This is a genomic window from Amycolatopsis umgeniensis (genome assembly GCF_014205155.1).
Classification (GTDB): Bacteria; Actinomycetota; Actinomycetes; order Mycobacteriales; family Pseudonocardiaceae; genus Amycolatopsis; species Amycolatopsis umgeniensis.
Genome location: NZ_JACHMX010000001.1, coordinates 2,975,423 through 3,031,493, shown reverse-complemented (window position 1 = coordinate 3,031,493; position 56,071 = coordinate 2,975,423). Strand labels below are relative to the sequence as shown.

General features: G+C 68.3%; 52 protein-coding genes (2 of these 52 cut by a window edge). 30 read left to right on the top strand and 22 right to left on the bottom strand.

Translation table 11 applies throughout. From position 1 onward, the window contains the following. Positions 1-805 carry the 5' portion of a ribosome small subunit-dependent GTPase A gene (gene rsgA, locus HDA45_RS13820; protein ID WP_184895326.1) on the bottom strand. Its footprint begins 206 nt before the window's first position, so 805 of the gene's 1,011 nt are visible here — the first part of the coding sequence; it begins with the start codon at positions 803-805; its stop codon lies off the left edge, out of view. Between the two features lie 101 nt (positions 806-906). On the opposite strand from rsgA, the gene HDA45_RS13815 reads away from it, so the two are divergent. Continuing rightward, a complete protein-coding gene (locus HDA45_RS13815; protein ID WP_184895324.1) occupies positions 907-1,665 on the top strand; it encodes an SOS response-associated peptidase in 759 nt (252 codons plus the stop codon). Next, the gene (locus HDA45_RS13810; RefSeq protein WP_184895322.1) at positions 1,662-2,270 is read left to right on the top strand and encodes an alpha/beta hydrolase family protein; all 609 of its coding nucleotides are present in this window, start codon (positions 1,662-1,664) and stop codon (positions 2,268-2,270) included. The genes HDA45_RS13815 and HDA45_RS13810 overlap by 4 nt, the downstream gene beginning before the upstream one ends. On the opposite strand, the gene HDA45_RS13805 is transcribed toward HDA45_RS13810, so the two are convergent. Together HDA45_RS13805 and ybaK are read right to left on the bottom strand one after the other, a co-directional pair. Then, positions 2,220-2,783 (bottom strand): hypothetical protein, encoded by a 564-nt coding sequence (locus HDA45_RS13805; protein ID WP_184895320.1) that lies wholly within the window; start codon positions 2,781-2,783, stop codon positions 2,220-2,222. The two genes, HDA45_RS13810 and HDA45_RS13805, sit on opposite strands and share 51 nt — an antisense overlap. A 184-nt stretch (positions 2,784-2,967) precedes the next feature. Further along, positions 2,968-3,444, bottom strand: a complete 477-nt coding sequence (ybaK, locus tag HDA45_RS13800; RefSeq protein WP_184895318.1) for a Cys-tRNA(Pro) deacylase — start codon at positions 3,442-3,444, stop codon at positions 2,968-2,970. A 190-nt stretch (positions 3,445-3,634) separates the two neighbouring features. On the opposite strand from ybaK, the gene HDA45_RS13795 reads away from it, so the two are divergent. Both HDA45_RS13795 and rsrA read left to right on the top strand, forming a co-directional pair. Continuing rightward, entirely contained in the window at positions 3,635-4,273 is a 639-nt protein-coding gene (locus HDA45_RS13795; protein ID WP_026466946.1) for a sigma-70 family RNA polymerase sigma factor, read from the top strand. Then, complete coding sequence (rsrA, locus tag HDA45_RS13790) at positions 4,270-4,593, top strand: mycothiol system anti-sigma-R factor (protein ID WP_184895316.1); 324 nt, start codon at positions 4,270-4,272, stop codon at positions 4,591-4,593. Before HDA45_RS13795 ends, rsrA begins: the two co-directional genes overlap by 4 nt. A gap of 68 nt (positions 4,594-4,661) precedes the next feature. On the opposite strand, the gene HDA45_RS43225 is transcribed toward rsrA, so the two are convergent. Next, positions 4,662-4,736, bottom strand: a complete 75-nt coding sequence (locus tag HDA45_RS43225; RefSeq protein ID WP_369299112.1) for a 50S ribosomal protein bL37 — start codon at positions 4,734-4,736, stop codon at positions 4,662-4,664. A 106-nt stretch (positions 4,737-4,842) separates the two neighbouring features. Here HDA45_RS43225 and HDA45_RS13785 point away from each other — a divergent pair, with 106 nt between their 5' ends. Then, the gene (locus tag HDA45_RS13785; protein WP_184895314.1) at positions 4,843-6,366 is read left to right on the top strand and encodes a histidine kinase N-terminal domain-containing protein; all 1,524 of its coding nucleotides are present in this window, start codon (positions 4,843-4,845) and stop codon (positions 6,364-6,366) included. A 306-nt stretch (positions 6,367-6,672) separates the two neighbouring features. Here HDA45_RS13785 and HDA45_RS13780 read toward each other — a convergent pair whose 3' ends face one another. Beyond that, positions 6,673-6,927, bottom strand: coding sequence for a WhiB family transcriptional regulator (locus HDA45_RS13780; protein ID WP_026466945.1), 255 nt, complete (start codon positions 6,925-6,927; stop codon positions 6,673-6,675). Positions 6,928-7,200: 273 nt separating this feature from the next. Further along, positions 7,201-8,127 (bottom strand): diacylglycerol kinase family protein, encoded by a 927-nt coding sequence (locus HDA45_RS13775; protein WP_184895312.1) that lies wholly within the window; start codon positions 8,125-8,127, stop codon positions 7,201-7,203. 247 nt (positions 8,128-8,374) lie between these two features. On the opposite strand from HDA45_RS13775, the gene HDA45_RS13770 reads away from it, so the two are divergent. Continuing rightward, positions 8,375-8,878 (top strand): hypothetical protein, encoded by a 504-nt coding sequence (locus HDA45_RS13770; protein ID WP_343072064.1) that lies wholly within the window; start codon positions 8,375-8,377, stop codon positions 8,876-8,878. A gap of 127 nt (positions 8,879-9,005) precedes the next feature. Here HDA45_RS13770 and HDA45_RS13765 read toward each other — a convergent pair whose 3' ends face one another. Further along, positions 9,006-9,506 carry a GNAT family N-acetyltransferase gene (locus tag HDA45_RS13765; RefSeq protein WP_184895307.1) on the bottom strand — a complete coding sequence of 167 codons (501 nt, stop codon included), beginning with the start codon at positions 9,504-9,506 and terminating at the stop codon, positions 9,006-9,008. A 1-nt stretch (position 9,507) separates the two neighbouring features. Continuing rightward, a complete protein-coding gene (locus HDA45_RS13760; RefSeq protein ID WP_184895305.1) occupies positions 9,508-10,101 on the bottom strand; it encodes an acid phosphatase in 594 nt (197 codons plus the stop codon). A 63-nt stretch (positions 10,102-10,164) separates the two neighbouring features. On the opposite strand from HDA45_RS13760, the gene HDA45_RS13755 reads away from it, so the two are divergent. Continuing rightward, on the top strand, positions 10,165-10,635 hold the full coding sequence (locus HDA45_RS13755; RefSeq protein ID WP_184895303.1) for a hotdog fold domain-containing protein: 471 nt from the start codon (positions 10,165-10,167) through the stop codon (positions 10,633-10,635). Positions 10,636-10,711: 76 nt separating this feature from the next. Here the strand turns inward: HDA45_RS13755 and HDA45_RS13750 are convergent, their stop codons facing one another. Then, positions 10,712-11,389 (bottom strand): hypothetical protein, encoded by a 678-nt coding sequence (locus tag HDA45_RS13750; protein WP_184895302.1) that lies wholly within the window; start codon positions 11,387-11,389, stop codon positions 10,712-10,714. A gap of 168 nt (positions 11,390-11,557) precedes the next feature. Here HDA45_RS13750 and HDA45_RS13745 point away from each other — a divergent pair, with 168 nt between their 5' ends. Continuing rightward, positions 11,558-13,165 (top strand): GMC oxidoreductase, encoded by a 1,608-nt coding sequence (locus HDA45_RS13745; RefSeq protein WP_184895299.1) that lies wholly within the window; start codon positions 11,558-11,560, stop codon positions 13,163-13,165. A gap of 1 nt (position 13,166) precedes the next feature. Here HDA45_RS13745 and HDA45_RS13740 read toward each other — a convergent pair whose 3' ends face one another. Further along, positions 13,167-13,772, bottom strand: a complete 606-nt coding sequence (locus HDA45_RS13740; RefSeq protein ID WP_184895297.1) for a dTDP-4-dehydrorhamnose 3,5-epimerase family protein — start codon at positions 13,770-13,772, stop codon at positions 13,167-13,169. A 374-nt stretch (positions 13,773-14,146) separates the two neighbouring features. Here HDA45_RS13740 and HDA45_RS13735 point away from each other — a divergent pair, with 374 nt between their 5' ends. Further along, positions 14,147-15,322 carry an NAD(P)-dependent malic enzyme gene (locus tag HDA45_RS13735; RefSeq protein ID WP_184905601.1) on the top strand — a complete coding sequence of 392 codons (1,176 nt, stop codon included), beginning with the start codon at positions 14,147-14,149 and terminating at the stop codon, positions 15,320-15,322. 412 nt (positions 15,323-15,734) lie between these two features. Here HDA45_RS13735 and HDA45_RS13730 read toward each other — a convergent pair whose 3' ends face one another. After that, entirely contained in the window at positions 15,735-17,138 is a 1,404-nt protein-coding gene (locus tag HDA45_RS13730) for a bis-aminopropyl spermidine synthase family protein (RefSeq protein ID WP_184895295.1), read from the bottom strand. A gap of 91 nt (positions 17,139-17,229) precedes the next feature. On the opposite strand from HDA45_RS13730, the gene HDA45_RS13725 reads away from it, so the two are divergent. Genes HDA45_RS13725 through HDA45_RS13710 form a run of 4 tightly spaced genes read left to right on the top strand, consistent with a single transcriptional unit; the run spans position 17,230 to position 20,583 of the window. Then, the gene (locus HDA45_RS13725; protein WP_184895293.1) at positions 17,230-18,318 is read left to right on the top strand and encodes an ATP-binding cassette domain-containing protein; all 1,089 of its coding nucleotides are present in this window, start codon (positions 17,230-17,232) and stop codon (positions 18,316-18,318) included. Continuing rightward, complete coding sequence (locus tag HDA45_RS13720) at positions 18,318-19,001, top strand: ABC transporter permease (RefSeq protein WP_184895286.1); 684 nt, start codon at positions 18,318-18,320, stop codon at positions 18,999-19,001. The genes HDA45_RS13725 and HDA45_RS13720 overlap by 1 nt, the downstream gene beginning before the upstream one ends. Then, a complete protein-coding gene (locus tag HDA45_RS13715; protein WP_184895284.1) occupies positions 18,998-19,687 on the top strand; it encodes an ABC transporter permease in 690 nt (229 codons plus the stop codon). Before HDA45_RS13720 ends, HDA45_RS13715 begins: the two co-directional genes overlap by 4 nt. Continuing rightward, on the top strand, positions 19,684-20,583 hold the full coding sequence (locus HDA45_RS13710) for an ABC transporter substrate-binding protein (RefSeq protein ID WP_184895282.1): 900 nt from the start codon (positions 19,684-19,686) through the stop codon (positions 20,581-20,583). Before HDA45_RS13715 ends, HDA45_RS13710 begins: the two co-directional genes overlap by 4 nt. A 17-nt stretch (positions 20,584-20,600) precedes the next feature. Here HDA45_RS13710 and HDA45_RS13705 read toward each other — a convergent pair whose 3' ends face one another. Continuing rightward, positions 20,601-21,116: a GNAT family N-acetyltransferase gene (locus HDA45_RS13705; protein ID WP_184895280.1), complete on the bottom strand. Its 516-nt coding sequence runs from the start codon at positions 21,114-21,116 to the stop codon at positions 20,601-20,603. A gap of 392 nt (positions 21,117-21,508) precedes the next feature. Here HDA45_RS13705 and HDA45_RS13700 point away from each other — a divergent pair, with 392 nt between their 5' ends. The 3 genes from HDA45_RS13700 to HDA45_RS13690 all read left to right on the top strand — a co-directional run bounded on the left by HDA45_RS13700 (position 21,509) and on the right by HDA45_RS13690 (position 25,364). Beyond that, a complete protein-coding gene (locus HDA45_RS13700; protein ID WP_184895278.1) occupies positions 21,509-23,074 on the top strand; it encodes a S8 family peptidase in 1,566 nt (521 codons plus the stop codon). A gap of 447 nt (positions 23,075-23,521) precedes the next feature. Then, the gene (locus tag HDA45_RS13695) at positions 23,522-24,556 is read left to right on the top strand and encodes an Ig-like domain-containing protein (protein WP_184895276.1); all 1,035 of its coding nucleotides are present in this window, start codon (positions 23,522-23,524) and stop codon (positions 24,554-24,556) included. A 70-nt stretch (positions 24,557-24,626) separates the two neighbouring features. Next, a complete protein-coding gene (locus HDA45_RS13690; RefSeq protein ID WP_184895275.1) occupies positions 24,627-25,364 on the top strand; it encodes a hypothetical protein in 738 nt (245 codons plus the stop codon). A 78-nt stretch (positions 25,365-25,442) separates the two neighbouring features. Here the strand turns inward: HDA45_RS13690 and HDA45_RS13685 are convergent, their stop codons facing one another. Then, positions 25,443-29,171, bottom strand: a complete 3,729-nt coding sequence (locus tag HDA45_RS13685; protein WP_184895273.1) for a multifunctional oxoglutarate decarboxylase/oxoglutarate dehydrogenase thiamine pyrophosphate-binding subunit/dihydrolipoyllysine-residue succinyltransferase subunit — start codon at positions 29,169-29,171, stop codon at positions 25,443-25,445. A 373-nt stretch (positions 29,172-29,544) separates the two neighbouring features. Here HDA45_RS13685 and HDA45_RS13680 point away from each other — a divergent pair, with 373 nt between their 5' ends. Next, positions 29,545-29,811, top strand: coding sequence for a hypothetical protein (locus HDA45_RS13680; RefSeq protein ID WP_184895271.1), 267 nt, complete (start codon positions 29,545-29,547; stop codon positions 29,809-29,811). Here the strand turns inward: HDA45_RS13680 and HDA45_RS13675 are convergent. The 5 genes from HDA45_RS13675 to ald form a co-directional block, all read right to left on the bottom strand. Then, complete coding sequence (locus HDA45_RS13675; protein WP_184895269.1) at positions 29,808-30,377, bottom strand: DUF4291 domain-containing protein; 570 nt, start codon at positions 30,375-30,377, stop codon at positions 29,808-29,810. The two genes, HDA45_RS13680 and HDA45_RS13675, sit on opposite strands and share 4 nt — an antisense overlap. Positions 30,378-30,632: 255 nt before the next feature. Then, positions 30,633-34,298: an ABC transporter transmembrane domain-containing protein gene (locus HDA45_RS13670; RefSeq protein ID WP_184895267.1), complete on the bottom strand. Its 3,666-nt coding sequence runs from the start codon at positions 34,296-34,298 to the stop codon at positions 30,633-30,635. A gap of 318 nt (positions 34,299-34,616) precedes the next feature. Next, entirely contained in the window at positions 34,617-35,501 is an 885-nt protein-coding gene (locus tag HDA45_RS13665; RefSeq protein WP_020631309.1) for an ABC-2 transporter permease, read from the bottom strand. Then, positions 35,501-36,685, bottom strand: coding sequence for an ABC transporter ATP-binding protein (locus HDA45_RS13660; RefSeq protein WP_184895265.1), 1,185 nt, complete (start codon positions 36,683-36,685; stop codon positions 35,501-35,503). The genes HDA45_RS13665 and HDA45_RS13660 overlap by 1 nt, the downstream gene beginning before the upstream one ends. Before the next feature lie 525 nt (positions 36,686-37,210). Beyond that, complete coding sequence (gene ald / locus HDA45_RS13655) at positions 37,211-38,326, bottom strand: alanine dehydrogenase (RefSeq protein ID WP_184895263.1); 1,116 nt, start codon at positions 38,324-38,326, stop codon at positions 37,211-37,213. 166 nt (positions 38,327-38,492) lie between these two features. On the opposite strand from ald, the gene HDA45_RS13650 reads away from it, so the two are divergent. The 3 genes from HDA45_RS13650 (at position 38,493) to HDA45_RS13640 (ending at position 40,199) form a co-directional block, all read left to right on the top strand. Continuing rightward, on the top strand, positions 38,493-39,434 hold the full coding sequence (locus HDA45_RS13650) for a zinc-binding dehydrogenase (RefSeq protein WP_184895261.1): 942 nt from the start codon (positions 38,493-38,495) through the stop codon (positions 39,432-39,434). Next, a complete protein-coding gene (locus HDA45_RS13645) occupies positions 39,435-39,854 on the top strand; it encodes a pyridoxamine 5'-phosphate oxidase family protein (RefSeq protein WP_184895259.1) in 420 nt (139 codons plus the stop codon). Positions 39,855-39,971: 117 nt separating this feature from the next. Continuing rightward, complete coding sequence (locus HDA45_RS13640) at positions 39,972-40,199, top strand: hypothetical protein (RefSeq protein WP_007033850.1); 228 nt, start codon at positions 39,972-39,974, stop codon at positions 40,197-40,199. A 141-nt stretch (positions 40,200-40,340) separates the two neighbouring features. Here HDA45_RS13640 and HDA45_RS13635 read toward each other — a convergent pair whose 3' ends face one another. Beyond that, positions 40,341-41,894, bottom strand: a complete 1,554-nt coding sequence (locus HDA45_RS13635) for a PucR family transcriptional regulator (protein ID WP_184895257.1) — start codon at positions 41,892-41,894, stop codon at positions 40,341-40,343. Positions 41,895-41,956: 62 nt separating this feature from the next. On the opposite strand from HDA45_RS13635, the gene HDA45_RS13630 reads away from it, so the two are divergent. The 3 genes from HDA45_RS13630 to metX all read left to right on the top strand — a co-directional run bounded on the left by HDA45_RS13630 (position 41,957) and on the right by metX (position 44,854). Further along, complete coding sequence (locus tag HDA45_RS13630) at positions 41,957-42,355, top strand: VOC family protein (protein ID WP_184895255.1); 399 nt, start codon at positions 41,957-41,959, stop codon at positions 42,353-42,355. Positions 42,356-42,434: 79 nt separating this feature from the next. Next, complete coding sequence (locus HDA45_RS13625) at positions 42,435-43,736, top strand: bifunctional o-acetylhomoserine/o-acetylserine sulfhydrylase (protein ID WP_184895253.1); 1,302 nt, start codon at positions 42,435-42,437, stop codon at positions 43,734-43,736. Continuing rightward, positions 43,733-44,854 carry a homoserine O-acetyltransferase MetX gene (metX, locus tag HDA45_RS13620; protein WP_184895251.1) on the top strand — a complete coding sequence of 374 codons (1,122 nt, stop codon included), beginning with the start codon at positions 43,733-43,735 and terminating at the stop codon, positions 44,852-44,854. Before HDA45_RS13625 ends, metX begins: the two co-directional genes overlap by 4 nt. Positions 44,855-45,224: 370 nt before the next feature. Here the strand turns inward: metX and HDA45_RS13615 are convergent, their stop codons facing one another. Continuing rightward, positions 45,225-45,722 (bottom strand): hypothetical protein, encoded by a 498-nt coding sequence (locus HDA45_RS13615; protein WP_184895249.1) that lies wholly within the window; start codon positions 45,720-45,722, stop codon positions 45,225-45,227. Between the two features lie 58 nt (positions 45,723-45,780). Then, complete coding sequence (locus HDA45_RS13610) at positions 45,781-46,371, bottom strand: SACE_7040 family transcriptional regulator (protein WP_184895246.1); 591 nt, start codon at positions 46,369-46,371, stop codon at positions 45,781-45,783. A gap of 151 nt (positions 46,372-46,522) precedes the next feature. Here HDA45_RS13610 and HDA45_RS13605 point away from each other — a divergent pair, with 151 nt between their 5' ends. The 7 genes from HDA45_RS13605 (at position 46,523) to HDA45_RS13575 (ending at position 55,180) form a co-directional block, all read left to right on the top strand. Beyond that, positions 46,523-47,332 carry an SGNH/GDSL hydrolase family protein gene (locus HDA45_RS13605; RefSeq protein ID WP_184895244.1) on the top strand — a complete coding sequence of 270 codons (810 nt, stop codon included), beginning with the start codon at positions 46,523-46,525 and terminating at the stop codon, positions 47,330-47,332. A 162-nt stretch (positions 47,333-47,494) separates the two neighbouring features. Beyond that, on the top strand, positions 47,495-49,108 hold the full coding sequence (locus tag HDA45_RS13600) for a carboxyl transferase domain-containing protein (RefSeq protein ID WP_184895242.1): 1,614 nt from the start codon (positions 47,495-47,497) through the stop codon (positions 49,106-49,108). Positions 49,109-49,110: 2 nt separating this feature from the next. Beyond that, the gene (locus tag HDA45_RS13595) at positions 49,111-51,096 is read left to right on the top strand and encodes an ATP-binding protein (protein ID WP_184895240.1); all 1,986 of its coding nucleotides are present in this window, start codon (positions 49,111-49,113) and stop codon (positions 51,094-51,096) included. Beyond that, a complete protein-coding gene (locus HDA45_RS13590; protein WP_184895238.1) occupies positions 51,093-52,247 on the top strand; it encodes an acyl-CoA dehydrogenase family protein in 1,155 nt (384 codons plus the stop codon). Before HDA45_RS13595 ends, HDA45_RS13590 begins: the two co-directional genes overlap by 4 nt. A gap of 302 nt (positions 52,248-52,549) precedes the next feature. Beyond that, the gene (locus HDA45_RS13585) at positions 52,550-53,056 is read left to right on the top strand and encodes a GNAT family N-acetyltransferase (protein WP_184895236.1); all 507 of its coding nucleotides are present in this window, start codon (positions 52,550-52,552) and stop codon (positions 53,054-53,056) included. An 86-nt stretch (positions 53,057-53,142) separates the two neighbouring features. Then, the gene (locus HDA45_RS13580; RefSeq protein WP_184895234.1) at positions 53,143-54,006 is read left to right on the top strand and encodes an SDR family oxidoreductase; all 864 of its coding nucleotides are present in this window, start codon (positions 53,143-53,145) and stop codon (positions 54,004-54,006) included. 118 nt (positions 54,007-54,124) lie between these two features. Then, entirely contained in the window at positions 54,125-55,180 is a 1,056-nt protein-coding gene (locus HDA45_RS13575) for an alpha/beta fold hydrolase (RefSeq protein WP_184895232.1), read from the top strand. Here the strand turns inward: HDA45_RS13575 and HDA45_RS13570 are convergent. Further along, positions 55,144-56,071, bottom strand: partial view of an MASE1 domain-containing protein gene (locus HDA45_RS13570; protein WP_184895230.1) — the 3' portion only. Its footprint extends 107 nt past the window's final position; only the last 928 of its 1,035 coding nucleotides appear in the window; the start codon falls outside the window, past its right edge; its stop codon occupies positions 55,144-55,146. The two genes, HDA45_RS13575 and HDA45_RS13570, sit on opposite strands and share 37 nt — an antisense overlap.

Here is a 56,071-nt window from a genome sequence, read left to right as displayed (position 1 = left end):
CGTGCGCGAGGCCGAACGAGCGGATGCCCGGGGTGTCGACCACCCAGCCGCCGCCGGGCAGCGAAAGCGCGACCGCCGCGACCGACGTGTGCCTGCCCTTGCCGACCGCGCTGACCACGCCGGTCGCCAGTCCCGCGTCCGGCACCAGCCGGTTGACCAAAGTGGACTTTCCGACGCCCGAATGCCCGACCAGCGCGGTGACCCGGTCCTTGAGCCGTCCGACCAGCTCGTCCGGGAACTCGTCGTGCCGGGTGACCACCGCAGGGATGTCGAGGCCCGCGTAACCGGCGAGGAGCTCGTCCGGGCTCGCGAGGTCGGCCTTCGTCAGGCACAGGACCGGCTCGAGGCCACCCGCGTAGCAGGCGACGAGGCAGCGGTCGATGAAGCCGGTGCGCGGCTGGGGATCGGCCAGCGCGGTCACGATCAGCAGCTGCTCGGCGTTGGCGACGACCACCCGTTCGAAGGGATCGGTGTCGTCCGCGGTCCGGCGGAGCACACTGGAGCGTTCATCCACCCGGATGATCCGGGCGAGGGTGTCCGGTTTGCCGCTCACGTCGCCGACGATGCCGACGGTGTCACCGACGACCACCGAGACCCGGCCCATCTCGCGAGCGCGCATCGCGGTGACGACGCGATTCGGATCCGCGTCGATCGCGCAGGTCCAGCGCCCGCGGTCCTTCCCGATGACCATCGCCGTGGACGCGTCCGCGTGCTCGGGACGACGTTTGCTGCGCGGCCTGGTGCCCTTGCCGGGACGGATCCGCACATCGGATTCGTCCAGCTTGCGCCAGTCCTTGCCAGCCAAACCGCCTCCTGCTCTTCGAACACCGCGGAACAATGATCCCATGCTGCTCGCCATCGTCTGGCCGGCGTGTAACGATGACTGTCGATTAGGGAGGTTTTCGCATGTGCGGGCGTTATGCCGCCACCAAGGACCCCGCGGCGCTGATCGACGAATTCGCCGCGGTGGACCTGACCGAGGGCCGGATCCGGACCGATCACAACGTGGCGCCGACCAAGGACGTCGCCACCGTCGTGCAGCGGCATCCGCGTGACGCCGACGGCGCGGTGCTCGAAGACGAGCCTGCCGTCCGGTCGCTGCGGATGATGCGCTGGGGCCTGGTCCCGTTCTGGGCGAAGGACCCAGGCGTGGGCTCGAAGATGATCAACACCCGCGCCGAGACAGCCAAGGAGAAGCCGTCCTTCAAGAAGGCGCTCTCCGCACGGCGCTGCCTCGTCCCCGCCGAAGGCTGGTACGAGTGGCGGCGCGACGGCAAGGAGAAGCAGCCCTTCTTCATGACCGGCCCAGGCGACGGATCGCTCGCTTTCGCCGGTATCTGGGAGACCTGGCGGCCGAAGGACGACAAGGACGCCGATCCGCTGATCACCTTCTCCGTGATCACCACGGATTCGGTCGGCAGGCTCACCGACATCCACCACCGCATGCCGCTGCTGATGCCGCGCGAGAAGTGGGACACCTGGCTCGACCCCGACCTGCCCGACGTCACCGAGCTGCTCGTCCCGCCCTCGGCGGAGCTGGTCGACACGATCGAGCTGCGGCCGGTGTCCAGCCTGGTCAACAACGTCCGCAACAACGGACCGGAGCTGTTGGACAGGGTCGAACCTGCGGCCGACAGCGCGCTCTTCGACGTGCCGAACTCATGACGAAGCTGGAGATCGACACCGCCTACGGCCCCGCGCGGGCCGAGTTGCACTGCGCCGAGGAGGGCGTCGCCGTGCTGATGCTCGGCCACGGCGCTGGCGGTGGGATCGGCGCGAAAGACCTGGTCGCGGTCACGCGGGCGGCGCAGGCGGCCGGTGTCCACGTCGCGCTCGTCGAGCAGCCGTACCGGGTGGCGGGCCGCCGGGCCCCGGCGCCCGCCACACAACTCGACACCGCCTGGCTCACCGTGGCCGACGAGATCTCCGAGCGTTTCGACGATCTCCCGATCGTGTTCGGCGGCCGGTCGTCCGGCGCCCGCGTCGCCTGCCGGACCGCCGCCGTGGGGCAGGCGGTGGCCGTGCTCTGCCTGGCCTTCCCCGAGCACCCGCCGGGGAAGCCGGAGAAGACCCGGCAGGGTGAATTGGACGCCGTCGAAGTCCCGACGCTGGTCGTCCAGGGCGAGCGAGACCCGTTCGGCTTGCCCAAGGCGGGCCCGCACCACGAGATCGTGGTGCTCAAGGGCGACCACAATCTCAGCGCCGACCTCGAAGGCGTGTCACGCGCGGCCGCCGAGTGGCTCGAGCGTGTGCTGCGGCCGCTTGCTTGAGAGCCGTCGCCGCGCGTAGTGCGCGGTGACCGCGGCCAGCAGCGGACCCCAGAGCAGCAGCGGCGCGTAACAGGCGGCCATGACGACGCCGTAGACCGGCGAGTCCTCCCAGCTGCCCGGCGACATCGACGAGCCAGCCTCGTTCCAGCCGAACAGTGCCTGGAAGCTCAGCACGGTCAGGGCGATCGCGCCCGCGGTGGCCAAGGCGATCGCGACGAACGGCGGGATCCTTCGGCCGCGCAGCCCCGGGATCCAGCGCGGCCACACCTCACCCCACGGCCGGACGAGCCCGAGGGTGAGGAACGCGAGCGTCTCGGCGAGGATGCTCAGTCCGAAGACGTAGGCCGTTCCCCAGCCGGGGATGCCGAACTCCGTCAGCCCCTGGGCGGTGAACCCGACCGGCAGGCCGAGGCCCATCGCGATCCGCCACAGTCCGGACGGCAAGGTCGCCAGCAGCGTCGCGTGAGCGGCGAGGTTCGCCCACCTCGGCACACCGGGCACGGTCTTGGTCATTTCGTCGCTCCCCAGGGATCGTCGTTCGCTTGCCGATGACGATTCCGCAGGGGGCGCAGGGGATCTTCCCGCTGGGGATCGAGGCGATTCCCCCACGAGGGTGAGCTGGACCTCCCGCATTTCGTCCTCTGGATGCGGTACTTGCACACGCAACTACCGCATCCAGAGGACGAAACGCGGGAAATCAGCTCGCGATCGGAGCCACCACGGCGCCGGTGAGCCGCACGAGATCACCGGGAGCGAGTTCGACCTCCAGGCCGCGACGCCCCGCCGAACAGTGCACGGTCTCGAACTTCTCCGCCGAGGCGTCGATCACCACCGGGATCCGGCTCCGGTGCCCGAGCGGCGAGATCCCGCCGAGCACGTACCCTGTCGCGCGCTGCGCGGCCGCGGGGTCGGCCATCTTGGCCTTCTTGCCGCCCGCGGCGGCGGCGAGGGCCTTCAGATCCAGCTGGCCGGTGACCGGGACCACGCCGACGGTCAGTTTCCCGTCGACCTCGGCGACCAGTGTCTTGAACACCCGCGCGGGCTCGAGCCCCAGCGCCTCGACGGCCTCGAGGCCGTACGATTCGGCCCTCGGGTCGTGGTCGTAGGCGTGCAGGACGTGCGGCACGTTCTGCTTCGCCAGCAGTGCCGTCGCCGGGGTTCCCTTGCCAGCCATGGGCGGAGTCTACGAGGGCCCCGGGAATGCCCGACCGGGCAACGCTGTTGGAACGCACGTGTCCACCACACTCGAAGCTCCCCGAATCCTGATCCCGCGCACGCCGGGCGGCCAGGTGATCCGTCCGCGCGTAAACTCGACGACGTCTCATGCGCACAAGCGCATCGACGCCGATCGAGAAGGGAACGGTTTGCCGAGCACGCAGAATCCCGCGCCGGACACGGGCACGGACGCCGAAGAGGCGGCCGCGCGGGCCGAGCGCTTCGAGCGGGACGCGATGCCCTTGCTCGACCAGCTGTACTCGGCCGCCATGCGGATGACCCGGAATCCCGCCGATGCCGAGGACCTCGTCCAGGAGACGTACCTGAAGGCGTACGCGGCCTTCGCGTCCTTCAAGGCGGGCACGAACCTCAAGGCGTGGATGTACCGCATCCTCACGAACACCTACATCAACGGCTATCGCAAGCGTCAGCGCCAGCCGGTGCAGCAGCCCACCGAGGAGATCACCGACTGGCAGATCGCCAAGGCGGAGAGTCACACCTCCAGCGGGCTGCGCTCGGCCGAGGTCGAAGCGATGGACAACCTGCCCGACGCCGACGTCAAGGAAGCGCTGCAGAAGCTGCCCGAGGAGTTCCGCCTCGCGGTCTACCTCGCCGATGTCGAAGGCTTCGCGTACAAGGAGATCGCCGAGATCATGGACACGCCCATCGGCACCGTGATGTCCCGGCTGCACCGCGGCCGCGCCCAGCTCCGTGACCTGCTCGCCGACGTCGCCCGCGAACGGGGCTTCATCCGCGCGGGCAAACAGCAGGAGGTGGCGGGGCGATGAGCGAGGACTACTGCTCCGGCGCGGACGACAAGGTCAAATGCGAGGAAGCCCTCGCCGACATCTACCTGCTCCTCGACAGGGAGTGCAGCGCCGAGCGTGACGCGGCACTGCGCAAGCACATCGAGGACTGCCCGCCGTGCCTCGAGGAATACGGTATCGACGAGCACATCAAGGCGCTCCTCGCCCGGAAGTGCGGGGGTGACCACGCGCCGGACGACCTGAAGTCCCGGCTGCGGGCGTCGATCCGCCAGACCGTGCAGACCAAGGGCGCGATCACGATCGAGCGCACCGAGGTCAAGATCGAGCAGACCTTCGAATAGCCCGGCTCAAGACACGCGAAGGCCCCCGTACCGGATCGGTGCGGGGGCCTTCGCGGTCTGATCGATGATCAGGAGTTGGGCTTCTTGCCGTGGTTCGCGCCGTTCTTCTTACGGTCGCGACGCTTGCGGGCGCGCTTCGACATGTTTCACTCCTCGTCCGAGTGGCCCTCGCGGGGTGGTTCGACACCGCTGGGCCAGGGTCAACCTGTTCAGTGTGTCATGCGGCCCTCACCCTGCTTGGATGGGGACGTGTCCACCCTTTCCGATCTGCTCGCGGAGAACACCGGCCTGTCCGGTGAAGCCGCGGACCACCTCCAGACCGTGGTCGCCGAATGGCAGCTGCTGGCCGACCTGTCCTTCGCCGACTTCCTGCTCTGGGTCGCCGTCTCGGAGGAGCTCCAGCCCGACGGCGGCGACTACGTCTGCGTCGCCCACGCGCGCCCGACGACGGCGCCGACGGCCCATCCGGAGGACGTCGTCGGCTCCCGGTTCACCGTGGACGAGCATCCGCAGCTGGCCAAGGCGAGCCGCGAAGTGCGGATCTGCCGCGAAGAGGATCCGCACTGGTACCGCGACCTGCCGATGCGCCGCGAGGCCATCCCGGTGGTTTTCGGCGGCACGGTGATCGCCGTCCTCAGCCGCGAGACCAACCTGGCGGCCTCGCGGGTGCCGAGCCCGCTCGAGATCGCCTATCTCGGCAGCGCCGGCGACCTGTGCCAGATGATCGTCGACGGCACCTTCCCCAGCCCGGGGAACCAGACGGACACGCACACCAGCCCGCGCGTCGGCGACGGCCTGATCCGCCTCGATCCGACGGGCACCGTGGTCTTCGCCAGCCCGAACGGGTTGTCCGCCTATCACCGGATGGGGCACGAGTCCGATCTCGTCGGACAGCGTCTCGCGCCGCTGACCAGGTCGCTCATCCGTGACCCGTTCGACGCGACCGAGGTGTCGCACCGGATCATCGAGGCGCTCGACGGCAAGCCCAGCAGCCGGACGGAGGCGGATTCCCGTCGCGGTGCCGTCGTGCTGTTCCGTGCGCTGCCGCTGCGTCCGGCGGGGCAGCCCGCCGGTGCGCTGGTGCTGGTGCGCGACGTCACCGAGGTGAAGCGTCGTGACCGCGCCCTCCTTTCGAAGGACGCGACCATCCGCGAGATCCACCACCGGGTGAAGAACAACCTGCAGACCGTCGCCGCGCTGTTGCGGCTCCAGTCGCGCCGGACCTCCAGCGAGGAGGCGCGGCTCGCGCTCGGCGAGTCCGTGCGCCGGGTTTCGTCGATCGCGATGGTGCACGAGGCGCTGTCCATCTCGGTGGACGAACGGGTCGACCTCGACAAGCTGCTCGACAACGTCCTCCCGATGGTCGGCGAGGTCGCGACGGCCGAATCGCAGGTCGGGCTTTCGCGCAAGGGTTCGTTCGGCGTCGTCGTCGCCGAGATCGCGACGCCCTTGGTGATGGTGCTGGCCGAACTGGTCCAGAACGCCATCGAGCACGCTTTCCCCGACGGACGGCCCGGAAAGGTCGAACTCGTGGTGGAAAGGTCGGCTCGCTGGCTCGACGTCGTCATCCGCGACAACGGGCGCGGGCTGCCGTCGGGTTTTTCACTGGAACGCAGCGACGGCCTCGGACTGCAGATCGTGCGGACCCTGGTGGAGTCCGAACTGCGCGGTTCGCTTTCCCTGCGCGGACTGCGCGGGGAGTCCGAGGAATCGGGCGGCCGCCGGGTGGGGACCGAAGCGGCGTTGCGGATCCCGCTTTCCCGCCGTCTCTGAGCGACCGCAGTGGACAGTCCTCTTTGATCATCCTTTGTGGACTGTCTGATCCGGACACGTTTTAGGGCCGGCGCCCGAAGAGAAGACGGCGCCGGCCCTGTAACGGTGTTCCGCGGGAGGACTTGGAGAAGTCCGATGAAGCCGTACCCCCGTGGGGGCGTGTTGGCCTCGCTTGTTAAGCTCAAGTCGGGTAGGTGTCACCTCGCGACGCGGGGCCATACAGCCACTGCGCCGCGGGATTTCCCGAAGCTTGGGGTGCTACTCGGTTTTGGTCAAATATGGTGAAGCGTGCTGAGTCTTGAAAACTCAGGCGGAGGTACGCGTGCCGATGTGCGTACGACGGCGCTTCAGGGCCCGTCGCTCGTCCTCGCTCATCCCGCCCCAAACGCCTGCGTCCTGCCCGCTGGCCAAAGCCCAGGCCAGGCAGTCGGAAGCGACGGTGCAGCGGTGGCACACGGATTTCGCCTGAGTTACCTGCGACAGAGCAGGACCGCTGGTTCCCACCGGGAAGAACAGCTCGGGGTCCTCGTCTCGGCAGGCCGCGTCATGGCGCCAGTCCATGTTTCTGAGCTCCTTCATAACGGCGCGGTACTCCGCGCCATAGTCGTCATGGCGGTCGTTTTTTTGGGTGCTTGTGAATGCTTTCACGAAGCACCCGTTTCGACAAGGGTTTTCTGAAGATCGGTGAGTCAGCTCACCCGGCCGAGCGACGCTTCTGACCTGCGGTTTCGTTCCGAAACAGCCTTCCGAAGGGAAGGCCGATGCGGTGAGCGGAGGTTCTGCGTCGATGAGCGGCAGGTTGCACTTTGCCGCAGGCGATCAGCTGTCCGGTCGTCAGACGGTTACTGTCAGTGCTCCCGGAACGCTGAAGAACTCCACTCGCTTCCGCTGGCCGACGAGGTCGCCGTCCACCTGGAAGTTTACCGGTTCAGCAGCGTCGATGCGGATCATCGGCAGGTCATCGTGACGAAGGAGACGTCGTCCGCGTTGGTTGCTCTTCGTGAGCAATGCCTGCCGTACATGCTTGAACACGGTGGGCAATCGCAGACCGCTCAACGCGAAAAGGCCCAATCCGGTGTCGAACGAGCTGCCCGGGTTCAGGTGGACGGGCCGGTCACCCAGGTAACTCCATGGATCGGTGTTCGACACGAAAGCGGTCAGCACTTCGGTGGGCTCTTCACCCGGTATCCGGACCGTGAGGGTCGGACGGCCGAGCGGAGGCCGCAGATGGGACGCCACCGCGGCCCTCATGTAGAGCCCCGCGGTGGTCTGTTTGCCCCTTCGCTTGGCCACCCGGCCGACGACGTCGGCGTCCCAGCCCATACCGGCGTTGAAGGTGAACCAGTGGCCGTCCGCGAGTCCCAGTCCGACTTTGCGGTTCCGGTCGTTCTCGATGGCGTTGAGGAGCTGATGGGTCGCTTCCACCGGATCGTGCGCGATCCCGAGCGCGCGGGCGAAGACGTTCGCCGAGCCGCCCGGCACGACACCGAGCATGGGGACGTCGCCGATTTTCCCGGGATCGCCGTCGGAGTCCGCGAGGAGACCGTTGACGACTTCGTTGACCGTGCCGTCGCCGCCGTGGGCGACCACCAGGTCGATCCCGTCACGGGCGGCGGACCTCGCCACGGCCATCGCGTGGCCGCGGTAGTCGGTCTCCACCACGTCGAGTTTGACCTGACTGGCCAGCGCGTGCGCCAGCACGTCACGGCCACCGGCGGTGGTCGAGGTGGCCTGGGGGTTCACGACGAGGATGGCACGCACTACCGCAGGGTAGGTGACGTCCGCCCGAAGAGGGGAGCGTCAGGTGACGCGAAGCTCACTGCTCCGGGCAGCACGAAACACCCGGAGCCGGACCCCCCGACTCATCGTGACAAGTGCACCCGGGCCGACCGCCCGCTCATCGACGACACCCTTATTTTTTCCCTGTCGGCGGCCGGACGAAAACGGCCGACCGGGTGGCATACGATCGAAAGTGCTCACGTACGGTGACCCGCCCTGGTGGAGTGCCGTGTCCGGAAGCCTGGAAGGCTGTTTCGCCGTGTCCATCGCCGACAAGCTCTCGCCCGCGCCCCGTGAAGTCCGCCTCGCCGGCGTCGTCACCGCGCTGCCGGGGCTCGCCCTGATCGTGTTCGCGATCCTGCTCCTGGTCAACGGCCAGGCCGGACCGGAGAACCTGGTGGCCGAGGTCGCCTATTATCTCGTCCTCGCCGCCGGAACGCTGGCCTGCGCGGCCGGACTGTTCCTGGGGAAGACCTGGGCGAGGTCGCCCGGCGTGGTCGTCGCGCTGATCCTGGTCGGGGTCGGCTGGTACGGCGCGGGGCCGTCCGGGCAGCCGCTGTGGGGTGTTCCGCTGGGCCTGATCGGCATCGCCGTCATCGTGCTGCTGTTCCGCCGCCCCTCGCGGGCGTGGGCGCTCGGGTTGCGGGAAGGCGAGACCGAAGAAGAGGCCGCCGAACGCGACGGCGCCGCGGGCCGCGCGGCGCGTCGCGAACGCGAGGAGCGGGACTCCTAGGGCGCGGCCCCGCACTCGCGTGCTCAGAGACGGATCTCGCGTGATTGGAGACGTAACTCACGTGATCGGCGGCCGTACATTTGAGTGCGGTGTCCAATCACGCGAGTCACGTGTCTGATCACGTGAGTTACGCCTTCGCTCCCGGCTGGACCTGGGCGGCGAGTGCCTTCAGGGGTTCGTCGGTGAGCCTGTCCACGGTCCACTCGTCCATCGGCACCGCGCCGAGCGACTTGTAGAACCCCTGGGCCGGGTTCCAGTTCAGCACCGACCATTCGAGGCGGGCGTAACCGCGCTCGACGCAGACGGCCGCGAGCGTGGCCAGCAGCGCCTTGCCGAGGCCGGAGCCGCGCTGCTCGGGGCGGACGTAGAGGTCCTCGAGGTAGATGCCGTGCACGCCGCGCCACGTGGAGAAGTTCAGGAACCACAGCGCGTAGCCGACGATCTCGCCGTCGACCTCGGCGACGTGCCCGAACAGGCCCGGTGCCTCGCCGAACAGCGCGACGCGCAGCTGCTCGGGCGTGAGGTGGCATTCGTCCGGGGCGCGTTCGAACTCGGCGAGGTCGTAGACGAGCCGGACGACGGCGTCGACGTCTTCTTCGCGGATCCGCCGGATGCGGTCGTCGCCCATTTCAGTCCTCTGTGGTGGGGAGCAGGTTGAGGTGTTCGATCTGGGGCTCGCCGCGCTCGTCACCGAGCACCGCGACGCCGGCCGGGTCGAGTCCGAAGTGGACGCCCGCCGTCGAGGGTAATCCGACCCAGCGCGCGACCAGGACACGGCTGAAATGCCCGTGGCCGACCAGGATCACGTCACCCTTGCCGAGCGGCTCGCGGACACGCTCGATCAGCTTGTCCGCGCGGGCGTTGACGTCGTCCGCGCTTTCGCCGCCGGGGATCGGGTGTGACCAGACCGTCCAGCCGGGGACGGTCTCGCGGATCACCGGGGTGGTGACGCCCTCGTAGTCGCCGTAGTCCCATTCGGCCAGCTCTTCGGTGACCTCGTCGACGCGCAGACCGGCCAGTTCGGCCGTCCGCAGCGCGCGGGTGCGGGGGCTGGAGAGGACGAGCGCGGGGCTGCCGCCGAGCACCGCGCGCAGGGTGCCGCCCGCGGCGCGGGCCTGCCCTTCGCCCGCGGTCGTGAGCGGGATGTCGGTGCGTCCGGTGTGCCGTCCGTTGACGGACCACTCGGTCTGACCATGACGGAGAAGGAAGAGCCGATGAGCCACGGTTGCGAATATAGCCTGCGGTCCGGTTATGCTACTGGTGAGTAACATGATGAGGAGACCGTGATGGCGCAGAATCCGACCTACGCGATGTGGAACCGGCTGGCAGGCAAGCCGGTCGGCAAACAGCTGTTCTCGGCGGCGATGTGCCTGCGTGTGCCGTACTTCCGGACGGTGCTCCCGTCAGTGCGCGAGCTGCGGCCAGGCCGGTGCGAGGTGACGTCCCCCAAGTGGTGGGGTGTTTACAACCACATCAAGACCTTTCACGCGATCGCGGCGTGCAACCTCGCCGAGATCGCCATGGGCATGCTCGCCGAGGCGACCGTCCCGACGACGCATCGCTGGCTGCCCAAGGGAATGACGGTCTCCTACGTGGCGAAGGCCGAGACCGGCCTGCGCGCCGTCGCCGAACTGCCGGAGTTGCCGGAATTCGGCGACGAGAGTTTCGAGCTCCCCGTGCCGGTGACGATCACGGACACGAACGGGAAGCCCGTCGTGACCGCGACCATCACCATCTGGGTGACCAAGAAGAAGTAAGCGTCCTCGCGCGTTCAGTCCTCTGGATGCGGTCCTTGCGCGTGCAACTACCGCATCCAGAGGACGAAACGCTGGGTCACAGGGGTTTGAACTGCACGTGGGTCACCTGCTTGAAGGTGTTCTTCCCGCTCGGCGAGGGCAGCCCGAGCAGACGGTCGGCCACCTGTCCGAGCGGGCCGCAGCCGGTCGTGCGAGGCAGGGCGAGTTGGCTGTCGACGACGCCGAACTTCACCGTCTTCGGATTCTCCGAGATCACCTCGAGGGGGACCGCGGGATCGTCCTTGACCACCGAGTGGAGCGGCGCGCCGAGCGTGCCGATCGTGCATCCCTTGGGCAGCAACGGATGCCGCAGGACCGCGTAAAGATCCAGTTCGCCGCGACGCTCGTCGTTCGACAGGAAGTCCGAGTAGCCGCCGTACTTCAGCTGCATGCTCGCCCCGAAAGTGTCGTCGATCCGGGCGGGAGCGTGCCGCAGCTCGCCGAACACCTGCGCGAATTTCCCGCCCACCTGACCTTCGGAGAACGTCAGCCGCATCTCCCCGAGCCGGATCTCGCGGTCGCCGATGGTCAGCACTCCTTGGGACACAAAGGCTTCACAGCGCCAGGTGCCGGGGTCGGCGTTGGCGGGCGGGGCGGGGCAGGCGGAGAAGTCGAACTCGGGCACGGGGGACGACGCCGCGGAGGCGTGGCCGGGCAGGGCGACGAGGGCGGCGGCGGAGAGTGCGGCCGCGGCCGCGACGAGAAGACGCTTCATGACTCGAAAGAGTGGTCTGTCGCGATCTCGTTCACATCGGGGAAGACCCCCAAGGGCCCCCGGAGATCGCCACGTTCGAGTGAAAATAAACGGTGTTTACCCAGCTGACGCGAATCCACTTCGGATTCGGTCTTGAAGGGCTCTCGGACGGCGGGTGATCATCGGCCCATGTCCCCACTGTCGCGCCGCAAGTTCCTCGGGTTCACCGCGCTCAACTCCGCCGCCGCTCTCGGACTCACCACGATTTCCACCGCACAGGCCGAAGAATCGGCCCCGGGCTTCTCGACGGCCGTGGTCGTCGGCACCGGTTACGGCGCCGCTGTCACCGCGCTCCGCCTCGGCGAAGCCGGGATTCCCACCGTCATGCTCGAAATGGGCAAACTGTGGAGCGACCCCGGCCCCGACGGCAAGGTCTTCTGCGACATGCTCAAACCGGACCGGCGCGCGATGTGGTTCAAGAACCGCACCCAGGCCCCGCTCGCGTCCTTCCTCTGGCTGGACCTGGCCAACCGGGACATCAAGCGGTACCCCGGAGTTCTCGACAGGGTGAACTACGGCGACATGTCCGTGTACGTCGGACGAGGGGTCGGCGGCGGTTCGCTGGTCAACGGCGCGATGGCCGTGACGCCGAAGCGTTCGTACTTCGAGGAGATCCTGCCCGCGGTCGACGCGGACGAGATGTACGGGACCTATTTCCCCCGGGCCAACCGGGCGCTCGGCGTCAACGACATCGACCCGCACTGGTTCGAGACCTGCCGCTCCTACCGCTACGCGCGGGTTTCCCGGAAGGCCGCGGCGCGGGCCGGGCTCAAGACGGTGTTCGTGCCCAGTGTTTACGACTTCGGGTACATGAAGCGGGAAGAAGCGGGCACGGTGCCGCGGTCGGCGCTCGCGTCGGAAGTCATCTACGGCAACAACCACGGCAAGCGTTCCCTCGACAAGAGCTACCTCGCGGCCGCGCTGGGCACCGGGAAGGTGACCATCAAGACCCAGCACCAGGTCCGCGGGATCACCCGGCAGGCCGACGGCACCTACGTCCTCTCCGTGCACGAAACGTCCGAGGACGGCGTGGTCGTGGCGAGGAAGCAACTCGGCGCGAAGTACCTCTTCCTCGGCGCCGGCAGCCTCGGATCGACGGAATTGCTCGTGCGGGCAAGGGAAACCGGGACGCTGCCCGAGCTGAACGACGAGGTCGGCCGCGGCTGGGGCACCAACGGCAACGTGATGCTGGGCCGCGCCAACCACGCCTGGGATCTCGGCGGCTCGCTGCAGTCGGGGATGCCCGCGCTCGGCATCGACGCGTGGGACGACCCGGTGAACCCGGTCTTCGCCGAGGTCGCGCCGGTGCCCGCCGGGATCGAGACGTGGCTGAGCCTGTACCTGGCGATCACGAAGAATCCCGAACGCGGCCACTTCACCTACGACGCCGCCAGTGACTCCGCGCGGCTCCACTGGCGGGCCTCGCAAGGGAAGCCGTCGATCGACGCGGCGAAGGCCTTGTTCGACAAGGTCAACCGGGCGAACCGCACGGTCTACCGGAGCGACCTGTTCGGGGATACGCGATCGTTCGAGGACCGGTTCACCTATCACCCGTTGGGCGGGCTGGTGCTGGGCAAGGCCACCGACTCGTACGGCCGGGTGAAGGGCTACCGGAATCTCTACGTCACCGACGGGTCGCTGATCCCGGGCAGTACCGGGGTGAACCCCTTCGTGACGATCACCGCGCTGGCGGAGCGGAACGTGGAACGGGTGCTGCGGGAGGACCTGCCGCGCTGACTCAGCCTTCGGCCCGCAACTTCTCGTAGTACTTGACGCATTGGTCGTACTTCGGCAGCAATCCCTGCTCCAAGGCTTCCTTCAGATAGGGCGCCTCGATGTCCTTTTCGGACACCGCGGGTTCGACGTCCCGCGGCCACGGCAGCGCGAGATCGGCGTCCATCGGGTTGATGCCGTGCTCGGCCGCCGGGTTGTACGGCTCGGAGCAGAGATAAGCCATCACCGTGTTGTCTTCGAGCGCCATGAAAGCGTGGCCGAGGCCTTCGGCGATGTAGACGGCTTTGTACTCGGCGCTGTCGAGCAGTACGGACGTCCATTCACCGAAAGTGGGCGAGCCGACACGGAGGTCGACGATGACGTCCAGCAGCGAACCGCTCGGGCAGTAGACGTATTTCGCCTGCCCGGGCGGGGTGTCCGCGAAGTGCAGGCCGCGGATGGCCCCGCGCCGGGAAACGCTGGTGTTGGTCTGTGCCAGGCGAAGCCGGTGTCCGACGGCCTCGGCGAACGCCTCTTCCTGGAACGGCGCCACGAACAGGCCGCGGTGATCGGGGAAAACGCGAGGGGTGAATTCGAAACAGTCGGGGATGCTGAGGCGCCTGGCTTGCATGGCCTCAATGCTAACCAGCCCTTCCCAAACCGGATGGACGTCTTGCGAAACCTCTCTTGAGCTGCGGAAAGCCGGGCCCCTTTGTGACATCAACCGCACCAGAGGGGCACACTGGTCCGCATGCCTGTCACAATGATCTGACCGCTGCGTCCGCGGCCGTCGCCACACCCACGGCACCGATGGCCGATTGGACGCTTCGCCGACAGGCCGGCGCTACCGCGCTGGGCTGCCGTGTCGGAGGACGAGTTACCCCAGGTGGCCGGGCCATGCCCTTTGGCCTGCTCACCGGCCAGTTCCCCCGCTCGCAGTCCCAGGAGAACCCGATGACCTTCGCTCGAATCGAGACTTCGCCGTCCTTAGACACGGCGGAAGCAATGACGGGAACCACGATGACCACGCCAGTGACCGACACCGAGATCTTCGAGGGACACGAGGGCGGCAAGCTCTCCGTCGCCGCGACGCGCCCGATCTCCTCGCCCCGTGACCTCTCGGTCGCGTACACGCCTGGGGTGGCGAAGGTGAGCCGGGCCATCGCCGAGGACGCGGCCAAGGCGAAGCGGTACACGTGGGCGGACAGGCTGGTCGTGGTGGTCAGCGACGGTACGGCGGTGCTCGGCCTCGGTGACATCGGCGCGAGCGCGTCGCTTCCGGTCATGGAGGGCAAGTCGGTCCTGTTCAAGACCTTCGGCGGGCTCGACTCGATCCCGCTGGTGCTCGACACCACCGACGTCGACGAGATCATCGAGACCCTGGTCCGGCTGCGCCCGTCGTTCGGCGCGGTGAACCTGGAGGACATCTCGGCGCCGCGGTGCTTCGAGCTGGAGGATCGCCTCAAGGAGGCCCTCGACTGCCCGGTCATGCACGACGACCAGCACGGTACGGCGATCGTCACGCTGGCCGCGTTGCGCGGGGCGAACCAGGTCCTCGGCAAGGACATCTCCGGCCAGCGCGTGGTCGTCTCGGGAGCGGGCGCGGCGGGTGTGGCCTGCGCCAGGATCCTGCAGAACGCCGGTGTCGCGGACGTCACCGTGCTCGACTCGCGCGGCATCATTCACGAGGGCCGCGAGGGTCTGAACCCGATCAAGCAGAAGCTCGCCGAGACGACGAACACGGCCGGCCTGCGCGGCGGCCTCGGCGAGGCGCTGAAGGGCGCCGATGTCTTCCTGGGCCTGTCCGGGGCGACCATCGACGAGTCCCTGCTGGCCGGGATGACCGATGACGCGATCGTGTTCGCGCTGTCGAACCCGGACCCGGAGGTTCACCCGGCCGTGGCGTCGCGGTACGCCAAGATCGTGGCGACCGGGCGCAGCGACTTCCCGAACCAGATCAACAACGTGCTGGCGTTCCCCGGCGTCTTCCGCGGCGCGCTGGACTCCGGCGCGCGGGCGATCACGGAGAACATGAAGCTGGCCGCGGCCGACGCGATCTTCTCCGTCGCGCAGGACGACCTGGGCCCGGACCGCATCGTCCCGAGCCCGCTGGACCCGCGCGTCGCGCCCGAGGTGGCCGCCGCGGTCGCGAAGGCCGCCGAGGCCGACGGCGTGGTGTGACGGTCCCTTTCACAGCGTGCGGGGGGGGGGGGGGGGGGGGGGGGGGGGGGGGGGTTGTGCGCCTCGGCTGAGTTTCCCTCGCTGAAGCGAGCGAAGGGTGCTTCACCCGGCGCGGGTAGGCCGAAGCAGTGCCGGAAGGTGTTGCGAAAGCCACTTTCGCAACCTTCAGCGTTGCGAAAGCGGCTTTCGCAACGCCGCCTTCCCACCGCGTCAGGTGCCAAGTCCGTGAAGGCCTCCTTCGCTACCTTCAGGGTAACGAAGGAGGCCTTCACGGCCCGGTGATGGCAGGCGCTGGCGGTCGTCGCCCGCCGGACGACCGGCCTCGCCGGGAGATGTCGCGAAAGCCACTTTCGGGACACTGGATGTCGCGAAAGTGGCTTTCGCGACATCCCGAAGGCGACACTCACGAGACTTAGCCGAGCAGTTCCGTCAGCCGGTGCCGCGGCAGGTCGATCAGCCGCGCGTCCGTCAGGTCGGACGGCAGGTCCAGCGAGACGTTCGCCAGCCGCGCGTGCGCACGGGTCAGCAGCTCTTCCTGGTGCTCGACGGCGTCCGCGACGACGACGGCGTGCCGGTTGTCCGGGGTGCTCCGCAGCAACCGCAGCTTGTACTTCGCCCCGACCAGCCGGTTGAGCGCGCCCTGCGCCTCGGCGTTCGTCAGGTCGGGATGCGAGTTCGGGACCAGCAGTGCCAGCCGTCGCGCGTTGGTGCCCAGCAGGGTCCGCAGCAGCCACGGGCCGGGGTCGGCCGAAAGGTCCATCGCGACGGCGTCGCCTTCCGGACCGGAAACGGACCAGTCGACCGGCCGCGACTCCAGCGCCAGCCCGCCCTCGGTGGCGATTTCGTGCAGCTTGTCCAGCAGCGACGGCTTGGCCGCGCCCGCGGACTCCACCGACTGCGGCCCGTGCGTGTAGATCGCGGCCTTCCCTTTGCCGCCGCGGTTCTTCTTCGACTTCGCGGTCGGCTGGCAGACGTAGAGGTCCGCCGCGCTTCCGATCGCCTGCGCGCCGAAGTACCGGTTGAAGTCCGGCAGGATCGCTTCGAAGGTCAGCCCGAGCGTCGCGAGCGCGCGCTGCACCTGCGCGCCCAAGGCGGGGTGGCGGGGGCTGTAGCCGTAGGCGAGCAGCAGACGTCCGTCCGAAGGTTCGCTCAGCGCCTGGACCCCGCGCGCCGCGAACAAGCCCATTCCCTCGGGCGTGTAAGGCGGATCACTGAACACGAGATCCATCCGCCCGGCCACGGTGGGTGGCAGCCCGACGCGCAGATCCGTGTGCAGGGTGCGGATGGACCGCTCGCTGAGCTCGTCGATATAGGCCAGCACGCGATCGTCGAGATCGACGACGGTGAGGTCCGCGTCGGGCCGCAACGCGCGGACGGCCAGTGAAGTGAGGTCGTGGTCGCCGAGGAACAGCAGCTTCGCCGTGTCGAGGTCGTAGCGCTCGTCCAGCCACAGCGCGCGGTTCAGCACGGTCTCCGGAGTCGCCTGCACGTGGTCGAGCGCGGCCAGCGGCGCGGGAACGTTCTCGACATAGCTGGTGATGGTCTTCAGCAGGTCGGGATCGGTTTTCCGGTCCTGAGCCCCGAAGCGCGCGTACTTCTCGCGGGCGTCGGGGGCCAGCCGGAGCCGGGATCCGTTCCGCTCGAGGTCGTCGTCGAGCGCGCTCAGGACGTCTTCGACACTCCGGCGCGGCGCGGTGCTGATCCGGATCAGCTCGCCGAGGTCACGCCAATCCGTCCGGAGCAGGGAAATCACCTGATGGAGCGGTCGCACGTGGACACCGTGCGCCGCGAGGACGTCATCGACGGAAGGACTCACGGCCTGCAGCCTAGTGACCCGTTCCCTGAGACACCGTGCCAACAGGGCCGATGTGGGCTACGGTTTTTCGACCAGACATGGGGAGAGACACGTGACTATCGAGTTCCGTGGCGTGACCAAGCGGTATCCGGACGGGACGGTCGCGGTCGACGACCTGAACCTCACCGTGGAGGACGGCACCATCACCGTCTTCGTCGGGCCGTCCGGTTGCGGCAAGACCACGTCGCTCCGGATGATCAACCGCATGGTCGAGCCGACGGCGGGCTCCGTGCTGCTCGACGGCAAGGACGTCAGCGACGGCGACCCGGCGCTGCTGCGCCGCGGCATCGGTTACGTCATCCAGCACGCGGGCCTCTTTCCACACAGGACGGTCCTCGACAACGTCGCGACGGTGCCGTTGCTGTCCGGCTGGGACAAGGGCAAGGCACGTAAGCGCGCGGCCGAACTGCTCGAAACCGTCGGCCTGCCCGCGGAACTCGGCAAGCGGTACCCCGCCCAGCTTTCCGGCGGCCAGCAGCAGCGTGTCGGCGTCGCCAGGGCGCTCGCGGCGGACTCGCCGGTGCTGCTGATGGACGAGCCGTTCTCCGCCGTCGACCCGATCGTCCGCGAGGAACTGCAGGACGAACTGCTGCGCCTGCAGTCGCAGCTGGGGAAGACGATCGTGTTCGTCACCCACGACATCGACGAGGCCGTGCGGCTCGGGGACAAGATCGCCGTGCTCCGCGTCGGCGGCGTGCTCGCGCAATACGGTACGCCCTCGGATGTGCTGCGCCATCCCGTCGACGACTTCGTGGCGTCTTTCGTGGGCAAGGATCGCGGCTATCGCGGGCTTTCCTTTCTTTCGGCGGACGGGATCGTCGTCGAAGAGATCAAGCGCGTCGAGGTCGGCAAGCCGGTCCCGGAGCCGTCCGACGAATGGCTGGTCGCGGTCAACGCCGACGGTCAGCCGCGCGGCTGGCTCCGTCCCGGGTCCACTGTGGACGGAGAGCTCGCCGAGACCGATCTCGTCGCGGGCGGATCGCTGTACGTCCAGGGTTCGCCGATCCGCGGCGCGCTCGACGCGGCGCTTTCGTCGCCCGCGAGCCTCGGTGTCGTCGTCGACGCCGACCACAAGGTCCTCGGCGTGGTCAGAGCCAGGCAAGTCCTCGAGGTGATCGAAGCGCTGCCACTGGGTTCCTGATGGGGGACTTCTTCGCGGAGCTCGGGCGCTACCTCGCCAGCCCCAACAACCGCTCGCAGTTCCTCGGCGACCTGCTCGACCACATCTACCTCTCGCTGGTCCCGCTGGTGCTGGGGCTGGTGATCGCGGTGCTGGCCGGCTGGCTCGGCCACCGCTTCGCCGCCGCGCGTTCCGTGCTGCTGGTGGTGTCGAACCTGCTGTACACGATCCCGTCGCTCGCGTTGTTCGTGGTGATCCCGGGCATCATCGGCTCGAAGATCCTCGACAGCGTCAATGTCATCGTCGCGCTCACCGTCTACACCGCCGCCCTGCTGGTGCGCCCGGTGCTGGACGCGCTCGACGCCGTGCCGCCGCATGTGGTCGCCGCGGCCACGGCTGTCGGCTACAAACCCGCGCGGCGCTTCCTCGCCGTGGAGCTGCCGCTTTCGGTGCCGGTGCTCGCGGCGGGCGTCCGGGTGGCCTCGGTCAGCAACATCAGCCTGGTCAGCGTCGGCGCGCTGATCGGCACCGGCGGGCTCGGCGTGCTGTTCACCGACGGCTTCCAGCGCGAGTACTTCTCGCCGATCGTCGTCGGGATCGTCGCGACGCTGCTGCTCGCGCTGATCGTCGACCTGGTGCTGGTCCGGCTCCGTAATCTCCTCACACCCTGGGACCGGGTGGCGACCGCAGCGGGGGCGAAATGATCGACGACGTCCTGAACTGGTTCGGCGACCCGGCGCATTGGCAGGGCACGGACGGCGTTCTCAACCGGCTGCTGGAGCATCTCGGCTACACGGTGCTGGCACTCGTCTTCGCGCTGATCGTCGCGATCCCGCTCGGGCTCTACGTCGGGCACACCGGCCGCGGCGCGGTGCTGCTGGTGAGCGGTGGCAACGCGATCCGCGCGCTGCCGACGCTGGGGCTGGTGACCTTCCTGTTCCTGCTCTTCACCGAGAGCGAGATCTCGACGATCATCGGGCTCGTGGTGCTCGCCATCCCGCCGATCCTCGCCGGGACCTACGCGGGTCTGCAAGCGACCGATCACGGCGTGGTCGACGCGGCGCAGGGCATCGGAATGACCGGCTGGCAACGGTTGTGGAAGGTCGAGGTGCCCATTTCGCTGCCGCTGGTGCTCGGCGGGGTGCGGAACTCGGTGCTGCAGCTGGTGGCGACGGCCGCCGTCGCCGCCTATGTCGGGCTCGGCGGACTCGGCCGGTTCCTGCTCGACGGACTGGCCATTTTGGACTATCCGCAGGTGGTCGCGGGCGCGCTCCTGACGACGGCGCTCGCCATCCTGCTGGATCTCGTCCTGGCGGGTGTCCAGCGGGCGCTGGTGCCCAAGGGAGTTCGGCTGGCGCAGGCCGCGAGCGGGAAGAAGGCGAAGGTATGAAGCGGACGGTGACGGCGCTGCTCGCCGGGATCGCCCTGCTGGCGGCGGGCTGCGGCAATCCGCTCGCGGGGGGCGCCGAGGGCGGGACGACCGGCGACATCATCATCGGCGCGTCGGACGTGGGGGAAACCCTTCTGCTGGCGCAGATCTACGCCGGCGCGCTGCGCAACGCGGGTGCGGAGAACGTGACCGTGCGCCCGCCGGTCGGCAGCCGCGAGGTCGTCGTCAAGGCACTGCAGGACAAGTCGCTTTCGCTGGTGCCGGACTACAGTGGGAACCTGTTGCGCTACTTCGACAAGGAGACGCAGGCGACCACCCCGCAGGAGGTCTACGCGCAGTTGAAGCAGAAGCTGCCGTCCGGATTCGAGGTGCTCGAACAGGCGCCCGCCGAGGACAAGGATCTTCTGGTGGTGCGCAAGGAACTCGCCGATTCCGGGATCCGGACCTTCTCCGATCTCGGCAAGCGCTGCAAGGAATTCGTGTTCGGTGGTCCCGGCCCGTGGAGCAGCCGGTGGAAGGACAAGATCAAGGCGCTCTACGGCTGTGAGTTCGCCGAGATCCGCACGACCGACACCGGCGGACCGGTCACGGTCGCCGCGCTCAAGTCCGGCGACGTCCAGGTCGCCGACCTGTTCAGCACGTCGTCGTCGATCACCGCGAACGGGTTCGTGCCGCTGGTGGACGACAAGAACATGTTCCCCGCGCAGAACATCGTCCCTCTCGTCGCGAAGGGGACTTTGTCACCGAAGGAGGTCGACGCGCTGAACCGGGTTTCGGCGGCGCTCACGACCGATCAGCTGACCGAGTTGAACGTCCAGTTCAGCGAGGAGAAGCGCAACCCGCTCGACGTCGCCGAGGAGTTCCTGCGCCGGAACAACCTGCTGGCCCCGGGCTAAGGCTTGGGAAACACGCCTCAGAGGCGGTCGAAGGCGGGCGAGTAGCGGAACTCGCCCCGGAGCTCCGGGGTGTACGCGCGCAGGGTGCGGACCTGGAAATGTGGCGCCCATTCCGCGACCGGCGGCTCGATGCCGTACTGCCCGGCGAGCACGAAGCCGAAGCGGGAGTAGTAGTTCGGGTCGCCGAGCAGGATCACCGCGCCGTAGCCGAGCGCGTCCGCCGCGCCGAGCACCGCGTGCACGAGCGCGGAGCCGATGCCGGAGGCGTGGTACTCGGGCAAGACGCCGAGCGGGCCGAGACCGACCGTCGACTTCTCGTCGGAGCCGAGCCGGGACGGGCTGCAACAGACGTGCCCGACGATCTTCCCGTCGCGTTCGGCCACGATGGACAGTGCGCCGATCAGATCGCCGTCCTCCCGGAGTTCGTCGACGAGTTTCGCCTCGACCACCGGGACACTGTGTTTCGCGAACGCGGCCAGGTGGACGGCGTGGATCGCCTCGCGGTCGGCCGGGGTTTCCTGTCGGAGCTGCATGGGCCCGAGTGTGCTCCATCCGAAGGTAGGATGGAAATCGTTTTCCGCCCGGGGAGGTCGCGACTTTAGTAGGCGGCCATCCGTGTGTACTTCCAGACCGATGAAACGAACGGTGGGCGGGAAAGCGACCACGGGATGTGCGGATTCCCAATTCTTCGTGGGCCGTACGGGCGCAAAACGCGACTAAAGGCGGGGGCTGAACGGTGCCCACCTGCACCGGACGAACGCCCATTACTACCGAGATGTCCGTAATGCAAGGTCTTCCTTGGGGTGAATCCGCGACTTAGTCTCAGCCTGCGCTCCTAAGTGGAACGCGCTTCACCTCTGATTCACCCCAACGATCCGGCGGGCTTATTCATGCCCGTGGGTCGACCCTGCCTGGGAGGAATATCTTGAACAATTCCCTGGGATCCTTGAAGAGACGTCTGCCGGTCTTCGGTGTCACCGCGGCCGTCGCCGTGCTGACCGCGCTCGGCGGCGCCACCGTCGCGTCCGCGGCGGAGGGCTCGATCGTCAACGCGGGCAGCGCCAAGGCGATCAAGGACAGCTACATCGTCGTGCTGAAGGACGGCTCGTCGGTCGAAGCCACCGCGAAGAGCGTGACCCAACGCCACGGCGGCACGGTCGAGAAGACCTTCGCCTCGTCGGTCCGAGGCTTCTCCGGCGCACTGACCGAAAAGCAGGCGAAGCGCGTCGCCGCCGACCCCGCGGTGGCCTACGTGGAGCAGAACCAGACCGTCTCGATCTCGACGGACCAGCTGAACCCGCCGTCTTGGGGCCTCGACCGGGTCGACCAGCAAAGCCTTCCGCTGGACCAGAAGTACAGCTACAGCACCACGGCGTCGAACGTCACCGCGTACGTCGTCGACACCGGCATCCTGACCACGCACCCCGACTTCGGCGGGCGCGCGACCCACGGCCGGGACACCGTCGACAACGACAACGACGCCACGGACTGCCAGGGTCACGGCACCCACGTCGCCGGCACCATCGGCGGTACCGCGCACGGTCTGGCCAAGGGCGTCAAGCTCGTCGCCGTCCGCGTGCTGAACTGCTCCGGTTCCGGGACGACCGCCGGCGTCATCGCCGGTGTCGACTGGGTGACCGCGAACGCCGTCAAGCCCGCCGTCGCGAACATGAGCCTCGGTGGCGGCGCTTCGGCGACCCTCGACCAGGCCGTCCAGCGGTCGATCGCCGCGGGTGTCACCTACGGTGTCGCGGCCGGCAACGACTATGGCCAGAACGCGTGCAACACCTCCCCGGCCCGCACGCCCGAGGCGATCACCGTCGGCTCGACCACCAACACCGACGCCAAGTCCGACTTCTCCAACATCGGCACCTGCCTCGACATCTTCGCGCCGGGCAGCGGCATCACGTCGACGTGGCTGAACAACGGCACCAACACCATCAGCGGTACCTCGATGGCGACCCCGCACGTCGTCGGCGCGGCGGCTCTCTACGCCTCGGCCAACCCGACGGCCACGCCCGCCCAGGTCCGTGACGCGCTGGTCAACGCCGGCGTCAAGGGCAAGGTGACCAGCCCGGGCTCCGGCTCGCCGAACGTGCTGCTCAACACCGGTTCCGGCGGTGGCCCCGGCCCCGAGCCGACGCCGTGCGGCACGCAGACCAACAGCGGCGTCGTCGCCATCCCCGACGCCGGTGCCGCGGTGACCAGCACGGTCACCGTCGCGAACTGCGCCCGCAACGCCTCGGCCACCACCAAGGTCGCGGTGAACATCACGCACACCTACGTCGGTGACCTGGTCATCGACCTGGTCGCGCCGGACGGCAGCTCGTACCGCCTGAAGGGTTCGAGCAACGACTCGTCCGACAACATCAACACCACGTACACCGTCAACGCCGCGGCCGAGGCCGCGAACGGCGCCTGGAAGCTGAAGGTGCAGGACGTGTACCGGGTCGACACCGGCTCGCTGAACAGCTGGTCGCTGACCCTCTGATCCACCCTTGGAGTGCGTGAAGGCCCCCTTCCTCCTGCTGGGAAGGGGGTCTTGACGTATTCGTGCGCGGCTGATCTGCGGATTTGTCAAATGTTCGTCAGTTTTCAGCCGGATCCGAAACCCGTTGCGGTGAAGGGGAATCCGGCATTTCCCAGGTCTCCGTGCGGTAACGGGATCGGCTGCCGGACGGGTGACTGCGAATCCCGGAAGACTGACATCGCGGAACAAACCTGGGAATGCGGGGCCGCCGGGTGGATGCTTCTCGGAGTCGGCGCGTACGCCTCGGGTGAATGGCCGGGTATCCGGTCCGCGCGATCGACGGAAAAGATCCCGCATTCCGTGGCCGAACGCGATCGCGATGCTGCTGGTTTCCTTGCTGCACAAGCAATCGCCGGTTCGGTGGCACGATCATTCCGGCGTTTCGGCGGTAGCGTGAGAGGGCGAAAAATGGCCGTGCTGGTGCAGAACCAGGTCGACGGGCCGAATTGTTATTGTGCGGGATACGTGATTCCCGCCGGCGGAGGAGGGGGAGCGGAAAAGTCCGGAGAGGTCCACCCGCTGCGGGCGTTACGCGGTACTCCGAGCGAGGACACCACCCAGACCTTGACGATCGTGGTCGATCACGACGTGCCCTTCCTGATGGGAAGTGTGACAACAGACGGCGGAAGTTATCCCACCGGGGTCAACGTCACCCTGACCGACCCCGGCGGTGACCGGGTCGGCCCCAGTGAGACCGACAGCCGGTTCGTCGTGTGCTCCGGCAACGATCCGACGATGCTCCAAAGCTGCATGATCAAGACCCCGATGCCGGGCACCTGGACGGTCTCGATCGAGAACGCCGACACCAGTTCCTACGTGTTCTTCTCCACGATGCCGACGGCGGCGCAGTACGCCACGATCTACGACACGCTGGCGCCGCTCACCGACCCCGAAGCACCGGGAGCGGGCCCGGAGACCGCGGCACCCTGCTGGATCTGCAAGATCACCTGCTGGATCGTCGCCGTCGCGGCCGCCGCGTTGCTCGGTCTCGGCGCCGCGTCGATCACGGCCACCGCCGCTCCCGTCGTCGCCTTGGCGGGGTTGATGACGGCGGCAGGGATCGTCATTTCGGCTGCGGGTGTCGTGGTCATGCTGCAGACCTTTCTGGCGGGGCTGGGCGCCACGGTGGGAATCATCGTGCTCAACATGTGTTCCTGGGTGAACGCCTGCCCGACCGGGGTCACGGCGGCGATCACCAGCCCGGCGGCGGGAACCACGGTCAGCAGGACGGTCCGCGTGGACGCGACGGCCACGAACGCCGCCACGGTGGCGTTCTACGTCGCCCAGAAGACCCTCATCGGCACCGACAACACCCCGCCCGACTGGAACACGGACTGGGACACGACCAAGATCCCCAACGGTGAACACACGGTGTCGGCCTTGGCGACCGGCCCGAACGGGGCGGCCTGGTCACCCCCGGTGAAAGTCGTCGTCCACAACTAACCGCTCCTTGCGGTGAGCCGAATCGGACGTTCGTCCACTGAGGACCGTCACGGCGCTCTATCCTCTGCGTATGCAGCCCGGACCGCCCTACCAGCAGGGACCTCAGCAGCCGTATCCACCACAGGGCTACCCGCAGCAGGGATACCCGGGGTATCCGCCGCCCGGCTACGGACCGCCGCCCAAGAAGTCGAACACCGGACTCATCGTCGGGATCGCCATCGGCGCGGTGGTGCTGCTCGGCGGTGGCGGGGTCGCGGCCTTCCTGCTGCTCTCCGGTGACTCCGGTTCGTCTTCGACCGCGGCGCCGACGTCGTCCAAGAAGGTCGGGCCGCCGGACAAGTACACCTCGATGCCCGGATGCCAGAAGATCGGGAACGGGGTGAGGAATCTGCCGCCGCTCGAAACGCCGAAGGGCGAGGAGCCGGCGAGCACGTCGGCCCAGGACATCGTCTACACGGCGTCTTCGTGCTCCTGGCGTGAGTCCGGTGCTCCGTCGGCTTTGGTGACGATGTACCTGTCGAAGTCGAAGGAACCGGGCACGGGCGCCGGTGAGGCATGGGCCAAGGCGGGTTACGACAACGCCATGGACGACGGCGGGGAAGTGATCCCCAGCATGGCGAAGGCGACCAAGGCCGGTTACAACGAGATCCGGTCCGACGGACAGTGCTCGATCAAGTTCTACCAAGGGAACGTCGAAGCACAGATCATCGTGAGCGGCGCCGAACCCAGCAAACCGATCGACCAGAAGCTGTGCCGGGAGAACGCCCTGAAGGTCGCGAAGGCGACTTCCGAGGCGATCGGGAGCTGAAGGACGCTTTCCCCGCGTAAGACGCGGCAAAGGGGCCCTTCACCGCATGAGATGCGGTGAAGGGCCCCTTCGGCTCGATCAGCTGAAGGCCCGCGCGATGAGCGCCTTCTGCTCGACCTCGTGCACCTTGGACGAACCGGCCGACGGCGCGGCCATCGGACGACGCGACACGACGTCCAGGCTGGAGAACACCTCCGGGAGCTTCCGCGGCAGGTTCAGGCCGAAGAACGGCCACGCACCCTGGTTCTCCGGCTCCTCCTGGACCCAGACCGCGGGAGCGCCGTTGTAGCGCTCGAGCGCCGCGAGCAGCTTCTTCTTCGGCAGCGGGTAGTACTGCTCGACGCGCACGATCGCGATGTCGTTCGCCTCGCGCTTCGTGCGCTCAGCCACCAGCTCCCAGTACAGCTTGCCGGAGGTCAGCAGGACCTTGCGCACCTTCGACGGGTCGACGACTGCGTCGTCGATGACCGACATGAACTTCGTCTGGCCGGTGAAGTCCTCGACCGCCGAGGTGGCGGCCTTGTTGCGCAGCATCGACTTGGGGGTGAAGACCACCAGCGGGCGGTTGACTCCGTCGAGGGCGTGACGGCGGAGGAGGTGGAAGTAGTTCGCCGGGGTGGACGGCACCGAGACGGTCATCGAGCCTTCGGCGCACAGCGAGAGGAAGCGCTCGATGCGGCCGGAGGTGTGGTCCGGGCCCTGGCCTTCGTGGCCGTGCGGCAGCAGCAGCACGACGTCCGAGAGCTGGCCCCACTTGGCCTCGCCGGAGGAGATGTACTCGTCGATGACGGTCTGCGCGCCGTTGACGAAGTCACCGAACTGCGCTTCCCACATGACCAGCGCTTCGGAGTTGGCCACGGAGTAGCCGTACTCGAAGCCGACAGCCGCGTACTCGGACAGCGCCGAGTCGTAGATCATCACGCGGCCCTGACCTTCGGCCAGGCTCGCCAGCGGCGAGTACTCCTGGCCGTTCTTGCGGTCGATCAGCACCGAGTGGCGCTGGGTGAAGGTGCCGCGGCGGGAGTCCTGACCGGACAGCCGCACGAGGCGGCCTTCCATCGCCAGCGAACCGAAGGCGAGCAGCTCACCGAACGCCCAGTCGACGCCGCCTTCGCGGGACATCTTGTGGCGGCGCTCCATGACCGGCTTGACCCGCGGGTGCGGGGTGAAGCCTTCGGGGACGTTGAGGAACGCGTCGCCGATGTGCTCGATGACCTCGGAGGTGGTCGCCGTGGGCACCTTGGCCGGGACCTGCTGCTCCTCTTCGACCGAGGGGCTGGCCTTCGCCGCGTGCTTCTCCAGCTCGCGGACCTCGTTGAACACGTGCTCCAGCTGGCTGGAGAAGTCGCGCAACGCGGCCTCGGCCTCTTCGACGGAGATGTCGCCGCGGCCGATCAGCGATTCGGTGTAGGTCTTCCGGACCGAACGCTTCGTGTCGATGATGTCGTACATCGCGGGCTGGGTCATCGAAGGGTCGTCGCCCTCGTTGTGACCGCGGCGGCGGTAGCAGATCAGGTCGATCACGACGTCCTTGTGGAACGCCTGGCGGTACTCGACGGCCAGCTTGGCCACCCAGTGCGCGGCTTCGGGGTCGTCACCGTTCACGTGGAAGATCGGCGAACCGATCATCTTCGCGACGTCGGTGGCGTACTCGCTCGAACGCGAGTGCTCGGGCGCGGTGGTGAAACCGACCTGGTTGTTGACGATGACGTGCACGGTGCCGCCGGTGCGGTAACCGCGCAGCAGCGCCAGGTTCAGCGTCTCGGCCACGACACCCTGGCCCGCGAAGGCCGCGTCGCCGTGCATGAGGACCGGGAGGACGGTGAAGCCCTCGCCACCCTTGTCGAGGATGTCCTGCTTCGCGCGGACGATGCCCTCGAGGACCGGGTCGACGGTCTCCAGATGCGACGGGTTCGCTGTCAGCGACACCTTGGTCTCGCCGTCGCCGAACATGCGGAAGTACTTGCCCTCGGCGCCGAGGTGGTACTTCACGTCACCGGAACCGTGCGCCTGGCCCGGGTCGAGGTTGCCCTCGAACTCCTGGAAGATCTGCGCGATCGGCTTGCCGACGATGTTCGCGAGCACGTTCAGGCGGCCGCGGTGCGGCATGCCGATGACGACCTCGTCGAGCTCGTGCTCGGCGGCCTTGTCCAGCAGCGTGTCGAGCAGCGGGATCGCCGTCTCGCCGCCTTCGAGCGAGAAGCGCTTCTGGCCGACGTACTTGGTCTGCAGGAAGGTCTCGAACGCCTCGGCGGCGTTGAGCTTCGACAGCACGTACTTCTGGACGGCGGGGTCCGGCTTCTCGTGCGGGATCTCGACGCGGTCCTGGATCCAGCGGCGCTCCTCGGGGTCGAGGATGTGCGTGTACTCGATGCCGACGGTGCGGCAGTACGAGTTGCGCAGGACACCGAGGATGTCCCGCAGCTTCATCCGCTCCTGACCGGCGAAACCGCCGACCGGGAACTCGCGGTCCAGGTCCCACAGGGTCAGGCCGTGGGAGAGGACGTCGAGGTCGGCGTGGCTGCGCTGCCGGTAGTTCAGCGGGTCGGTGTCGGCCATCAGGTGACCGCGCATGCGGAAGGCGTCGATCAGCTCGATCACGCGCGCGGTCTTGTCGACCGGGCCGTCCGGGATGTCGGCGACCCAGCGGATCGGCTCGTAGGGCAGGCGCAGGCTGGTGAAGACGTCGTCGTAGAAGCCGTCTTCGCCGAGCAGCAGCTCGTGGATCCGCTTGAGGAACTCGCCCGACTCCGCGCCCTGGATGATGCGGTGGTCATACGTCGAGGTCAGCGTCATGATCTTCGACACGCCGAGGTCGACGAGGGCCTTCTCGCTGGTGCCCTCGAAGTGCGCCGGGTACTGCATGGCGCCGACGCCGATGATCGCGCCCTGACCGGCCTGCAGACGGGGCACCGAGTGGTTGGTGCCGATGCCGCCGGGGTTGGTCAGCGAGATCGTGGTGCCGGCGAAGTCGTCGGCGGTCAGCTTGCCGTTGCGGGCCTTCTTGACGATCTCCTCGTAGGCCTGCCAGAACTGCATGAAGGTCATGTTCTCGGTGGCCTTGATGGAGGCCACGACGAGCGTGCGGGAGCCTTCCTTGCCCTTCATGTCGATCGCGAGACCGAAGTTCACGTGCTCCGGCGTGATCGCGAACGGCTTCCCGTCGATCAGCTGGTAGTGCCGGTTCATGTTCGGGAAGTTCTTCAGCGCACGGACCATCGCGTAGCCGATGAGGTGCGTGAAGGAGATCTTGCCGCCACGCGTGCGCTTGAGGTGGTTGTTGATGACGATGCGGTTGTCGGCCATCAGCTTCGCCGGGACCGCGCGCACACTCGTCGCCGTGGGCACGGACAGCGAGGCGTCCATGTTCTTCGCGATCGCCGCCGCGGCGCCGCGGAGCTGCTTCGACTCCGGCTCGGCGTCCTTCTCGGCGGGCTTGGCGGGCGCCTTCTCAGCGGCCTTGGGTGCCGCGGCCTTCGGAGCGGGCTTCGCGGCCGGCTTCGCTTCGGTCTTCGGGGCCGGCTTCGTCGGAGCGGTCTGCTTCGCGGTGGACTCGGCGTTGCGGACCGTCTGCGGCGACGGCGTGGAGGCCTGGCCGTTGGCGCCCGAGCCCTCCTTCGCGGTCTCCGCGGAGGTCTGACGTGCGTCGTCAGCCTTCGTCTGCGCGGCCTGCGTTGGCTTGAAGTCCGCGAAGAAGTCGTGCCAGGCGGCATCGACTGAGGTGGGGTCGGCGAGGAACTGGTCGTACATTTCCTCGACAACCCACTCGTTGGGGCCGAATTGTGACGCAGGGCTGCTGCTGGACACGGCTTGGACTCGCCTCTATCCGTCTCGAGATCTTGAACACCGCTGATGCGCCTACCAGGCTAACCCCCTCGGTGGCGGCCGTGTGATGGAACTGGCCTGTGTGAGGCGTGGCGCACTAGGCGATGGGTCACTGTCTCGATCAAGAGATCGAAACCGAAGCACTCGGCCGACCGGGCCGCGGCCGTTCGGGGGAGCGGGGGACCTTTGGTGTCGTTTCACCGTCTGTGCAGGTCAGATCACTGATTGGACGGTAAAGGTTGGTAAAGTGGTCGTGCCCGGACCGCCTGGAGTTCACGTCGGCGGGTTTTGCTGAGCGGAGGATGCGGCCGGTGTCGTGCCGGCCGCCGGTCGCCCACGAGGGTGGTGGCAGTCGATGTGGCTGGACGAGTGTCCGTCGTTCTGGGACGAGGGGCGAGTGCGCCCCTTGGTCACCGAGTCCGGCAAGGTCGTGCTGATGTGCGACTCGTGCTCCGCGGTGTGGCCGACGCTCTCCGACTTCAAGGAGATGGAGCACGTCGAGCCCGACGAGCCGGACTGGGCGGTGACGGCCGGGGTGCACGTCCGGCCCGGAACCTTCCGGTGGGCCTCGGAGCGGGATCTCGAGGTCGCCGGGATGAGCGGCCTCAAGTGGCGGCTCTAGGCGCTGTACGGGCGCTCCGCGGGTAGCAGCGCTTCGGCCTCGTCGATGCGATTCGCCGCGACGAGAGCCCCGATCTCACGCATGGTCGCGGTGACGTCGGTGACCGTGGTGATCCATTTGTCGACATAGCGATCGACGGCCTCGCCACTCAGGCCCATCTGGAGCGAACGGTGCTTGAGCGGGCCGAGGCGGATGCCGCGTTCCGGATCCCACTGGACGCGGACCGGACTGGCCTTGACCTCTCGCTGCCACGTCTGCCGATCGGGGTGGACGTCTCGGTCGTAGTGGCTGAGCGCCGAGTGCTCGAGTGCCCACGCGAAGCCCTCGCGAGTGATGTCGAGGGCGAGTACGCGTTCCTGCCCGGGCTTGGCCGCCCAGCCGCAGCGGTACGCCATCCACAGGAAGGACGGCTTGATCCAGGTCATCCGCTCGCGTTTGAACGGCGGCACGAAGGTGCCCGCCTTCAGCGCGGCGTCCGCGATGGCCGGCGAATACGCCTGATAGACGCGGATCGTGGTTTCGGTGTGCACGGCGCGGATCTGCCGCGCCGGGATCTCTTCTTTCATTTGCCGTTCAGCGTGACAGGTGTGGTGTTCGAACGCGACCGAAATTGTCTCGCCCGGCGGCGCATGCCGGGCTCATGGCATTGCGGCGCGAGGGTTCGCGGCCGGGGGAGGCGTGACTCGCGTGATCAGGGACCGGACTCGCGTGATTGGAGGCGGATCTCATGTGACTGGAGGCCGCACTCGGGTGTGCGGTCCCTGATCACGCGAGTTCCGTCTCCGATCACGTGAGTGCGGTGTCTCGCCGGGAAGCAGAACTCAGCCCAGGGCCCACAGGCGTGCGTAGTGGCCGTTCGCCGCGACCAGTTCCGTATGCGTGCCCTGCTCGATGATCCGCCCGTGATCCAGGACGACGATCCGGTCCGCTTTGGCGGCGGTGGCGAGGCGGTGCGCGACCACGAAGGTCGTGCGGCGCCGCGCGAGTTGTTCGGTCGCGCGCAGGACGGCGGCTTCGGTGGACGGGTCCAGCGCCGCGGTCGCTTCGTCGAGCAGGAGGACGTCCGGGTCGACGAGTTCGGCGCGGGCGAGCGCGACGAGTTGCCGCTGCCCGGCCGAAAGCGACCGTCCGCGTTCACCGACGGGCTGGTGGAAACCGGCGGGGAGCGCGGCGACACCGTCGAGCGCGCCGACGGACCGGACGGCCTCCTCGACCTCCGCGTCCGTCGCGGAAGGCCTGCCGTAGCGCACATTGTCCGCGACCGTCCCCGAGAACAGATGCGCTTCCTGGGGTACCACGCCCATTCGCGTGCGCAGGGCGGCCAGATCGTATTCGCGGATGTCGGTTCCGTCGATGCGGACCACGCCGCCCGTCGCGTCGTAGAAACGCGCGACGAGCTTCACCGCTGTCGACTTCCCGGCGCCCGTCGCCCCGACCAGGGCGACGGTCTCCCCGGCCGCGACCTCCAGGGAAAACTGCGACAGGGCGGGCTCGTCCGTTGCCGTGTAAGCGAAATCGACGTCCTTGAAGGAGACCTCGCCCCGTAGCCGCTCCGGGACCGCGACCGGTTTCCCCGCCTCCGGAACGGAAGTCGGCGTGCGCAGCAGATCGCCGATGCGCGACAGCCCGACCCGCGCCTGCTGATAGCCGTCGAACACCGAGGACAGTTGCTGGATCGGCGAGAAGAACTGGCCCAGGTACAACAGGAACGCCACCAGCACACCGGCCGACAGCGTGCCCGCCGCGACCCGGTTCGCGCCGACGATCAGCACGACCACCTCGGCCAGACCGGAAAGCATTGCCGCGAAAGGGAAGTACGTCGCGACAAGGCGCTGGGCGCGAAGCCGTGAACGCCGGTACTCGTCGCTGCGGGAAGCGAACTTCTCCGCCGTCCGCTCTTCGCGCGTGTACGCCTGCGCGACCCGCAGCCCGTTCACGTTCTCCTGCATGTCCGCGTTGACCACGCTGACGCGTTCCCGGGCTTCGGTGTACGCCTTCGAGGAAGCGCGGCGGAAGATCACCGTCGCCACGATGAGGATCGGCAGCACCGCGAGCGCGTACGTCGCCAGCCCGATGTCGGTGATCATCAGCGCCGCCGCGATCCCGACCAGTGTCAGCGCGCTCACCACGGCCTGTGCGACACCGGTCTGCAGGAACGTCGAGAGCGCGTCGACGTCCGTGGTCATCCTGGTCATGATCTTCCCGGACAGCTCGCGTTCGTAGAAGTCGAGCCCGAGCCGCTGCAGGTGGGAGTAACTGCGCACGCGCAGCGAGTACAGCACCGTCTCGCCGACCCGCGCCGTCATCTTGGTCTGGAGGTAGACCACCAGCCAGTCCGCGAGGATCACCAGCGCGCCGACCGCGGCGGTCAGCCAGATCACCGCCTCCGCTCCGGCGCGCACCCCGCTGTCGATGCCGTGCTGGTACAACGCGGGCATCGCGATGGTGGCCAGCGCGTCCGCGGCGACCAGGCCGATCACCACGGCGAGCGGTCCGCGCACCGGTTTCAGCAGGCGGCCGAGGCGGAACTTCGGTTCGGGAGCGGTGACGTCGGTGCCCGGCAGCCGGGGGACATCCGTGGCGGGCGGCAGTTTCCGGACGCCTTCGATGAGTTCCTCGCTCGGCGGCAGGTCGACGTCCCATTCGCCGCCGGTGCCCTTCCGCTCGCCCGCCAGTTCGTCGGCCTTGTCCTGCTCCGGCCACAGGGCGGGCGTGATCCCCGCGGGGCCGCAATCGAGACCCTCACAGCGATGCGGCTCCTCGACGTCGTCGCCCGGGCCCGCGACGAGTTCGCGGAACAGCGGGCAGCGCGCGAGCAGTTCTTCTTCGGTGCCGACGTCGACGACGCGGCCCTTGTCCAGCACGGCGATCCGGTCGGCGAGGGCGAGGGTGGAGCGGCGGTGCGCGATCAGGAGCGTCGTGCGGCTCGCGGTGACCGAGCGCAGCGTGTCGTGGATCGCCGCTTCGGTGACCGTGTCGATGGCGGACGTCGCGTCGTCGAGGACCAGCACGCGCGGGTCTGTCATCAATGCCCTGGCCAGGCCGAGCCGTTGGCGCTGCCCGCCGGACAACGTGAGGCCGCGCTCGCCGACGAGCGTTTCGTACCCTTCGGGAAGGCGCTGGATGAACTCGTCCGCTTCCGCCGCCCGCGCGGCCGCGCGGATCTCCTCGTCGCTCGCGTCCGGCCTGCCGTAGGCGATGTTGTCGCGCACCGACGAGGAGAACAGGAACGCCTCCTCGAAGACCACGCCGATCACGCTGCGCAGGTCGTGCTGCCGAATGTCGCGGACGTCGAGGTCGCCGACCTGGACCGAACCGCTGTGCACGTCGTAGAAACGGGGCAGCAGCAGGGAGATCGTCGACTTGCCCGAACCGGCGGTGCCGACCAGCGCGAGTGTTTCGCCGGGCAGGGCCTCCAGGGTGAGACCGTCGAGCACCGGATCCGACCGCGTGTAGCCGAAGGAGACGTCCTCCAGCCGGACACCGAGAGGGCCCTCGGGCAGCGGCCGCGCGTCCGGGCTGTCGACGACGTCCGGCTGCGCGTCGATCAGTTCGTTGACCCTTTCCGCGCCCGCCCTGGTCAGCTGGGCCTGGACGACGAGGCTCGAGATCATCCTCGCCGGGCCGATCAGGATGGAGAGGTACGTCGCGAACGCCAAGAAGGTGCCGAGGCTGACCTCGCCCTTCAACGCGAGGACGCCGCCGACCGCCAGCACCGCGACCTGACCCGCCGCGGGCAGCGCCGCTGTCGTGGCCGTCGGCAAAGAGGAAAGCCGCGCCGCGCGCATGCGTTCGGCGAAGAGCTTCTTCGCCGTCTTCTCCAGCTTCGCGACTTCGCGCGCCTCCTGGCCGAAGCCCTTCACGACGCGTACGCCGGTGACGGTCTCCTCGACCTGCTGCGCGACGTCGGCCGCGCGCTGCTGGGCCGCCCATGTCGCGGGGAAGAGCCGCTTCCGGCTCACCGCCATGATGATCGCGATCGCCGGGGCGACCACCATCGCGATCAGGGTCAGCGTCGGCGACATCCACAGCATCGCGCCGAGGGACAACAGCGCGAAGATCACCGAACCCGCCGAGAGCGGCACCTGCATCAGGACCGAGGTGACCAGTTGCAGGTCCGAGATCGCGCGCGAGGCGACCTGCCCGGTGCGCAACGCGTCCTGTTTGCCGCCGTCGAGCCGGGAGACCGCGTTGAACACCTGGCGGCGCAGATCGTGCTGGACGTCGAGGGCCAGCCGCCCGCCGACGTACCGGCGGGCGAAGGCGTTGCCGAAGGTCAGCACCTGCAGGATCGCCATGACGGCGGCGAGCAGGCCCAGACGGGAGGTTTCACCCGCGACGGCGTCGTCGAGCGCCTCCCGGATCAGCAGCGGACCGGCGGCCTGCAGCCCGACGCCGATGATCGCCGCGCCCAGCGACAGTACGACCAGCCAGGGATGTTTCCAGCACGAAGCGGCCAGGCGGCGGATCCAGCCTCCGGTGGGCACCGGGGCCGTCTCACGTGCCGGACTGGCTTGACGCGGGCGAGGTGGAGCAGAAGTCACCCCGTCAGCCTAGGCGGCTCCACCGACAGGATCGGCCGTTCCGCAGGACGTGATCCACCTCCTACAGGGAGGTGACCCACTTCGACTCCACCGAACGGTCTCCCCAAGGGCGCCCCGCGCCCGACGGAGACTTCACCCGTCGCGCGCCCTCTTTCGGGCCGAAGGCCCACGTAAACGTGATGAAGGGGCGCCTTCCCGCCCAACCCGCAGGTTGAAGCGGTCCGACGCCCCTTCGGCACGTTTACGTCAGCGCGCGATCAATCAAGTGATGTCCTTCTTCTGGTTCACGGCCCAGCCGGCGAGGAAGAAGACCATCGTCCAGCCGAAGAAGATGAGCGCCGAGGCCCACCAGGAGAACGCGCCGGGGGCGCCGGCCGCGTACTGCAGCGCCCACGCCGTCTCGTCCTGCAGACCCGGCACCTTCACGCCGGCGGCGCCGAACGCTTCCGCGCCGATGGCGCCCACGATGCCGTTGACCGTGCCGTTCGGCAGGACCCCGCCCAGCCACGTGATGTCCCAGGCCCCGAAGGACACGAACACCAGGACGTTCTCGACCACGAGCATCCAGATGGTCAGCGTGATGATGCTGCCGATCACGCTGCGCCAGACCGCGCCGACCCCGATACCGAACAGGGTCGCCAGGATCGTCGCGAGGACACCCGCGCCGAGCACGCCCAGCCACTGGCCCGCCGTCGGCAGACGCTCGCTGTCGACCGTGATCACGGTGCCGATGCTCGCCGCGCCCACGATGATGACGCCGTAGATCGCGCCCCAGGCGACGTAGGTGATCATCTTCGCGCTCAACGCCGAGACCCGGTTCGGGGCGGTGAGGAACGTCGTGGTGATCGTCTTCTTCGTGTACTCGCCGGCGAGCGCGAAGACACCGAAGATGATCGGGATCATCGTGCCGATGTTGATGCCGTGCCCGAGGGCGAGCAGGCCGACGGGCAGTTCACCGGTCGAGATGCCGAGCGCTTCGGTCAGTTCACGAGTGTCGGAGCGGCCGAGGAAGTCGCTGAAGTCGTTGGTGACCATGCCCCAGAACAGGGCGAACGCGAAAGCGAAGACCACCGCGGGGATCATCAGCGCCCACCACGCCTTGAGCGTGAGCGTCTTGCGGAACTCCGCCTTGATCAGGTTGCCCATCAGCCCTGGCCTCCCCAGCCCTCGTTCTGGCCCTGCTGCTGCGCCTGCTGCTGAGGCGGCGCCTGCTGGTACTGCGGCGGCTGACCCTGCTGCTGGTACTGCTGCGGCGGCGCGAAACCGGGAGCCGGGGTGTTCGGCGGCGCGAAACCGGGCGGCGGCGTGTTCTGCGGCGCGTAGCCGGGAGGCGGCGCCTGATATCCGGGCGGCGGGCCCTGATAACCAGGAGGCGGCCCCTGGTAGCCCGGCGGCGGGCCCTGCTGGAACCCGGGCGGCGGCGCCGCGTACTGGCCCTGGGTCAGCTGGAAGAACATCCGCTCCAGGTCGGCTGTCTCCTCCTGCATGCCGTAGACCGCGATGCTCGCCTTGGCGGAGATGTCACCGATCTGCTGCACCGTCGCACCGGAGACCGCGACCCGGCCGTCCGGCATCGGCGAGACCTGCGTGATACCCGCTTCCTGCAGCGCGGCGACGAGGCCGTTCGCGTCGGCGGACTGCACCAGCACCCGGGACTGGTTGCTCTTGCGCAACTGGTCCAGCGAGCCGTTGTAGCGCGTCATGCCCTGGCTGATGATGACGACCTGGTCGATCGTCTGCTCCACCTCGTTCAGAAGGTGGCTCGAGACCAGCACCGTGCGCCCCTCACGCGCATACGCGCGCAGGAAGTTCCGGAGCCACAGGATGCCTTCGGGGTCGAGACCGTTCGTGGGCTCGTCCAGCACCAGCACCTGTGGATTCCCCAGCAACGCCGTCGCCAGCGCCAGCCGCTGCCGCATGCCGAGCGAGAACCCGCCCGCCTTGCGGTCCGCCGCCGAGGACAGGCCGACCAGGCCCAGCACCTCGTCCACCCGCTGATCCGGCATCCCGATCGCCGCCGAGTACACGCGCAGGTGGTTCCGCGCCGTGCGTCCCGGGTGGAAGCCCTCGTTCTCCAGCACCGAACCGACGACCCTCGCCGGAGTCCCCAGCTGGTCGTGCGGGCGCCCGTTGATGGTCGCCGTGCCGTTCGTGGGCGTCACCAGCCCGAGCAGCATCCGGAGCGTCGTGGTCTTCCCGGCCCCGTTGGGTCCCAGGAACCCGGTCACCGAACCCGGCTCCACCGTGAAGCTGAGATTCTGGACCGCGTTGACCGCACCGAACTGCTTGCTCAGATTCTGCACCGCGATGCGGCCACTGCCGTCGTGCATACCGTCCCCTTTTGTTGACGAAGGCCGATCACGCGACATCCTGCCTCACCCGGTGAGTCCGCACCCGCGGAAGGGGTCAATCCGCCGAAAGCGACCTTCGTCACGTTCGGTGCGGTGACCACTCCGTCCCTCAGCGCATCCGGAACTGGGCCGAATGGCCGCTGACTACGGGTTATGCGGCGCAGAGCGCGGAAGTTCACCGACTGCGGGGGCGGTCCGTGAAGAAATAATTACGAAGACATGGCAACCCCATGCAGCGCGACGGCGACTTATTACCTACGATGTAGGAGGCGGCCCGCTCCCAATGACCCCCAGGTTGGTTGAGCGGGCCGCCGTTATGTCTGGGGCCCGAGCCCCAGGCCCCACGGTGCGGTCGGCGCCGGTTGGCGAGGTTGACTCGGTTCCGCGGGTCTCCGGAGTGCATGAAGGCCCCTCGTGTTCGCGAGGGGCCTTCAGTGTTTAAGGAGCGAGGGACCTTTGCACTGGGGTGGCAAAGGTCCCTCGCGTGGGAGTGTGGCTTGGGGGTCAGGCCAGGACGGCGGCCAGATCCGTGGCGGGCAGGCCGTGCGCGGCCGCGACCGGGGCGTTGGTCAGGGCGCCCGCGTGCGTGTTGAGGCCCTTCGCCAGCGAGGCGTCGGCCTGCAGCGCCTTGAGCCAGCCGTGCTCCGCCAGCTGGACGGCGTACGGCAGCGTGACGTTGGTCAGCCCGTAGGTCGACGTACGCGGGACGGCGCCCGGCATGTTCGCGACGCAGTAGAACACCGACTCGTGGACCTTGTAGGTCGGCTCGTCGTGCGTGGTCGGCCGCGAGTCGGCGAAGCAGCCGCCCTGGTCGATCGCGATGTCCACGAGCACACTGCCCGGGCGCATCCGCGAAACGAGGTCGTTCGAGACCAGCTTCGGCGCCTTCGCGCCGGGCACGAGCACCGCGCCGATGACCATGTCGGCCTCCAGCACGGACTGCTCGACCGACAGCGCGTTCGAGGTCACCGTGCGGATGCGGCCGCCGAAGTCGTTGTCGATCTGGCGGAGGCGGTCGACGTTGGTGTCGAGGATCTCGACGTCCGAGCCGAGGCCGAGCGCGACGCGCGCCGCGTTGATACCGGCGACACCGCCGCCGATCACGACCACACGCGCCGGGTGGACGCCGGGGATGCCGCCGGGCAGCACGCCGCGGCCACCGCTCGGCTTCATCAGGGAGTACGCGCCCACCTGCGGCGCCAGCCGTCCGGCGACCTCGGACATCGGCGCGAGCAGCGGCAGCGCGCGGTTCGGGGTCTGCACCGTCTCGTACGCGATCGCGGTGGTGCCCGCGGCCAGCAGCGCGTCGGTCAGCGGGCGGTCCGCGGCGATGTGCAGGTAGGTGAACAGCACCTGGTCGCCGCGCAGCCGCGGGTACTCCTCGGCGATCGGCTCCTTGACCTTGAGCACGAGTTCGCCCTCGGACCAGGTCTCTTCCGCCGTCGCGAGGATCTTCGCGCCGGCGGCGAGGTACTCCTCGTCGGTGATGGACGAGCCGAGGCCGGCGCCGGTTTCGACGAAGACGTCGTGACCGCGCCCGGTCAGTTCGTGCGCGCCCGCCGGGGTGAGCGCCACGCGGTACTCATGCCTCTTGATTTCACGGGGGACGGCGATACGCACGGGAAGGCCTCCTGCGGCGGGTTTGCGAACAAAGGTGCTGCCACTCACGGTGAGCCACCCGGACGGCGGTGTCATCGTGCGCCCGGGACAAGATCGAGCATCGATCATGGTTTTCGCGGCACAATCTCTTGACCTCCAGTCGACTGGAGCTTGCACCTTGGGTCACATGAGAGCCGTGTGGTTGAAAGAGTTCGGCGGGCCCGAGGTGCTCGTCGCGGGCGACGCCCCCGATCCGGTGCCCGCCCCTGGCCAAGCCCTGATCGAGGTGGCGTTCGCCAACATCACGTTCGTCGAGACCCAGTTCCGCGCCGGCGGGGGCGGGCCGTTCCGCGCCGAACTGCCGATGATCCCGGGCAACGGTGTCGGCGGCGTGATCAGCGCCGTCGGTGACGGCGTCGACCTCGGCCTGATCGGGAAGCGGGTCGTGACCTCGACAGGCGGCTCCGGGGCATATGCGCAGCGGGTCGCCGTCGCCGCCGATTCCGTCTTCGAAGTCCCGGACGGCTTGGCCCTCGACGCGGCGGTGGCGATCCTCGCCGACGGCCGTACGGCGACGGCGCTGGTGACCGCCGCGCGCATCCAGCCGGGAGAACGCGTGCTGGTCGAGGCCGCGGCGGGCGGCGTCGGCGGGCTGGTCGTCCAGCTCGCGAAGGCCGCGGGCGCGGAGGTCGTCGGCGCGGCCGGTGGCCCGGCGAAGGCCGAGCACGTCCGGGGGCGCGGCGCCGATCTGGCCGTCGACTACCGCGAGCCGGACTGGGCGGCGAAGGCCGGCGAGGTCGACGTCGTGTTCGACGGGGTCGGCGGCGAGATCGGGACGACGGCGTTCGGGTTGCTGAGGCCCGGCGGTCGGATGCTGATCTACGGGCTCTCGAGTGGATCGTGGACCGAGGTGTCCGATGAGGACGCCGCCGCGCGCGGGGTCACGGTGATCCAAAACCTCGGCGGGCAGGCGGAGATGCGGGCGTTCACCGAGTCCGCGCTCGCCGATGCCGCCGCCGGGCGATTGGAACCCTTGATCGGCCAACGGTTCCCGCTCGAGCGCGCGGCGGACGCGCACGCGGTCATGCAGTCGCGTGGCGCGCTCGGCAAGACACTGCTCGAGGTCTGAATGTTCGACGTCGACGAATTCCTCGCCGGTCCGCTGACGGCCAGGGTCGCCACGACCGGGCCGACCGTGCGCCCGACCTGGTATCTCTGGGAGAAACAGGCCTTCTGGATCCTCACCGGACCGTGGGCGCGGCTGGCCGGGCTCGTCCGGGAGTCGCCGTCGATCGCGGTGACCGTCGATGTCTGTGACGTCGGTACCGGCATGGTGCGGCAGGTGCTCGCGCGGGGCGAGGCGGAGGTGCTGCCGTTCGACGTCCCACGTGGACGGCGGCTGCTGAGCCGGTATCTCGGGCCCGACGAGTGTGAATGGGACGCGCGTTTTCGTTCTTACCTGCACGACGATCCCGAGGTGAAAGGGACGGTCTGGGTCCGGATGGTGCCGAAGCGATTCGCCGCCGACGACCTCGGTTATCGGGTATGACGCACGGCCGCGTTCGCTGGGGGTGAGCGCGGCCGTGCAACCTGCGAAACGGTAAATGCAGCACGATCGAGTCAAGATGTTGATCTTACTGGCCGGTAAGCTGCCATTCTGTTGCGCATGACAAATCAGGACTGGCGGCGGGAGCGGCGTGTCCGCACCGTCGACACCGAAGGCAATCCGGCTGATGTCATCGTGGGTCTGGTCGAAACTCCCGGGCATGGCTACGAAGCCGCGCTGAGGGTCGACGGCGGCCCCGGTGTTCTTCTGCCGCTTTACCCCGGTGCCGATCTGCTCGCCGCGGTACGGCAGACCATTGAGGACGGATATCGCGCCAGCGCGCACTAGCCGCCGGATGTCATGAAAGGGTCTTTCGAGACGACAGCGCTGATTCAAAGCGTGTCTTGAAGGACCCTTTCATGACGTCCGCGCACGGTTTTGTCGCACTACAAAGTGTTCGTTACTGAACATTGTTCAGTCGAATGCCGGTCAACTCCATCGCAGGGAAACGAGTTGTGTGATCAACGCCAGCCGGACGTCGGGATCTTCGAGATCCAGCGGGACGAGGTCGAGTAGCCGACGCAGGCGATACCGCAGGGTGTTGGGGTGGATCTGGAGTTCCTTCGCGGCCGCGCGCGGGTCTCCGGGATGTCGCAACCATTGGTAGAGCGTGTCGACGTAGCCGCTCTCGTGGGCTTCGTCGTGCGCGCGCAGCAGGCCGAGCGGGCCGAGTTCGGCGACCTTCGCCGTACTCGCCGCCGTCGCTCCCCGATGCAGCGACAGTTCCTTCCACGCCTCGTCGAAGACCACGACGCGACCGGGAACGAGCTTCGCGCGCAGCAGGCCCAGCGCCTCGTCGGCCTGGGCGCGTGACGTCGCGAGTTCGCCGATCTCGCAGGCCGAGCCCGCGGCCGCCCGCGGTGTCCCGCCCTTTCTCGACGTCGGCAGGGCTTCGAGAGCGGCCCGGAGTTCGCCCCAGCCGTCGCCGTCCGGGACGACGGCGTAGAGCACGCCGCCGAGTTCGGTGGCCACCGGCCGCCTGCCGACACCCTGCGAGATCCGCTCCAGGAGCGCGAGCCGCAGCCCTTCGTCGTCGCGGCCGTCGCCGCCGGAGACCTCGATGACGACGACGCGGTGCGGCTCCTCGGAGAGGTCGAGTTCCGCGATGGCCTTGCGCGGGCTGGCCTTCCCTTCGAGCACGGCACGCAGGAGCTCGGCGGAGACCCGGCGCTGGGAATCGGTGTGCGCGCGGCGGCGCAGCAGGTGCAGCGCGACGACGGGCGCCGCGTCGGCGAACGCGGCCGCGCGTTCGTCCGAGACCGGGCCCGCGACGACCGCCCACATCGACCCCAGCAGTTCGCCGCCCATCCGGATCGGCACGATGAGCCGGGGCAGGGTGCCGTCGCGCTGCGCGGGGACGAAGATCGTTTGCCGCCCACGGGAAAGCTCGCGGAACACCCCTCGTGACCGGAACCGCGCGAGCACGTCGTCGGGGATGCGGCGGCCCATGATCGTGGACACGCGCGCCGAGTCGGTCAGGTCCTGCCTCGCCGAGTAGGCGAGCACCCGCGAGTTGGTGTCCTCGATGGTCACGGGCGCGTCGACCACCGAAGCGACGGCGTCCGCGAGCCGGAACAGGTCGCCGGAACCGGGCCCGCCGCCGTCCTCCAGGGCGTCGGACTCGTCGGCCAGCGCGTCGAGAACGGTCCTGAGCAGCCAGACGAGCTGAGCCCAGGACGTCGCCGAGCGCACCTCGATCAACGCGATGTTCGCCGACTTCGCCGCCCGTTTCACCGAGGGTTTCGCCGCGAGCGGCGGTTTCAACAGGACGGCGGCGGCGCCTTTGGCCGCGCTGTGCTTGACGAGTTCCGCGGCGTCCGGGGTCTCGGTGATGGCGACACCGAGGACGAGATCCCCCGCGGCGAGGGTGTTGCCGGGCTCGGCGATGACGACGTCGCCGACGGCCGGGGACTCCTCGGGGACCTGAAGCGCGTGCAGCAGTGTCGGCCCCACCCGGTCGACGACACTGCGTACGGAAACCATGGTGTGATTGTCCAGCAGGTGGGAGCCGGATACACCTCAGACCTCGGGAAAAGGAGCCGGACATGCCGATACAAGGTGTCCACAAGATCGTCGTCGGGGTGCGGGACCAGGACCGGGCGAAGCGGTTCTGGTCCGAGGTCGTCGGATTCGAGATCACCACCGATGTGCCCTACGACGACAAGGGGAACAGGTGGGTCGAGGTCACTTCCCCCGATCGTGTGACGGCCATCGTTCTGAGCACCGCGCCCGAGGACCTCGAACGCTTCGAGGTGCGCGACGAACTCCCGACGGCGAACTTCTTCTTTTATGCCGACGACATCGAAAAGACCTACCAGGAGCTCTCGGCGAAGGGCGTCGAATTCCCGGCGCGTCCGGAGAAACAACCGTGGGGCTGGTGGGCGATGTTCACCGATTCGGAGGGCAACAGGTTCGCCCTTCAGGAGCGGATTCCCACGTCCTGAGAGTGGTTGGGTGCTCCGTTCGGCGGAGCTAGCTTCGGTGGCAACAGCCGAAACCCCTTGAACCGCTAGGAGAATCGCGATGAGCGCGGACGGATGGTCGTTCGAGACCAAGCAGATCCACGCGGGTGCGGCGCCGGACACCGCCACCGGCGCGCGGGCGACCCCGATCTACCAGACCACTTCGTACGTGTTCCGTGACAGCCAGCACGGCGCCGACCTCTTCAGCCTCGCCGAGCCGGGCAACATCTACACGCGGATCAACAACCCCACGCAGGACGTGCTCGAGCAGCGGCTCGCCGCGCTCGAAGGCGGTGTCGCGGCGCTGGCGTTCGCCTCCGGGACAGCGGCGACGACGGCGGCCATCCTCAACCTCGCCAACGCGGGTGACCACTTCGTCTCCAGCCCGTCGCTCTACGGCGGTACCTACAATCTCTTCCACTACACGCTGCCGAAGCTCGGCATCGAGGTCTCGTTCGTCGACGACCAGGACGACATCGAGCAGTGGAAGGCCGCGGTCCGGCCCAACACCAAGCTGTTCTTCGCCGAGACGCTGGCCAACCCCGGCAGCAATGTCCTCGACATCCGCAAGGTCGCCGACGCAGCGCACGACGCCGGTGTCCCGCTGGTCGTGGACAACACCGTGCCGACCCCGTACCTCGTCCGCCCGATCGAGCACGGCGCCGACATCGTCGTCCACTCGGCGACCAAGTACCTCGGCGGGCACGGCACCACAGTCGCCGGTGTGCTGGTCGACGGCGGCACGTTCGACTTCGGCAAGGACCCGGCGCGGTTCCCCGGCTTCAACGAGGCCGACCCGAGCTACCACGGCCTCAAGTACTGGGAGGCGCTCGGTCCCGGCGCGTACGCCGCCAAGGCCCGCGTCCAGATCCTGCGTGACACCGGTGCCGCGATCGCGCCGCTCAACAGTTTCCTGATCTTGCAAGGGATCGAGACGCTGTCGCTGCGTCTGGAGCGGCACGTGTCCAACGCGCAGGCGCTGGCCGAATGGCTGGAGCAGCGCGACGAGGTCGAGAAGGTGTACTACGCCGGGCTGCCGTCGAGCCCGTACCACGAGGCCGCGAAGAAGTACCTGCCGAAGGGTGCCGGGGCGGTGCTGTCGTTCGACCTGCGTGGCGGTGTCCAAGCCGGACGGGCCTTTGTGGACGGTACGGAACTGCACAGCCAGCTGGTCAACATCGGCGACGTGCGCAGCCTGATCGTGCACCCGGCCTCGACGACGCACAGCCAGCTCACGCCGGAGGAGCAGGTCTCCAGCGGGGTCACACCGGGCCTCGTGCGGCTCGCCGTCGGCCTGGAAGGGATCGAAGACCTCAAGGCCGACCTCGAGGCCGGATTCCGGGCGGCCAAGGCGGCTCTGTGACCCAGGCTCCGGATCTCCCTCCCGCCACCGGTGCGTGGCGGGAGGGGGATCCGCCTGGCCGTCGCCGGTTCGTGACCGGCGCCCAGGTGCTCGAAACCGGTCGGGAGATCCCCTTCACCCTCGCCTACGAGACTTGGGGGACGCTGAATTCCGGCGCCTCCAACGCGATCCTCGTCGAGCACGCGCTCACCGGGGACAGCCACGCCGTCGGGCCCCCGGCCGAAGGCCACGTCAGTCCCGGCTGGTGGGACGGCCTGATCGGACCGGGCAAGGCGATCGACACCGACGCGTACTTCGTCGTGGTCCCGAACGTGCTCGGCGGCTGCCAGGGCTCGACGGGGCCGTCTTCGCCGCATCCGGACGGAAGCCCTTGGGGTAGCAGGTTTCCCGCCGTGACCGTCCGGGACCAGGTGGCCGCCGAGGTCGTCCTCGCCGACGCGCTCGGCATCGGCCGGTGGGCCGCGGTGCTGGGCGGTTCCATGGGCGGGATGCGCGCGCTGGAATGGGCGGTGGGCGAACCGGACAGGGTCTCGGCGCTGCTCGTCCTCGCGTCGACTGCGCAGGCTTCGGCCGACCAGATCGCCTGGGCAGCGCCGCAGCTGCACGCCATCCGGTCCGATCCGGGCTGGCACGGCGGCGACTACCACGACATCCCCGGCGGCGGCCCCCACGCCGGCCTCGGTATCGCCCGTCGGATCGCGCACGTCACCTACCGCAGTGAAGGTGAACTGTCGCAACGGTTCGGCCGCCGGTATCAGGACGAAGAGGATCCGCTGCACGGCGGCCGGTTCGCCGTCGAGTCCTATTTGGATCATCACGCGGGGAAGCTGTCCCGGCGGTTCGACGCCGGCAGCTACGTCGTGCTCACCGAATCGATGAACACCCACGACGTCGGCCGCGGCCGGGGCGGCGTCGAGAACGCGCTCGGCCGGATCACCGCGCGCACGGTCGCCGCCGGGGTGGACAGTGACCGGCTCTACCCGCTGTACCAGTCGCAGGCGATCGCGGACGGGGTCGCCGGGGCGGAGTTCGCCGTCATCGGCTCGCCCTACGGGCACGACTCGTTCCTGATCGAAACCGAGCAGATCGCCCGGCTGGTGAAGCTCCTGCTCGGCTAGGCAGTGTCCGGTAGGTCGTGAGTGGCGGTGCGGGTTCTGTTGAGGGGTAAGGCAAACGTACCTTGGTCGAGGACGGCCTGTGGCGATGTCGCGAAAGCCACTTTCGGGACATCAGGCGTCCCGAAAGTGGCTTTCGCGACACCCGAGCCGAGACGTATCGGGACGCGGCCCGACACCCTTGCTCCTTGAACACCCGAATCCACAGCGTCCAGGCGGTGCCGGAGTAAGTCTGGTCGCGGTCTTCGCGCCCAGGTGGTCCCTGACGGCACGGGCGGATGCACCCGAGTACGACCCGGTACGAGGGTTCCCACCGCACCACCAGGAACCACCTGGATCACGAAGCCCATCGAACAGGCTCATGAAACACGCCCTAGTCCGCGACCGCGTCCGAGATCCAGGGCGCCACCGGCAGATCCCGGTCGAGGCATTCCGCCGACAGCCGGATCGTCCAGCGCAGCGCCTGCAGCACCAGACTGTCGACCTCGTCCGGAGCGGCGTTGGCGAGCGCGATCTCGACCTGTTCCTGCGCGGCCTCGCTGTTGCCGTGCACCTCGGCCAGCAGCGTGCGCACGGCCGTCCGTACGGGAGGGTCCGCCTGGTCGATCGAGACCTCTTCACCGTCCTCGTCGAACACCTGCACCTTGACCGGCGCACTACCGCCGTCGCCGAGGGTCGACACCATGGCACTGCATTCGCCGAAGAGCATCATCACGAGCTCTTTGGTCTCTTCGGAGCGGGCTTCGGGCTCGACAGCGGTCGGCGTGAGCTCGTCGAGGGCCTCGGCGTCCTCGCCCAGGCTGATCGCCACGAGCGCACGCTGCGCCTTTTCGACGAGCCTCCGCTCGTACTCGCTCCTGTCCGGCTCCACGTGCCTATCAAACACCAGCGGACGGAAAAGTGGGGAATAGGCCGAAACCCGGACGTGGTCACCGGGCGGAGTGCAGTGCACCCAGCGCGAGACGGCAGAGCATTTCGGCCAGTTCGCTGTCACCGAGATGGCGGTTGTACGGCGTCGAGTTGATCAACCCGAAGACCGCGTGCGCCGCCGACCGCGCCTGGCGTTCGCCGATCCCGGGGACGGCGTCACTGATCGCGCGCACCCAGACCTCGACGTACTGACGCTGCAGGGCGCGGACCTGTTTACGGTCACTGTCGGTGAGATTGGCGAGGTTGCGCTCCTGGACGGTGATCAACGCGGGATGCGCGAGCGCGAAGTCCACGTGAAAATTCACCAGTGCTTCGAGAACCTCACCGGGCTCGTCCCGCTGGCTCGCCCTGGCCGTCCCTCCGTCGAGTAGATAGCGGCTGATCGAGTTCAGCATCTCCCCGAGAATGGCGTCCTTGCTGCGGAAATGCCGGTACAGCGCCGGACCGGAGATACCCACCGCCGCGCCGATGTCGTCGATGCCGACGCCGTGGAAACCGTGGTGGGCGAAGAGCTCGGCGGCGGCGGCCATGATCTGTTCGCGCCTGTTCGCCTTCTCGCCGTTCACGAGTGGGGTGGGGTTCGCCGGCATCTGGCCATATTAAGGCCGCGTGTTAGCGAGCGCTAACACGCGGCCGTACTTCCAGCCTGGGCCAAGCGGGTTACCTGGGGAAATGACCCTTTTGCGTGGAGCTACCACCTGGTAATGCTGTGTCTCGTTAACTTGTCACGAAGGAGTGACCATGGCCGTCCCTGCTCGGATCAAAGCCCTTTCCTTCACTCGTTTAGGTGCGGCCCTGGGGGTCGCTGTCCTTGCCACTTTCGGGCTCGCCGGTACCGCTCAAGCGGCGACCAACTACGTGGCGCTCGGTGACTCGTACTCGTCCGGCGTCGGTGCCGGCAGCTACGGGAACTCGGGCGACTGCATGCGCAGTGCCAACTCCTACCCCCAGTTGTGGGCCAACGCCCACGCCGGGACCACGTTCAAGTTCGTCGCGTGCTCGGGGGCGCGCACCGGCGACGTCTTGAACCAGATCGCGAACGTCACCTCCAGCGCCACGCTGGTGACGGTCTCGGTCGGCGGCAACGACGCCGGGTTCGCCGACGTCATGACCACCTGCACCACCGGCAGCGACCAGACCTGCGTCAACCGGGTCAACACCGCGAAGACCTACGTGAACAACACGCTTCCCGGGCTGCTGAACAACGTCTACAGCAAGATCAAAGCGAAGGCTCCCGGCGCGAAGCTGGTCGTCCTCGGGTACCCGCGCTTCTACACGGTGCCAGGTTCGTGCTCGGTCGGGCTGAGCGACACCAAGCGCTCCGCGATCAACTCGGGCTCCGACGCGCTGGCGTCGGTGCTCTCGGCCCGGGCCTCCGCGGCCGGTGCGAAGTTCGTGGACGTGCGGGGTGCCTTCACCGGGCACAACATCTGCTCGTCGGCCGACGACTACCTGCACAGCCTCACCTGGCCGATCGTGAACTCGTACCACCCGACGGCCGCCGGTCAGCGCGGTGGCTACTACAACCCGCTGGTCTCCGCGATCGGCTGATCGTTTCGCGCGTGAAGGCCCCCTTCCCTCGGCTGGTCATTCAAACCCATGGCCAAGGGAAGGGGGCCTTCACGCGCTTCCGGGGTGCGGTGGACAAGTGAGGTTAGTGGCCGTTAACCTACGAGGGCGAGTTAACGACGGCTAACTTGGCGACGAGGAGCCATGGACACACCCGTATTGAGCACTTCCGCCGACCCCGGCAGCGACGAATACGCCCGCAGCGTCACCTCCCACGCCGAACTGGTCGAGGACCTGCACAAGCGTCTCGACGCTGCCCGGCTCGGCGGCCCGGAGAAATCCCGGACCCGGCACGTCGAGCGGGGCAAACTCCTGCCGCGAGACCGGGTCGACACCCTCCTCGACCCGGGTTCCCCGTTCCTGGAGTTGTCCCCGCTTGCCGCCACCGGACTGTACGACGACGAGGCGCCGTCGGCCGGGATCATCACCGGTATCGGGCGGGTCTCGGGCCGCGAATGCGTGATCGTCGCCAACGACGCCACGGTCAAGGGCGGCACCTACTACCCGATGACCGTCAAGAAGCATCTGCGCGCCCAAGAGGTCGCGCTGCACAACAATCTGCCGTGCGTCTACCTGGTGGACTCCGGCGGCGCGTTCCTGCCGAGGCAGGACGAGGTCTTCCCGGATCGTGAGCATTTCGGCCGGATCTTCTTCAACCAGGCGACCATGTCCGCGCGCGGCATCCCGCAGATCGCGGCGGTGCTCGGATCCTGCACCGCGGGCGGCGCGTACGTCCCGGCGATGAGCGACGAAGCGGTCATCGTGCGCAACCAGGGCACGATCTTCCTCGGCGGCCCGCCGCTGGTGAAGGCCGCGACCGGCGAGGTCGTCACGGCAGAGGAACTCGGCGGCGGGGACGTGCACTCACGTCAGTCCGGCGTCACCGACCACCTGGCCGAAGACGATGCCGACGCGCTCCGCATCGTTCGCTCGATCGTGTCGACTTTGGGCCCGCGCACGCCGCGCCCGTGGGACGTCCTCCCGACCGAGGCCCCGGTCGCCGACCCGAACGAGTTGTACGGCGTCGTCCCGACCGACCCGCGCGTGCCCTACGACGTCCGCGAGGTCATCGCGCGGATCGTCGACGGCAGCCGGTTCGGCGAGTTCAAGAAGGAGTACGGCTCGACGCTGGTCACCGGGTTCGCCCGGATCCACGGCCACCCCGTCGGCATCATCGCGAACAACGGCGTGCTGTTCGCGGAGTCCGCGATGAAGGGCGCGCACTTCATCGAACTGTGCGACAAACGCTCGATCCCGCTGCTGTTCCTGCAGAACATCACCGGTTTCATGGTCGGCAAGGCCTACGAGGCGGGCGGTATCGCCAAGCACGGCGCGAAGATGGTCACCGCGGTGGCCTGCGCCCGCGTGCCGAAGCTGACCGTCGTCATCGGCGGCTCGTTCGGCGCGGGCAACTACTCGATGTGCGGCCGCGCGTACTCGCCCCGGTTCCTGTGGATGTGGCCGAACGCGCGGATCTCGGTGATGGGCGGTGAGCAGGCGGCGTCGGTGCTCTCGACCGTCCGCCGCGACGCCATCGAGTCCCGCGGCGGCGAGTGGTCCGCGGAGGACGAAGAGACCTTCAAGGACCCGATCCGTGAGCAGTACGAGGCGCAGGGCAGCCCGTACTACTCGACGGCGCGGCTGTGGGACGACGGCGTGATCGACCCGGCGGACACCCGCACGGTGCTCGGCCTCGCGCTGTCCGCGACGGCCAACGCGCCACTTTCCGATGTCAACTACGGCGTCTTCAGGATGTGAGCATGTTCGACACGGTTCTGGTCGCCAACCGCGGGGAGATCGCCGTCCGCGTGATCCGCTCGCTGCAAGGGCTCGGCATCCGCTCGGTCGCGGTGTACAGCGACGCGGACGCCGACGCCCGGCACGTCCGCGAGGCGCATACGGCGGTCCGCATCGGCCCGGCCGAAGCGGCGAAAAGCTATCTGTCCATCCCGGCGATCGTCCAGGCGGCGCTCGACACGGGCGCGCAGGCGGTGCACCCCGGCTACGGCTTCCTCGCGGAGAACGCGGAATTCGCCCGCGCCTGCGCCGAGGCCGGGCTGGTCTTCATCGGCCCGCCGGTCGAGGCCATCGACGCCATGGGCGACAAGATCCGCGCCAAGGCGACGGTGTCGTCGGCGGGGGTTCCCGTCGTGCCGGGCGCGTCCGATGTGGACATTCCCGAAGGTGGTTTCGCCGCCGCCGCGGAGAAGGTCGGGTTCCCGCTGCTGCTCAAGCCGTCCGCCGGTGGTGGCGGCAAGGGGATGCGGCTGGTCACCGAACTGTCCGAACTGGACGCCGCCATCGAGTCCGCACGCCGTGAGGCGAAGGGTTCCTTCGGTGACGACACGCTGCTCATGGAGCGGTTCGTCACCACGCCGCGCCATATCGAGATCCAGGTGCTCGCCGACACCCACGGCAACGTGATCCACCTCGGCGAGCGGGAATGCAGCCTGCAGCGGCGGCACCAGAAGATCATCGAAGAGGCCCCGTCCGTTCTCCTCGACGAAGCCACGCGCGCGAACATGGGCGCGTCCGCGGTCGAGGCCGCGCGATCGGTCGGCTACGTCGGCGCGGGCACGGTCGAGTTCATCGTGTCGGCCAAGGCACCGGACGAGTTCTTCTTCATGGAGATGAACACCCGGCTGCAGGTCGAGCATCCGGTGACCGAACTGGTGACCGGACTCGATCTCGTCGAGTGGCAGGTCAAGATCGCCGCGGGTGACGTGCTCACCGTGTCGCAGGACGACGTCCGGCTGGACGGTCACGCCGTCGAGGCCCGCGTTTACGCCGAAGATCCCGCTCGAGGCTTCATTCCCACCGGCGGGACCGTGCTCGCGGTCCACGAACCGTCCGGCGAGGGAGTGCGCGTCGACTCGTGGATGAGCGAGGGCGCGGTCATCGGCTCGAACTACGATCCGATGCTGGCCAAGGTCATCGCCTGGGGCCCGGACCGCGCGGCCGCGTTGCACCGGCTCGATCTCGCGCTCGCCGACACCGCGCTGCTCGGCCTCGGCACGAACGTCGCGTTCCTGCGCGGGCTCCTGTCGGACCCCGATGTGCGCGACGGCAAACTCGACACTGGCCTCGTCGACAGGCAACTGTCCACTTTGGTCTCCGAAGAGGTACCGCCGGAGTTCTTCGTGGCGGCCGCGCTCGACAGGCTGCTTTCCCTGCAGCCGCAGGGATCGGTCATCGACCCCTGGGACGTTCCCGACGGCTGGCGGCTCGGCGCGTCCGGCGGGATCGACTTCGCCCTGAAGTCGGGAAGTTCCGAAGCCGTCGTGCGGGTGCAGGGCACGCCGGCGAACGCGCTCGTCAGCGTTGACGGCGCCGAAGCCGTGCGGGTTTCCGCGCGGCGCGAGGGCGATCTGCTGGAAGTCCGGCATCCCACCGGTTTCCACCGCTACCGGCACGCCGCCGGTCGAGGGAAGACCGTCTGGCTCGCGCGGGACGGCCACAGCTTCGCGATCGGTGAGCGGGAAAGGCTGCGGTCCGCCGCCGGTGCCGCGGGCGGCGCCGGACCGGTGACCAGCCCGATGCCCGGCACCGTCCTCGTGGTCAAGGTCGCCGCCGGTGACGTCGTGAGCGCCGGGACGCCGCTCGTGGTCGTCGAGGCGATGAAGATGGAGCACACGATCACCGCGCCGATCGACGGCGTGGTCAGCGAACTCCCCGTCCGGACCGGCCAACAGGTCGCGCTGGACGAAACCGTAGCCGTTGTGACACCCCAAAAGGATGGCCCATGATCGACTTTCGGCTGGATGACGAGTACGAGGCGCTGCGCAAGACGGTCGAGGAATTCGCGCGCTCCGAGGTCGCCCCGGTCATCGGCGACCTGTACGAACGGGAGGAGTTCCCGTACGAGATCGTCGCGAAGATGGCCGACATGGGCCTGTTCGGCCTGCCCTTCCCCGAGGAGTACGGCGGCATGGGCGGCGACTACTTCGCGCTGTGCCTGACGCTGGAGGAACTGGCGCGCGTCGACTCGTCGGTCGCGATCACCGTCGAGGCCGGGGTTTCCCTGGGCGCCATGCCGATCTACCGGTTCGGCACCCAGGAGCAGAAGGAAAAGTGGCTCCCGGAGTTGTGCGCCGGCACCGCGCTCGGCGCTTTCGGCCTCACCGAACCGGGCGGCGGCTCGGACGCGGGTGCCACCCGCACGCGGGCGAAACTCGACGGCGACACCTGGGTGATCAACGGCAGCAAATCGTTCATCACCAACTCCGGCACCGACATCACGAAACTGGTCACGGTCACCGCCGTCACCGACGTGAAGGAGAACGGGCGCAAGGAGATCTCGGCGATCATCGTCCCGTCCGGCACCCCGGGCTTCGCGGTGGCGCCGAAGTACTCCAAGGTCGGCTGGAACTGCTCGGACACGCACGAGCTCTCGTTCGACGACGTCCGCGTCCCGGCCGAGAACCTGGTCGGCGAGCGCGGCCGAGGGTACGCGCAGTTCCTGTCCATTTTGGACGAAGGCCGGGTCGCGATCGCCGCGCTGAGCGTCGGTCTCGCGCAGGGCTGTGTCGACGAATGCCTGCGCTACGTCAAGGAGCGCGAGGCGTTCGGGCACAAGATCGGCGAGTACCAGGCGATCCAGTTCAAGGTCGCCGACATGGAGGTGCGCACGCACACCGCGCGGCTGGCGTACTACGCGGCGGCGTCGAAGATGCTGCGCGGCGAGCCGTTCAAGAAGGAGGCGTCGATCGCGAAGCTCGTCGCGTCGAACGCCGCCATGGACAACGCGCGCGACGCGACGCAGATCTTCGGCGGGTACGGCTTCATGAACGAGTTCCCGGTGAGCAGGTTCTATCGGGACGCGAAGATCCTGGAGATCGGGGAGGGGACCTCGGAGGTGCAGCGGATGCTGATCGCGCGGCACCTCGGCGTCGCCTGACCGTGCTCGAAGCCGTGACTCGCGTGTTTGGGCCCGTCACGGCCCTGATCACGCGAGTCACGGCCCTGATCACGCGAGTCACGTCTCTGATCACGCGAGTCACGTCTCTGATCACGCGAGTCACGGCTCTGATCACGTGGGTCGTGAGTGGCGATTCGGGTCAGGGCCAACAGAGCCCTGGATACCTACGGTCGGGCGGTTTCGCGTGTCGTCCGTCTGATCACACGCGCCGTCCGCTCACTCACGCCCACCCTGACCCAACGAAATCCCCGCGCCTCACCACGATGTTGTAGAACGGAAGCATGAGCGATTTCGTCATCCGTCAGGGTGGTTCTGGGGATTTTCAAACGTTGCTGGACATGTTCGACGAGGCCGTCGCGTGGCTAGCCGGACGGGGTAGTGAGGGGCAGTGGGGGACCGAGCCGTGGTCCACGATCCCGAAGCGGATCGAGCGGGTGCGCGGGATCGCCGACGGGCCGGGGCTGTACCTCGGCGAGGTCGGTGGCGAGGCGGCCGGGGCGATCGTCCTCGGTGACCGGTTCCCGCATGTCTCGCCTGTCGACGAACCCGAGATCTACATCGGCCTGCTGCTGACCTCGCGCCGGTTCGCCGGTCACCGGGTCGGCTCGCGGCTCGTCGAGTTCGCGCTGGCCGAGGCGCGGGAACGCGGCATCGGGCTGGTGCGGGTCGACTGCTGGGCCGGCGGCGACGGCGACCTGCAGCGTTACTACGAGAGTCAGGGCTTCAAACCGACGGAGCGGTTCGACGTCAAGGGCTGGATCGGCCAGGTGTTCGAGCAGCGCCCCTAGGGCTGGCGTCCTCATTGATTCGGGTGCACCATAGTTGACACACCGCCAACAGTGCCCCGAACAGCGAAGACGCAGAGGAGCCCAGCATGGCCAAGCGTGAACGTTCCCTCGCAGGCAAGGTCGTCGTGATCACCGGAGCGGCGCAGGGCATCGGGGCCAGTACCGCGACGGCGTTGTCCCGGCTCGGCGCCAAGGTCGTCATCGGCGACCTGGACCAGGTCCTCGCGGAGAAGACCGCGGCCGAACTGGGTGCGGAGGCGCTGCCGCTCGACGTCACCGACACGAAGGGCTTCACCGAGTTCCTCGACGAGGTCGAGCGGCGCGTCGGCCCGATCGACGTGCTGATCAACAACGCGGGCATCATGCCGCTCAAGCCGCTCGACGAAGAGGACGACGCGGCGACGCGGCGGCTGCTCGAGATCAACCTGCACGCCGTCATCCACGGCACCAGGGAAGCGGTCAAACGCATGCGCCCGCGTGGCACCGGCCACATCGTCAACATCGCCTCGATGGCCGGAAAGGCCGGATTCCCCGGTGCCGCCACCTACTGCGCGACGAAACACGCCGTCGTCGGATTGTCGGAATCGGTACATCTGGAATTGCACGGAACGGGTGTGCTGGTCTCGTGCGTGATGCCCGCCGTGGTGCGCACGGAACTGGCCAGCGGGCTCGGCGAGGCGAAGTTCTTCAAATCGGTCCAGCCGGAAGATGTGGCGAACGCCATTGTCGATGCGTTGCGACGTCCCAAATTCGACGTCTTCGTTCCCGCGTCGCTGGACGCCATGGGCAGGATCACACGGCTGCTCCCGCGCCGCCTCGGCGAGGGACTGCTTCGCGCGCTCGGCGGCGACAAGATTTTGTCCTCCGCAACGCATTCCAGTGCCCGCGCGGAGTACGAATCGCGTGCCGCGCGAAGTGCTCCGGCGGCGGAAAAGAGCACCGATTCTTAGCTCGGACGGCCTAACAACCGTCCGAAGTGGACGGCCTGGGACGGAGACGGTGTTGAGTCGTGCGCCCGTAGGCGGCAAGATTGCTCATTACCGCGTTCATCCCTCCAGGAGGCACCTCATGGCAACACCCCCGGCACGGCTCGCCGCCGCCGCGTCGAACGTCGTCGGGAAGGTGCTGCACGGTGGTGTCGCCGATCTCCGCCCGGTTCCGCGCGTCCTGATCGACCAAGGCCCCAACCGTTCGGTGTACCGGCTGACGAACGGCAAGGACCCGGCGTCCGGCCCGCCGGTGCTGCTGGTGCCGCCGCTGGCCGCGCCCGCGTTGTGCTTCGACCTGCGCCGCGGGTGCAGCCTCGCCGAGCATCTGGTCGACGGCGGCCGCAACACCTACCTGGTCGACTACGGGAACGTCGCGTTCTCAGACCGGCGCCTCGGCATCGAGCACTGGATCGACGAGGTGCTCCCGCGGGCGATCCGCAAGGTCAGCGAGGACGCCGGCGGCCGGCCTGTCCACGTCGTCGCCTGGTGCCTCGGCGGGATCTTCTCCCTGCTGACCGCCGCCGATCAGCCCGAACTGCCGATCGAGTCGATCGCGACCATCGCGTCGCCCTTCGACTTCACCGCGATCCCGCTGATCGCCCCGTTCCGTCCGCTGGTGGACCTCACGGGCGGTCATCTGCTGACCCCGATCTACCGCGTGCTCGGCGGCGCACCGTCCTATTTGGTCAGCCGGGTCTTCCGCGCGACCGGGATCAGCAAGGAGATCACCAAACCCCTCGCGATCCTGAAGAATCTCGATGACCGGGACTATCTGGCGCAGATCGAGGCCGTCGACCACTTCATGGACAACATGATCGCCTACCCCGGACGGACGTTCGGCCAGATCTACCACCGGTTCTTCCGCGCCAACGATCTCGCCGAGGGCACTGTCGACCTCAACGGCCGCATCATCGCGCTGTCCGGGGTCAAGGTGCCGACCCTGATCATCGCCGGGCAGAACGACACGATCGCCCCGCGCGCGGCCGTCGAACGGCTCACCGACCTGCTGGACAACTCACCGTCGGTGACCTTCGAGACCGCGCCCGGCGGGCACCTGGGCGTCCTCACCGGCCGGAAGGCGCGCGGGACCACATGGCGCTACCTCGACTGTTTCCTCGACGAACAGGCCGCCTGAGCCTCAGCCGCGGGTTCGCCGTCCTTGCGCTGGGTGGTCATCGCGCTGCGCAGGGATTGGCGTGGCGCGATCATGTCGACCATCTCGGTGATCTGGCGCCAGGCGTCGGTGATCTCCGCGGTGGCGCGGTCGCGTTGCAGGACGATCGTGGACAGCGCCAGCGCCGTCAGCCCGACGGTGGCGTCGAAGGCCTGGACGTGCAGCATGCGGGTGACGAGCTCGTAGGGACCGTAGGGGCCGAGCCCGTTCACGGCGGCGAAGATCGTGAAAGTGCAGACGCACAAGGAACACAGCAGCGCCCCGGCCTGCCGGAAGCGCAACGCGGCCCAGACGAGCACGGGGAAGACCAAGAACAGCTTGGACGTCGTCGTGGACGCGAGGATCGCCGTGCCGATGCCGAGGATCGCGAGCGCCACCGCCTCACCCCAGCGCGCGAGTGAAACTCGCCTCGGCAGGCGGAACCTCGGCGCGAGGAGCAGCAAAGGCGTGATCGTCAGGACGCCCATCGCGTCGCCGGTCCACCACACGAGCGCCGTGGCCCAGAAGTCCGGCGGGCTCAGCGCGTCGCTGAGGACCAGCACGCCGGTGCCCAGCGCGGCGCTGACGGCCGTGCCCCCGATCGCCCCGACCACCACCAGGAGGACGGCGTCGGGAAGCCTGTCGAGCTGGTTGCGGAAACCCAGCCACCGCATCACCGCGTAGGCCAGCATCGGCCCGAGCGTGTTCCCCGCGGAGATCACCATGACCGTGATCAAGGAGGGGCCGAGGGCGATGTTCGTCAGGAGGGCGCCGAAGAAGATCGCCGGCCAGAACCGCGGCCCCAGCAGCATCGGTACCACCAGCGCGACCCCGGCCGCGGGCCACAATGGTGAGATCTGCTCCCGCACGATC

Bases quoted from the DNA above. Each gene is read 5' to 3' on its own strand.
- HDA45_RS13715 (WP_184895284.1), top strand. From the start codon at position 18,998: ATGATCGACGACGTCCTGAACTGGTTCGGCGACCCGGCGCATTGGCAG.
- HDA45_RS13690 (WP_184895275.1), top strand. From the start codon at position 24,627: ATGCAGCCCGGACCGCCCTACCAGCAGGGACCTCAGCAGCCGTATCCA.
- HDA45_RS13600 (WP_184895242.1), top strand. From the start codon at position 47,495: ATGGACACACCCGTATTGAGCACTTCCGCCGACCCCGGCAGCGACGAA.
- HDA45_RS13595 (WP_184895240.1), top strand. From the start codon at position 49,111: ATGTTCGACACGGTTCTGGTCGCCAACCGCGGGGAGATCGCCGTCCGC.
- ybaK (WP_184895318.1), bottom strand. From the start codon at position 3,444: ATGGCTGGCAAGGGAACCCCGGCGACGGCACTGCTGGCGAAGCAGAAC.
- HDA45_RS13810 (WP_184895322.1), top strand. From the start codon at position 1,662: ATGACGAAGCTGGAGATCGACACCGCCTACGGCCCCGCGCGGGCCGAG.
- HDA45_RS13815 (WP_184895324.1), top strand. From the start codon at position 907: ATGTGCGGGCGTTATGCCGCCACCAAGGACCCCGCGGCGCTGATCGAC.
- rsrA (WP_184895316.1), top strand. From the start codon at position 4,270: ATGAGCGAGGACTACTGCTCCGGCGCGGACGACAAGGTCAAATGCGAG.
- HDA45_RS13630 (WP_184895255.1), top strand. From the start codon at position 41,957: ATGCCGATACAAGGTGTCCACAAGATCGTCGTCGGGGTGCGGGACCAG.
- HDA45_RS13765 (WP_184895307.1), bottom strand. From the start codon at position 9,506: ATGGGCGACGACCGCATCCGGCGGATCCGCGAAGAAGACGTCGACGCC.
- HDA45_RS13745 (WP_184895299.1), top strand. From the start codon at position 11,558: ATGTCCCCACTGTCGCGCCGCAAGTTCCTCGGGTTCACCGCGCTCAAC.
- HDA45_RS13590 (WP_184895238.1), top strand. From the start codon at position 51,093: ATGATCGACTTTCGGCTGGATGACGAGTACGAGGCGCTGCGCAAGACG.
- HDA45_RS13585 (WP_184895236.1), top strand. From the start codon at position 52,550: ATGAGCGATTTCGTCATCCGTCAGGGTGGTTCTGGGGATTTTCAAACG.
- HDA45_RS13645 (WP_184895259.1), top strand. From the start codon at position 39,435: ATGTTCGACGTCGACGAATTCCTCGCCGGTCCGCTGACGGCCAGGGTC.
- HDA45_RS13750 (WP_184895302.1), bottom strand. From the start codon at position 11,389: ATGAAGCGTCTTCTCGTCGCGGCCGCGGCCGCACTCTCCGCCGCCGCC.
- HDA45_RS13695 (WP_184895276.1), top strand. From the start codon at position 23,522: ATGGCCGTGCTGGTGCAGAACCAGGTCGACGGGCCGAATTGTTATTGT.
- HDA45_RS13740 (WP_184895297.1), bottom strand. From the start codon at position 13,772: ATGCAAGCCAGGCGCCTCAGCATCCCCGACTGTTTCGAATTCACCCCT.
- HDA45_RS13665 (WP_020631309.1), bottom strand. From the start codon at position 35,501: ATGGGCAACCTGATCAAGGCGGAGTTCCGCAAGACGCTCACGCTCAAG.
- HDA45_RS13610 (WP_184895246.1), bottom strand. From the start codon at position 46,371: ATGCCGGCGAACCCCACCCCACTCGTGAACGGCGAGAAGGCGAACAGG.
- HDA45_RS13680 (WP_184895271.1), top strand. From the start codon at position 29,545: ATGTGGCTGGACGAGTGTCCGTCGTTCTGGGACGAGGGGCGAGTGCGC.
- HDA45_RS13650 (WP_184895261.1), top strand. From the start codon at position 38,493: ATGAGAGCCGTGTGGTTGAAAGAGTTCGGCGGGCCCGAGGTGCTCGTC.
- HDA45_RS13805 (WP_184895320.1), bottom strand. From the start codon at position 2,783: ATGACCAAGACCGTGCCCGGTGTGCCGAGGTGGGCGAACCTCGCCGCT.
- HDA45_RS13635 (WP_184895257.1), bottom strand. From the start codon at position 41,894: ATGGTTTCCGTACGCAGTGTCGTCGACCGGGTGGGGCCGACACTGCTG.
- HDA45_RS13710 (WP_184895282.1), top strand. From the start codon at position 19,684: ATGAAGCGGACGGTGACGGCGCTGCTCGCCGGGATCGCCCTGCTGGCG.
- HDA45_RS13575 (WP_184895232.1), top strand. From the start codon at position 54,125: ATGGCAACACCCCCGGCACGGCTCGCCGCCGCCGCGTCGAACGTCGTC.
- HDA45_RS13720 (WP_184895286.1), top strand. From the start codon at position 18,318: ATGGGGGACTTCTTCGCGGAGCTCGGGCGCTACCTCGCCAGCCCCAAC.
- HDA45_RS13755 (WP_184895303.1), top strand. From the start codon at position 10,165: ATGGCGCAGAATCCGACCTACGCGATGTGGAACCGGCTGGCAGGCAAG.
- HDA45_RS13780 (WP_026466945.1), bottom strand. From the start codon at position 6,927: ATGGACTGGCGCCATGACGCGGCCTGCCGAGACGAGGACCCCGAGCTG.
- HDA45_RS13605 (WP_184895244.1), top strand. From the start codon at position 46,523: ATGGCCGTCCCTGCTCGGATCAAAGCCCTTTCCTTCACTCGTTTAGGT.
- HDA45_RS13580 (WP_184895234.1), top strand. From the start codon at position 53,143: ATGGCCAAGCGTGAACGTTCCCTCGCAGGCAAGGTCGTCGTGATCACC.
- HDA45_RS13705 (WP_184895280.1), bottom strand. From the start codon at position 21,116: ATGCAGCTCCGACAGGAAACCCCGGCCGACCGCGAGGCGATCCACGCC.
- HDA45_RS13675 (WP_184895269.1), bottom strand. From the start codon at position 30,377: ATGAAAGAAGAGATCCCGGCGCGGCAGATCCGCGCCGTGCACACCGAA.
- HDA45_RS13735 (WP_184905601.1), top strand. From the start codon at position 14,147: ATGACGGGAACCACGATGACCACGCCAGTGACCGACACCGAGATCTTC.
- HDA45_RS13640 (WP_007033850.1), top strand. From the start codon at position 39,972: ATGACAAATCAGGACTGGCGGCGGGAGCGGCGTGTCCGCACCGTCGAC.
- HDA45_RS13625 (WP_184895253.1), top strand. From the start codon at position 42,435: ATGAGCGCGGACGGATGGTCGTTCGAGACCAAGCAGATCCACGCGGGT.
- HDA45_RS13660 (WP_184895265.1), bottom strand. From the start codon at position 36,685: ATGCACGACGGCAGTGGCCGCATCGCGGTGCAGAATCTGAGCAAGCAG.